This window comes from Raineyella antarctica, assembly GCF_900092135.1.
Lineage (GTDB): Bacteria > Actinomycetota > Actinomycetes > Propionibacteriales > Propionibacteriaceae > Raineyella > Raineyella antarctica.
This window is the reverse complement of sequence record NZ_FMYF01000007.1, coordinates 56,522-110,919: the sequence shown is the minus strand read 5'-3', so window position 1 is coordinate 110,919 and position 54,398 is coordinate 56,522. Positions and strand designations below refer to the sequence as shown.

Genomic DNA, 54,398 nt, shown 5'->3' with positions numbered 1-54,398 from the left:
CGAAGTCGTAGTTCCAGACCCGGTCGAGGATCTGGGCCTTGCTCAGCACCCGGCGGGGGTTGTGCATCAGGTAGCGCAGCAGCTCGAACTCGGTGGCGGTCAGGTGGATCGAGTCGCCGCCGCGGGCGACCTCGTGCGAGTCCTCGTCGAGGGTCAGGTCGCCGACGACGAGGGTGGCGGCGTTGGCCGCGGCGTACGTGCCGGTCCGGCGCAGCAGCGCCCGCAGCCGGGCGATGACCTCTTCGAGGCTGAACGGCTTGGTGACGTAGTCGTCCGCGCCGCTGACCAGGCCCTCGATCCGGTCGGCGACCGCGTCGCGCGCGGTCAGGAAGATCACCGGGAGGTCAGGCTGCTCGGCGTGCAGCCGCTGCATCACCTCGAGGCCGTCGAAGTCCGGCAGCATGATGTCGAGCACTGCCGCGTCGGGACGGATCTCGTGGGCGACCTGGATCGCCTCCTGCCCGCTGGCCGCGGTCCAGACCTCCCAGCCCTCGTACCGCATGGCCATCGAGAGCAGCTCTGTCAGGGCCGACTCGTCGTCGACCGCGAGGATGCGGATCGGGGAGCCGTCGGGCCTGGTGAGATTTGCCTGGGAACGGTCGTTCATACCATGAGACTGTCACGGCCGTCGGTGTGCGTCGGCCCAATTCCTGTGATTTTTCCAGGTGTGGCCTGTGCGTCGCAGGATGGCGGGTGGGTCGGCCCTCCCGCGGCGGTGCGACACCCGTACGGGGCTGCTGTGCGTCCCGGGGCCAACCACTAGGCTGACTGCGTGGAGATGTTCGACGAACGTGCGGAGATCGAGCGGCTACGCGACCGCCTCTATGAGCTGGAGCAGCGGGTCGCCTGGTTGCTGGCGGTCGCCGGCCGGGCGAGTGAGAGCGTGCCACTCGACGAGGCGGTCGCCGACGTCCTGCGCAACGGCACCTACATCGACGCCGTGATGCTCTACCGCGAGCGCACCGGGGCGGGCCTGGCCGAGGCCAAGCAGTACGTCGACCGGATGCGCAGCAAGGGTGAGGTGAACAACGACGACGAGTCGATCGTCGTCAGCCACAACGAGTTGCCCGCCGCGGAGGCGACCGACGTGCCGGGGGCGACCGAGGCCGGCGCCGTCGACGACGGCGCGGCCTGATCCTCAGAGGTCCTCGACCACCACGGTGACCTCGCGCTCGCCCGGATAGGCGAGCGTCACCCGCTGGCCGACGTGCAGCTGGCGTCCACGGCGTGTCTCCACCTCTCCGTCCACGCGCACGTACCCGCCCTGCACCAGCTCGCGCGCCTCGCCGCCCGTCTCGGCCAGGTTGGCCCACTTCAGGAACTGTCCCAGCCGGATCGTCTCGGCCTCGTGGTCAGGAGTGTTCTCGTCCGGCGGCTCGGGTGCGGTGCTCATGCCCCCATTGTTCCCGACCGCGGAGGCGGGAGCTGTCGGTGGGCACCCCTAGGCTGGGGCCATGGTGAACCGGTTGCGGCTGCTGCACGATGATCTCGGCGCCGCGGTGGAGCTACCGCCGGAGGGGCCCGCCAGGATCGTCTCGCTCGTCCCGTCCCTGACCGAGGCGGTGGCCCTCACGGCCCCGGAACGGCTCGTGGGCGCGACCGACTGGTGCACCCATCCGGCCGACCTCGAGGTCGCCCGGGTACGGGGCACGAAGAATCCGGACCTGGCGGCCATCGCCGCCCTGCGCCCCGACCTGGTGCTCTGCAACCAGGAGGAGAACCGCCGACTTGACGTCGAGCGGCTCCGGGAACGCGGCATCCCCGTCTGGGTGACGGTGGTCGAGTCCCTCGATGGTTCCCTCGCCGCGCTGCGCCGGGTGTTCGTGGAGGTCCTCGCCGGGGACGCACCGGGCTGGCTGCTGCAGGCCGAACAGGTCTGGGCGCCGCAGGAGCCGGTCCGGCGCCGGGTCGCCGTGCCGATCTGGCGCGACCCCTGGATGGTCGTCGGTGGGAGGACGTACACCGGCGACCTGGTCCGCCGTCTCGGTTTCGCGAACGCCTTCGACGATCCGGACGCCGGGCGCTACCCGCACGTCGACCTGGACCGGATCCGGGCCGAGGCCGAGCTCGTCATCCTGCCCGACGAGCCGTACGCCTTCGGCCCGGACGACGGACCGGAGTGCTTCACCGCGACCGACGGGTCGCCCGCGATCGACACGGTCTGCGTCGACGGCCGGGACCTGACCTGGTACGGGCCCGCCATGGTCGCGGCGCGTGCCCGGCTCGAGGAGGCGCTGGTCCCGTGGCGTGGCTGATGCTCATCCTCTCCGGGGTGCTCGAAGCCGTCTGGGCGACCGCACTGTCGATGTCGAGGGGATTCCGCCGACCGGTTCCGGTGCTGGTGTTCCTGGTCGCCTCGGTGGCCTCGATGGCCGGACTGGGCCTGGCCATGCGGACGATCCCGACAGGGACGGCGTACGCGGTCTGGGCAGGGGTCGGGGCCGCCCTGACCGTCGTGGTCGGGATGGTGCGCGGCACCGACCGGGTCACGCTGGCCCGGGTCCTGCTGCTGGTCGGCCTGCTGTCCTGCGTGGCCGGGCTGAAGGTGGTGTCCGGATGACCTCCGCACCGCGCGAGGGGCGCTGGGCCTGGCCGGCACTGGTCGGCTCCGGGGTGCTGGAGGCCGTCTGGGCCACCGCGATGGGCGCCTCGGCCGGCTTCACCCGGCCGGGCGCCACCACGGTGTTCGCGATTGCCCTCGTGATGTCCGTCCTCGGCCTGGGGTCGGCGATGCGGCACATCCCGACCGGCACCGCCTACGCGGTCTGGACCGCGATCGGTTCGGTGCTGACCGTGTCCTGGGGCATCGTGCAGGGGACCCAGCCGGCCCAGCCGCTCACGGTGGTGTTCCTGGCAGGCATCATCGGCTGTGTCCTGGGCCTGCACGCGCTCGAGAACCGCGAGGCGCGGCACCGCCACCGTGCCGGCGGCGTTCCGGACCCACTGGTCCCACCGGCGCCGGGTGACTAGCCTTCACCACGTCCGTCCACTGCAGGAGGTCCTGATGTCCACCACCGTACGAGCCTGGGGAGCCCCCGGAGCCGGCCAGCCGCTGGAGCCGTTCACCATCGAGCGCCGCGACCTGCGGCCCGACGACGTACGGATCGACATCGCCTACTGCGGCATCTGCCACTCCGACGTCAGCACCGTCGCCGGGGAATGGGGCGAGCGCCGCTGGCCGCTGGCCCCCGGGCACGAGGTCGTCGGCACCGTCACCGCCGTCGGCTCCGAGGTGACCCAGTTCCAGGTCGGCGACATCGCCGGCGTCGGCTGCATGGTCGACTCCTGCGGCAGCTGCGAGGCCTGCCTGGCCGGTGAGGAGCAGTTCTGCACCGTCGCCCGCGTCCTGACGTACGGCGGGACGATGCCCGACGGGGAGTACACCCAGGGCGGCTACGCCCAGCAGATCGTGGTGCAGGAGGCCTTCGCGCTGCAGGTCCCCGACACGATCCCGCTGCCGAACGCTGCGCCGTTGCTGTGCGCCGGCATCACCACCTACTCCCCGCTGCTGCACTGGGGCGTCGGCGAGGGGACCCGGGTCGGCGTCGTCGGCCTGGGCGGGCTGGGGCACATGGGTGTCCAGATCGCCGCTGCCCTCGGGGCCGAGGTCACCGTCCTGACCCACTCGGCCTCCAAGGCGGCCGATGCACTGCGCCTCGGGGCGACCGACGTCGTCGCGACCTCCGAGCCGGGAGCCCTCGAGGCCGCCCGGGGCCGCTTCGACTTCCTGCTCAACACGGTCGCGGCACCGCTCGACTTCGACGCGTACATGAACACGCTGCGGGTGGACGGCGTGATGTGCAACGTCGCCCTGCCCAAGGAGCCGTTCTCCGCCCCGGTGCGGACCTTCACCAACGCGCGCCGGACGTTCGCCGGCTCGCTGATCGGCGGGATCGCAGAGACCCAGGAGATGCTCGACTTCTGTGCCGAGCACCGGATCGGGGCCGAGGTCGAGGTGATCGCCGCGGACCGGATCAACGAGGCGTACGACCGAATGATGCGCTCGGACGTGAAGTACCGGTTCGTGATCGACACAGCGACGGTCTGACCGCGGTCGGGGAGATCGGTCTGCACCGCCCGGGTCAGAGCCCCCCGTACGTAGTCTTGGCCTTCTCCAGGGCCGTCACGTAGCCGGCGCGCTGGTAGGCGTTCTCGTCGGCGTGGCGGATCGACAGCAGCCCCCGGACGTCCTCCAGGCAGGTGTAGCCCTTGGTGTCCATCCAGGACTCCAGGCCGCCGAGCAGCTGGTGGCCGTAGTCGGCGCCGTGGCGGACCAGGGCCGAGGTCGACATCACCACGTCGGCGCCGGCCAGCAGGTAGCGGACGACGTCCTCCGGGCCCTGAACCCCGGACGTCGCGGCCAGCGAGGCCGTGACCCGGCCGTGCAGCGCGGCGATCCAGGTCCGCGGCAGGCGGCCCTCGACCTGGGCGGACAGGTTGACCTCCGGCTCGACGTCCATCGCGTCGATGTCGATCTCGGGCTGCAGGAAGCGGTTGAACAGCACCAGCCCGTCGGCGCCGGCCTCGGAGAGCTGCCGGCACATGTGGCCGACGGAGCTGAAGTACGGCGAGAGCTTCACCGCGACCGGGATCGACACGGCCTGCTTGACCGAGCGGAGGATCTCCAGGTGGCGCTCCTCGACCTCGCGGCCGGACAACGAGATGTCGCCGACCACGAAGTAGATGTTCAGCTCGATCGCCGCGGCACCGGCCTCCTCCAGCTGGCGGGCGTACTGGGTCCAGCCACCGCGGGTCGAGCCGTTGATCGAACCGATCACCGGCACCCCGGCGGCCTTGGCGCCCTCCTCCACCAGGTGCAGGTAGTGCGCGGGCACGTCGCCGTCGTCGATCCCCGGCAGCTCCGGGAAGTACGACAGCGCCTCCCCGAACGTCTCGGCGTTCCGTTCGACCAGCGCCGCGTCCAGCTCGGCCTGGTGGCGGATCTGCTCCTCGAACACGGAGTAGAGCACGACCGCCGCGGCCCCGCCGTCGGCGAGTGCCTTGATGCCGTCGACGGTCTGGGACAGCGGGCCGGCCGAGGCGACCAGCGGATTGCGCAGCCGCAGGCCCAGGTAGGTGGTCTCGAGGTTCATCAGGATCCCTTCCGGGCGTCGGCAGCGAACATGTCGGCGCCCCTGGCGGCCAGGTCTTCGTACGATTGCCAGCGTCGGTCGACCGACTCCTGGCCCAGCCCGATCAGGCGCTCGGCCTCTGCCGGGTCGGACTTCTCCAGCATCCGGAAGCGCAGCTCCTTGGAGCGGTACTCCTTCAGCGAGAACCGGGGTCGGGGCGAGTCGAGCAGGAACGGGTTGCCGCCCTCGTCACGGATCACCGGGTTGTAGCGGATCAGCGGCCAGTGGCCCGAGTTCACCGCGAGGTACTGCTGGTCCAGGCCCTTGCGCATGTCGATGCCGTGCGCGATGCAGTGGCTGTAGGCCAGGATCAGCGAGGGCCCGTCGTACGCCTCCGCCTCGCGGAAGGCCTTGAGGGTCTGCTGCGGGTCGGCGCCCATCGCGACGCGGGCGACGTACACGTTGCCGTACGCGATGGCCTGCATGGCCAGGTCCTTGGACTGGGTCGTCTTGCCCGCGGTGGCGAACTTGGCGACCGCGCCCAGCGGGGAGGCCTTGGAGGCCTGGCCACCGGTGTTGGAGTACACCTCGGTGTCCAGCACCAGGATGTTCACGTTGCGACCGGAGGCGAGCACGTGGTCCAGGCCGCCCGAGCCGATGTCGAAGGCCCAGCCGTCGCCGCCGACGATCCACACCGAACGGCGGATCAGGTGGTCGACCACCGAGCGCAGGTTGTCCACCTTCTCCTGGTGCCACTCGTCCAGCGGCCCGGCCTCCAGCGCGTCGAGCCGCTCCTTCAGAAGGTCGACCCGCGCCCGTTGGGCCGCGAAGTCGGACTCGGTGAACTGGGGCGCCTCCAGGAGCCCGTCGATGAGTTCGGCGCCGACGTCCTCGCGCAGCTCGCCGGTCATCTTCCGGGCCTGGGCGGTGTGCACGTCGGCGGCCAGGCGCAGGCCCAGGCCGAACTCCGCGTTGTCCTCGAACAGGCTGTTCGACCAGGCCGGACCGCGGCCCTCGGCATTCTTGGCCCACGGGGTGGTGGGCAGGTTGCCGCCGTAGATCGAGGAGCAGCCGGTGGCGTTCGCGACGGTCGCCCGGTCGCCGAACAGCTGGGTCAGCAGCTTCAGGTACGGCGTCTCGCCGCAGCCGCTGCAGGCCCCGGAGAACTCGAACAGCGGCTCCAGGAACTGGGTGCCGCGGACGGTGCCGAAGTCGACCCGGGTGCGGCTGTTCACCGGCAGGGTCTGGAAGAACTCGATGTTCTTCTTCTCCTGCTCCAGCCGGGGGGCGACCTCGGTGATGTTGATCGCCTTGCGCTGCGGCTGGCCGAGCGGGGAGACCGGGCAGGCCTCGGTGCACAGGCCACAGCCGGTGCAGTCCTCGGCGAACACCTGCAGGGTGAAGCGGGTGTTCGGCAGGCCGGCTGCTGCCAGCTCGGCGGACTGGAAGCCCTCGGGGGCATCCGCGAGCAACTCGGGGGCGTAGAACTTCGACCGGATCACGGCGTGCGGGCAGACGATCGAGCAGTTCCCGCACTGGATGCAGGCCTCGGGGTCCCATTCGGCGACGATCTCGGAGACGTTGCGCTTCTCGTAGCGGGTGGTGCCCGAGGGGTAGGTGCCGTCGACCGGCATCGCGCTGACCGGCAGGGTGTCGCCGAGGTCGGCCATCATCACCGACGTGACGTTCCGGACGAACGCGGGGGCGTCGGCCGGGATCGGGTTGCGCAGCCCGTGGTCGGAGGTCACCGTTGCGGGCAGGTCGACCTTGTACAGGTGCTCGACCGCCATGTCGACCGCAGCGTGGTTCTTGCGGACGACCTCCTCGCCCTTGCGGGAGTACGTCTTGGTGATCGAGTTCTTGATCCGGGTCAGGGCCTCCTCGCGGGGCAGCACCCCGGAGATGGCGAAGTAGCAGGCCTGCAGCACGGTGTTCGTACGACTGCCCATCCCGGCGCTGCGGGCGACCGCGGTCGCGTCGATGACGTACAGCTCGATGTCCTTGGCCAGGATGGTCTCCTGCACCGGCCGGGGGAGCTTGTCCCAGACCTCGTCCTTGCCGTACGGGCTGTTGAGCAGCAGCACGGTCCCGCGGCGGGCGAAGGGCAGGACGTCGACGTTCTCCAGGATCGACCAGTGGTGCACCCCGATGAAGTCGGCCTGGGAGACCAGGTACGGGGCCTCGATCGGCGTCGGACCGAAGCGCAGGTGCGAGGTGGTTCGCGAGCCGGACTTCTTCGAGTCGTACACGAAGTAGCCCTGGGCGTAGCGGTCCTGGTCCATGCCGAGGATCTTGATGGTGTTCTTGTTCGCGCCGACGGTGCCGTCGGAACCGATGCCGTAGAACACGGCCTGGTTGGTCCGCGGGTCCTCGATGTCCAGCGTCGGGTCGTAGTCCAGCGACAGGTGCGTGACGTCGTCCTCGATGCCGACGGTGAAGCGGGGCCGGGGGGCGTCCTTGGCCAGCTCGTCGAACACGCCGACGACCATCGCCGGGGTGACGTCCTTCGAACCCAGGCCGTAGCGGCCACCGAAGACCTTCGGCATGTCGGGGCGATGACCCGAGGCGTACGCCTCGCCCAGGGCGCTGACCACGTCGAGGAAGAGCGGCTCGCCGCCGGAGCCGGGCTCCTTGGTGCGGTCGAGCACGGCGACCTTGCGCACCGAGGCGGGCAGCGCGGCCAGCAGGTCCTCGGTCGGGAAGGGCCGGTAGAGGCGGACGTTGACCAGGCCGACCCGGCGGCCCTGCGCGTTCAGGTGGTCGACGGTGGACCTGACGGTCTGCACCGCCGAGCCCATCAGCACCACGACGGTGTCGGCGTCGGGGGCGCCGTGGTACTCCACCAGGCCGTAGCGGCGGCCGGTGAGCGCGGCGAACTTGTCCATCGCGTCCCGGACGACGCCCGGCACCCACTGGTAGTAGGTGTTCACCGTCTCGCGGCCCTGGAAGTAGACGTCCGGGTTCTGCGCGGTGCCACGGATGAACGGGTGCTCCGGGTCGAGGGCGCGGCGCCGGTGCTCGCGGACCAGTTCCTTGGGTACCAGGGCGCGCAGGTCCTCGTCGGACAGCATCTCGACGGTGTTCAGCTCGTGGGACGTACGGAACCCGTCGAAGAAGTGTACGAACGGGACCCGTGACTGCAGCGTCGACATCTCCGCGACCGCGGCCATGTCGTGGGCCTCCTGCGGGGAGTCCGAGGACAGCAGGGCGAAGCCCGTCTGGCGTACGGCCATCACGTCCTGGTGGTCGCCGAAGATCGACAGGCCCTGCGCCGCGAGCGCGCGGGCGGCGACGTGGAACACCGTGGAGGTGAGCTCGCCGGCGATCTTGTACATGTTCGGGATCATCAGCAGCAGGCCCTGGGAGGCGGTGAAGGTGGTGCTCATCGCACCGCCCTGCAGCGCCCCGTGCATCGCACCGGCCGCGCCGCCCTCGGACTGCATCTCGACCACCGTCGGAACGGTGTCCCAGACGTTCTTGCGCCCGTGCGCCGCCCACTCGTCGCACAGCTCGGCCATCGTCGAGGAGGGCGTGATCGGGTAGATCGAGCAGAGCTCGTTGAGCCGGTAGGCCACCGAGGCGGCAGCCTCGTTGCCGTCGATGATTGCGCGCATGGTCAGATTCCGTTCCTCGTCGATGCCTCGTGGGACTGGGCGGCCGAGGTCAGGTCCGGCGGCAGCGCCACCCCCTCGGGCACCATCTCGATCGCATGGACCGGGCACTGCTCGAAGCAGGTGGCGCAGCCGGTGCACTTGTCGTAGTCGAAGCGGTAGCGGTGGCCCTTGCCGAGCTTGATCACCGCGTCCTCGGGACAGGCGCCCAGACAGCCGTCGCACTCGAAGCAGTTGCCACACGACAGGCACCGCTGCGCCTCGAACAGCGCCTGGTCGGGGGACAGGCCGCCGACGATCTCCTCGAAGGCGGACAGCCGGGTCTCGGGGTCCATCTCGGGCTGGGTGCGCTGGGAGTCGCTGTCGCGGAAGTACCAGAGGTTGAGCTTGTCGAAGCCGGCCATCGGGTGCTTGGTCGGCTCGACCACCTGGCCGGCGCTGAGGTACATGTGGATGTTGTGGGCGGCCTTCTTGCCGTGGCCGGTGCCGACGGTGACCGTACGCTCCGAGGGGACCGCGTCGCCGCCGGCGAAGATGCCCGGCACGTCCGACATCAGCGTCCTCGGGTCGACCTGCAGGGTGTCGTCGTCGAAGCGCAGCCCGTGGATGTTGTGCAGGAAGCCGGTGTCCGGCTTCTGGCCGACGGCCATGATCACGGTGTCCGCGTCGAGCCGCTCGAACCGGCCGGTGCCGCGCGGGCGCCCGTCCTCGTCCAGCTCCATGATCTCCACGGTGAGGTCGTCGCCGACCTCGGTGATCGTCTGCAGCCAGTTGATCTTCACGCCCTCCTGCTCGGCCGCCTCGGCCTCGTCCTGGTGGGCAGGCATCTGCTCGCGGGTGCGCCGGTAGATGATCGTGGTCTCGTCGGCGCCCAGGCGTACGGCCGTACGGGCCGCGTCCATCGCGGTGTTGCCGCCGCCGTACACCGCCACCTTGCGGCCGATCAGCGGACGTCCGCCGCCGGCCACGTCGCGGAGGAAGCCGACCGCGTCGACCAGCTTGGAGGTGTCCTGGGCCGGGATGTCCACCTTCTTGGACAGGTGCGCGCCGATCGCGATGAAGCACGCGTCGAAGCCGCCCTCGGCCACCTCGGCGGCCAGGTCGTGGACCGGGTGGTTGCAGGTGATGGTGACGCCCAGGTCGACGAGCCGGTCGATCTCGGCATCCAGTACGTCGCGGGGGAGCCGGTACTCCGGGATGCCCCAGCGCATCATGCCGCCGGGCCGGTCGGAGCCGTCGCGGATCTCCACCTCGTGGCCGAGACGGGCCAGGTGGTAGGCGGCGGACAGGCCGGAGGGGCCGGCGCCGATCACCAGTACCTTCTTGCCGGTATGGTGGCTGGGCTTGTCGTACGTCCAGCCGTTCTCGATCGCCAGGTCGCCCAGGTAGCGCTCCACGGCGTGGATCGACACGGACTGGTCCAGCTCGGCGCGGTTGCACGCCACCTCGCATGGGTGGTAGCAGACGCGTCCGTGGATGGCTGGGAACGGGTTGTCGTCGGTGAGCTGGCGCCAGGCGTCCTGGGCGCGCCCACGCTTGATCAGGTACAGCCAGTTCTGGATGTTCTCGCCGGCGGGGCAGCCGGCATTGCACGGGGGGAGCAGGTCGACGTAGACCGGTCGACGGGTCCGCTGGGGGGTGACGCGTCCACGAGTGGTGCCGAGGTCGGGCAGCTTCGTGACGTCCTTGCGACTCTGCATGGTGCCACAGTACTACTGCACGTCGTACTCGCGGAACCGGAGTTGGCAGCCGCGCCGTCCCCGGTTGCCGGATGCCCCTCGGGGGTATCCGATCATGTCCGCTGGTGCGGCGCGGAGTGTGGGATATCTCTCGTCGCGAGCCGCGACCACGGGGCGGGCAGGACTCCTGCCCTCGTTAGACTCCGACCGTACGGACGGGGTGGTGCCGCAGGGACCAGGAGTCCCCGTCTCCGCCGGGGCGCTGGCCCCACGACGAAGGATGGTCATGGCCCAGGTTCGCTTCCACAGTGGTGAACAGCTCCCGCTCGAGATGCACAAGGTGCGCATCGTGCAGAAGTTGACCCTCCTGCCGATCGAGGAGCGACTGCGCGCGATCGCCGAGGCCGGCAACAACACCTTCCTGCTGCAGAACGCCGACGTCTTCCTCGACATGCTGACCGACTCGGGCGTGAACGCGATGAGCGACCGGATGCAGTCGGCGATGCTCCAGGCCGACGACGCGTACGCCGGGTCGGCCACGTTCACCCGGCTCGCCGGCAAGCTGGCCGAGCTCTTCGGCACCCGCTACTTCCTGCCGGCCCACCAGGGCCGCGCCTGCGAGAACATCCTCGCCGAGACGTACGTCAAGCCCGGCGACGTGGTGCCGATGAACTACCACTTCACCACCACCAAGACCCACATCACCAAGCGTGGCGGCCGGGTCGAGGAGCTGATCGCCGACAAGGGGCTGCTGCCGGTCTCCGAGGACCCGTTCAAGGGCGACCTGGACACCGACAAGCTGGTCGCCCTGGTCGAGGAGGTCGGCGCCGACCGGATCCCCTTCGTCCGGATGGAGGCCGGCACCAACCTGATCGGCGGCCAGCCCATCTCGCTGGCGAACATGCGGGCGGTGCGCGAGGTCTGCACCCGCTACGGCCTCAAGCTGGTGCTCGACGCCTCGCTGCTGCAGGACAACCTGCACTTCATCCGGACCCGCGAGGAGGGCTACGCCGACACGCCGATCCGCGACATCACCGCGGAGATCGCCGCGCTCTACGACGCCATCTACTTCTCCGGGCGCAAGCTCGGCTTCGGCCGCGGCGGCGGCATCATCACCAACGACCAGCAGATGTACGAGGCGATGCGCGGCTTCGTCCCGCTCTACGAGGGCTTCCTGACGTACGGCGGCATGTCGGTGCGGGAGATGGAGGCGCTGGTCGTCGGCCTGGACGAGACCATGGACCCCGACGTGATCAGCCAGGGCCCGATGTTCATCGACTACATGGCCCGCGAGCTCGCTGCGCACGACGTACCGGTCATCCTGCCGCCCGGCGGCCTGGGCGTCCACGTGGATGCCAGCCGGTTCGTCGACCACCTGCCGCAGACCGAGTACCCCTCCGGCTCGCTGGCCTCGGCGCTCTACCTGGTCTCCGGCGTCCGCGGCATGGAGCGCGGCACCCTGTCGGAGGAGCGCGAGCCCGACGGCACCGAGAGGCTCGCCGACATGGAACTGGTCCGGCTGGCGATGCCGCGCCGCGTGTTCACGCTGTCGCAGGTGAAGTACGCCATCGACCGGGTCTGCTGGCTGTACGAGAACCGCGAGCTGGTCGGTGGCCTGCGCTTCGTCGAGGAGCCGGAGATCCTGCGGTTCTTCTACGGCCGCCTGGAGCCCATCGGGGACTGGCAGGACCGCCTGGTGGCCAGGTTCCGCGAGGACTTCGGCGACAGCCTGTGAGCTCCGCGGGTGGCGCGGTGGCGCGGATGGCGCCGGAGCGTGGTGGCCGTGGATCGTCGTGACTAGGCTCATGGCATGAGCCGACGACGACGCCCCGGAGACCCGATCGCCCCCGACGAGTTCGTCCGTCCGGATGACGGTGATGCCCGTGACCACTGGGACCGGATGATCGCCGGGGACCTGTACATCGCCGATGCCAGCGACCGGATCGCCTCGGCCAACGCCCGGGCCACCACGTTGATGGAGCGCTACAACTCCACCACCGCCGCGCGCGGGGAGTCCCGCCGGGCCCTGTTGCGCGACCTGCTGGGCACCTGCGGTGACGACGTGGTCGTCCGGGCCCCGCTGTACATCGACTACGGCGTGAACCTGCACATCGGGGACGGGACCTTCGTCAACTACGGTCTGACCGCCCTGGACGTGGCCCCGATCCGGATCGGCCGGCACTGCCAGATCGCCACGAGCGTGCAGTTGCTCACAGCCACCCACCCGGTCGACCCGGCCTTGCGCAGGGCCGGCTGGGAGTCCGGCGAGCCGATCACGCTGGGGGACAACGTCTGGCTCGGCGGGGGCGTGATCGTCTGCCCCGGTGTCACCATCGGCGACAACACCGTGGTCGGTGCCGGCGCGGTCGTCACCAGGGACCTGCCGGCGAACGTGGTGGCCGTGGGCAACCCGGCGCGGGTGCTCCGGGAGCTCTGACCCCGGGCGATTCGCCCGCGCGGCAGCGCCGCTCGAGTCGCTCCATGGGAACAGCCGCGGACGCTAGCCGTCGCCGCGGACCCTCGAAGGTCCGCGGCTGGAGCTAGCATCCGCGGCTGTGCCGGAGGAAGGTGCTCAGCAGCAGCGGGCCCGCGGGTTGTTGCCCTCCGCCTCCCAGGAGCAGCGCCAGAACTCGGCCTCGCTGAGCATGGGCTCGTCGGGATGCGTACGCTCCTGGTGGCGTACGTAGCGGTCGTACTTGTCCAGCCCGGAGAGGCCGCGGACGACCGCCACCGCCCCGCGCCAGGTGCGCTGGACGATGTCGCCGTCCTGGGGGACGGGGAGGGGGGCCGAGCCGTCGCCGCGCGCCTCCTCCACGGCGATGGCGAAACGCCCCTGGGTCGGGGTGGTGGGGTCGTCGATGGTCACAGTTGGTTCTCCTCCTGGACCGTCTCCTGCTGGCTGGTGTGGTGCATCCCCGGGAGGCGGCCGTCGCCGGACGGATCGATACCCGCGGCCTGCCACTCCGCGAGCACTTCCTTCTCCAGTCTAGTCGGCACGAAACTGGACGGCGCGAAGATCTTCGACGGCATCCCCTCGGCCTCCGAGGTGGGCAGCCCGTTCTTCTGCACCGCGCGGATGGCGATCCGCATGCCGATCAGGAACACGATCAGCACCAGGCCCGCGTACAGGATCGAGAGGGTGCCCTGGACGGCGGTGTTACGGATCACCATGTCGATCTGGTCGGGGGTCTTGGCGCCCTGGAAGGTCTGCGCGCCTGCGGCCCGGGCCTGCCGGGCTGCGGCGTTCAGCGACCAGTAGCCGATCTTCGGGTTGGGGGAGAAGATCTTCTGCCAGGAGGCCCACATCGTGATGAACAGGTCCCAGGCCAGCGGGAGGCCGGGAATCCAGGCCCACTTGAACAGCCCCTTCTTCATCACCACGACGAACACCACGGTCAGTGCGATCGCGGCGAGCAACTGGTTGGCGATGCCGAACAGTGGGAACAGCATGTTGATGCCACCGAGCGGGTCGGTGACGCCCATCACGACGATCGATCCCCACAGGGTCACGACGATGGCGGTGCACAACCAGGCGCCGGGGCGCCAGGACGGGTCGCGGAAGCGCTGCCAGCCGGGGATGTTCGCCAGCGAGTCGGACAGCATGAAGCGGGCCACCCGGGTGCCGGCATCCACGGTGGTCAGGATGAACAGCGCCTCGAACATCACCGCGAAGTGGTACCAGAACGCCTTTGCGGCGCCGACGATCGGGATCTGGCTGAGGATGTGTGCCATGCCGAAGGCCAGCGTCGGGGCGCCACCCGTACGGGAGATGATCGACTTCTCGCCGACCTCGCTCGCCGCCTGTGCGAACTGTGCCGCGGTGGCGTCCGGCAGCGGCATGCCCGCCCCGCTGACCAGGTGCAGCCCGTTCGTGTACGCCGCGACGGTCTCCGGCGTGCCCCCGGTCAGGGCCAGCGGGGCGTTCATGCCGAAGTACAGGTGCTGGTCGATCACCGCGGCGGTGATCAGCGCGGAGATCGCGACGAACGACTCGGTCAGCATGCCGCCGTAGCCGATCAGCCGGGCCTGGGACTCCTTCTGGATCATCTTCGGGGTGGTTCCCGAGGCGATCAGCGAGTGGAACCCGGACAGGGCGCCGCAGGCGATCGTGATGAACAGGAACGGGAACAGGTTGCCGGCAAAGGCCGGGCCGGTGCCGTCGAGGGCGAACTTGGTGACGGCCGGCATCTGCATCACCGGCAGCACGATCAGGATCGCCAGCGCCAGGAAGACGATCGTGCCGACCTTCATGAAGGTCGACAGGTAGTCGCGCGGGGCCAGCAGCAGCCAGACCGGCAGGATCGCCGCCATGAAGCCGTAGATCGCGATCGCGAACGCCAGCTCGACCGGGCTCAGGGTGAAGAACTTCGACAGCTGCGGGTGGCCGTTGACCAGCGAGCCGCCGGCGATCGCCAGCACCAGCAGGACGATGCCGATCACCGAGGCCTCACCGACCTTGCCCGGACGGATGAATCGCATGTAGACGCCCATCAGGAACGCGATCGGGATCGTCATGGCGATCGAGAACACGCCCCAGGGGGAGGAGGCGAGGGCGCCGATGATCACGATGGCGAGCACCGCGATCAGGATGATCATGATGGTGAACACGCCGACGATGGCGAACCAGCCGCCGACCGTGCCGAGCTCCTCGTGCGCCATCTGGCCGAGCGAGCGACCACGGCGGCGGATGGACAGGTGCAGCACCATGTAGTCCTGGACCGCGCCGGCCAGGACCACGCCGACGATGATCCAGATCGTGCCGGGCAGGTAACCCATCTGCGTGGCGAGCACCGGGCCGACCAGGGGTCCGGCGCCGGCGATGGCGGCGAAGTGGTGGCCGAACAGTACCGACCGGTTGGTCGGCTCGAAGTCCCGGCCGTTGGCGAACTCCTCGGCAGGGGTGGCCCGGGTGTCGTCGGGCTGGTGGATCTTGCGCTCGATCAGCGTGGCGTAGAACCGCAGTGCGACCAAGTAGGTGCAGACCGCGGCGAGGACGAACCAGACGGCACTGACGTTCTCGCCACGCAGGGTGGCGATGAAGAACCAGGCGACGGCACCGATGATTCCCAGCGCCAGGAAGAGGATCTTCTGGCGGAGGGGGAAGCTGATCGGCTCGACGACCGCGACGGGCGGCAGCGCGGGGTCGGTCTTCAGCTTCTGGCCCGCTGTGCGGGTGACGGACATGGGGACTCCTTGGATGCGTCCGACGTCATGGTCGCCTGCGCGGCCACGTCGGGGAAGTATGGAGGATGCGGGACCTGGCACCGGGCGGGCGGGATGGCCGTCGAACCCTGCAGGCGAGGGGCGGGCCGCGCCTGCGGCGAGCTGCCCCGGCAGTGGCACGATGGGTGCGTGCTCACGCGATACCGGGAAGTGCTACGGCTGCCCGGCTCGTGGCAGTTCTCCTCGGCGGGGGTGGTGGCCCGTCTCCCTATCGGCATGACCGGTCTGGCGATGGTCATGTTGATCTCCCTCGAGTACGGATCGTACGCCTGGGCGGGGGCTACGAGTGCCGCATACGTGCTTGCCGTGGCGGTGTGTGCGCCACAGTTGTCACGGGCGGTCGACCGCTACGGCCAGTCGCTGGTGATGCGGCCGGCGGTCACCATCTCGGGACTGGCGAACCTCGCCCTGGCGTACGCCGCGGCCCAGCACGCACCGGCCGCGCTCCTGGTCGGGCTGGCGCTGGTGGCCGGCGCGACCCAGGGCTCGATGACTTCCCTCGTACGGGCCCGCTGGACCCACGTCGCCGGCAGCTCAGGCCAGCTGCACACGGCCTACTCGATGGAGGCCGCCCTCGACGAGGTGTCGTTCATGCTGGGACCGGTGTTGTCGACCTGGCTCGCGGCGGCGGTGGCGCCCTGGCTGCCGCTGGTGGTCGCCGCGCTCGCGCAACTCGCCGGGGGCTGGTTGTTCCTGTCCCTGCGCGCGACCGAACCCCCACCCTCGGGTGGGCGGCCGGGCGCGCCGGGGCCTGGCGGGCAGCGCGGTTCGGGGACGCGACTGCGGGGGATCCGGGTGCTGTGGCTGGTGTTCGCCGCGTACCTGATGATGGGTGTCGTGTTCGGGGCCGTGGACGTCTCGACCGTCGCCTTCGCCGGCGAGGTGGGCCGGCCGTCGCTGGCCGGCCCGGCGCTGCTGGTGTTCTCGCTGGGATCGTTCCTGGCCGGGCTGGTGTACGGCGCCCGGCAGTGGCGCGGTGCGCCCTGGCAGCACTTCATCGGCGGCACCGTGCTGATCGCATGCGGGACCGGCACGTTCTTCTTCGCCGACTCGATAGTGCTCCTGGCCGGGCTGATGTTCGTGACCGGCCTGACGCTGTCACCGACCTTCGTGGCCGGCCAGACGTTGGTGCAGCGGCTGGTGCCCGGGGACCGGGTGACCGAGGGGCTGTCCTGGATCGCGACCTCGATCAACGCCGGGGTCGCGCTCGGCTCGTCGGTGGCCGGGGTCGGCGTGGACCGTCTCGGCTCGCCGGGCGGCTTCGTGGTCACCCTGGCCGGCGCCGGGCTGGCGCTGCTGGTGGCGCTGACGGCGGCCCCGGTGCTGCGGCGCCGAGCCAGCTGAGACGCAGGGCACGCGCTGCGCCGAGGAGCCCGAGGGATGGCCAAGGGCGGGCCCGGTCGCGACCGGTACCCGCCCTTGCGTGGTTCTGCGGGAGGTCGACCTCCCTCGAGCTCAGTCCTCGCCGTTGGCGGCGCGCTTGAGGGCAGCGCCCGGGGTCAGGCGCACGGCCTTCTTGGCGGCGATCTCCATGGTCTCACCGGTGCGGGGGTTGCGGCCGCTACGGGCGGCGCGCTCCACGACCTCGAGGGTGAGCAGGCCGGGGATCTGGACCTTGTCGCCCTTCTGGGCGGCCTCCATCAGGGAGTCGTTCAGGGCGGTGAGGGCGCGGTTCGCGTCCTCCTTGGACAGTCCGGCGCGCTCGGCAACGGCGGCCACGAGTTCGGTGCGGTTCATGTGTCTCCTAGGGGTGGTTCTGTGACGGATCCAGTCGGATCCTCCACAGGCGGGCGCTGCGCATCGACACAACGCACATGTCGTAACAACGCTGGATGCTAGTGACCGTACGTGCCTACTGCAACGTCGAACCGCGCAGACACGCCATTTTGGCCCCTAGTTGGCGCCTTTTGCCACCCGCAGGGCGTAACCGGTGTGACGGATGTGACAGGTGTGCTCCGTTGTGCTCCTGCCGCGGAAGGACGCGGGATCAGGTCTCGGAGGCACGCGCCGGCTTGACCGGGACGAGGGCGACCAGGCCGCCCAGCACGGTGACGGAGCCGGCCGCGACGGTGGCGGTGGCCGGTGAGACGGCGTACAGCGGCAGCAGTGCCGGGACGATCGCCGATCCCAGGAACTGCACGGCCATCGTGAACGAGGTCGCCCCGCCGGTGTTCTCCGGGGTGCTGCGCAGGGCCAGGGTGTTGGTGAGGATCCGCCCGGCCGTGCCGGTGGCGCCGATCAGCCCGACCAGCAGGAGCAGCAGCACGACCCAGGGCGCCAGCCCGACCAGGGCCATCGAGGCACCAAGGACCAGCAGGGAGGCGACGCCCATCGTACGGATGCCGAAGCGGTCGGAGAGCCGGCCGGCGAGCTTGCCGCTGAAGAGGCCGGCGACCCCGTAGAAGGCCACGACCAGGCCTCGCACCGTGGGGGAGAGGCCGAAGCGGTCGGTCGCGATCAGGGCGGCGAGAACGGTGACGCCGGTCGCGGTGACCTGGGCCGCGAAGCCGACCAGCGAGGACTGGACCAGGCGAGGGTTCGCGAGGGCCCGCCAGTTCGTCGGACCCGTGGTGCTGCCGGCGCGTCCGGTCGGCGTGACCACTGCCAGGACCAGGGCCGCGAGCCCGGTGACGACGAACGCCAGCCGGTAGTCGACGTCGGCGGAGACGCCGCCGACCAGGGGACTGAAGGCCTGGCCCGCCGCCTGCATCGCGGCGAACATGCCCAGCGAGGCGCCGAGCTTCTCCCGTGGGACGAACTCGGCCAGCAATGAGACCAGCACGGGGGTGGTGAACGCATTGCCGATGCCCTGGAGGGCTCGGCCCGCCATGAAGGCCGGCACCACCGCCACGGATGGCAGCAGTGCCGCGAAGATGCAGACCAGCGAGGCGGCGAGGTAGACCGCGAAGCCGCCGCGGATCGTACGACCCCGCCCCCAGCGCTGCGCGAGGGAGCCGGAGAACAGCAGGGCCGCACAGAACGGCAGCATGTACCAGGTGACCGCCGAGGCGGCGGTCTGCAGGTCGGACCCGAGGCCGGTCGCGAGCTCGGGCAGCATGGTGTTGGTGACCGCCCCGCCGAAGGGGCCGAGGAACCCGCCGGCGAACAGCGGCCACAGTCGGGGTTGCTGGCGGCCGCTCGTGGGGGACATGGGGGACAGGCTAGGACCCGGTGGCAGCCGGCCGGGGGCCCGGCATCGTCAGGCGGCACGCGAGCGGCGCGGGCGTACAGTGACGGACATGAGGATCGCCATCCCGGTTACTGCAGACGGCCACGTCGAGCCCCGCTGGGGGCGTGCCCCGATGGTCGCCGTGGCGACCCGGGGGGACGACCGGCAGATCTCCGACTGGGTCGTCCACCAGGTCGGCTGGGACATCGCCCACGACGAGGGGACCGAGGGGTCGCACCACGCGCGGATCGTCCGGTTCCTGCGCGAGAACGAGGTCGAGGCCGTCGTGGTGGACCACATGGGCCAGGGCATGCTGCACACGCTGGAGAAGATGGGCCTGCCCGTCCTGCGGGCGCTCTCCGAGGATGCTCGGCAGGCAGTTGTGCTGGCCGGCGGTCCGGCCTGAGCGGCGCGGTCCAGACGGGCCCGCAGGCCCGGTCCTAGTCCGGCAGCAGCCGTACCCGGTCCTCGGTGAAGCCGTTCTCTATGCTCCACAGCACGGCCTGGGTGCGATTGGAGACCCCGATGGTGCGGTAGGCGGCCTTGATGTAGGACTTCACCGTGTTCGGGCTCAGGTAGGTGGCCTCGGCGATCTCCTGGTTGGACATGCCCTTGTTGATCAGCGCGATCACCTCGGACTGGCGCTGGGTCAGCCCTGCGGCCCGGCCCGGCCAGTCGCCGTTGCCGTCGGTCGGCGCGTCGAGGTGTTGCTCCTCGACATCGAGCGAGATGACGTGCTCGCCGGCGTGGACCCGCTCCAGCGCCTCGACCAGTTGGGCGGCGCTGACGCGCTTCGAGATCACTCCGCTGACGCCCAGCGACTCGGCTCGGGCCAACAGGTCGGGGGAGATCGCCCAGGTGTAGATCACCACCCGGCCGGTGGCGGGGTTCTTGACCGCCTCGCCGAGTCGGATGGTGTCGAGCCGGCCCATGGCGTACGTGTCGTAGAGGGTGACGTCGACCGGATGGATGGTCGGCAGCTTGCTGTCCAGCTCCACGATGTGCACGCGGTCACTGAATGGCTCGAGCATCGCGTGCAGGCCACGCAGGACGAGTTCATGGTCGTTGTTGATGCTCAGGGTCAGGGGGCCCTGCTCCACCGATGGGGTCACGCCCTCAACTGTACGGGTCGCCTCCTCCGGCCGAGGAGTTCCGGGGGAGATCACCTACCCAGGGGTGTTTCCAAGCTGTAGCAACGATTGTACTTTCGATGAGTGACCCAGATCCAGCGTCCCGAGCGCGACGAGTTGCTCGGTAACTTCCAGTCCCGGCCCGAGTGCGCCTGGGCCCTGGAGGATGCTCCCATCCGGCGGGTCCTGGACCGCGTCCTGGTGGATGCCATCCTTGACCCCCGGGTCGGCTTCGTGCCGGTCTCTGCCCTGCTGGTGAGTCTGGCCGGCGCGGGCACGGCCCGCGGGCTGCTCTCCGCGGTCCCGCGGGTGACAGTCTTCGACCCCAGTGGATTCGCCTTCTGCCAGATGCCCGCCGTCGACCGGGCCGACTCCGGGATCACCTGGGCGCAGGGACCCAGCTTGGCCGACTTCGCCGGGACCCTGTTCGACGTGGTCGTGGTCGACCACGTCGGCATGGTGCTCTTCCCCGAGGAGGTGGCCACCATGGTCAAGTACGTCCGGGCCATCCTGTCCCCCGGCGGGGTGCTCATCCTGGTGAATGCGCACAGGCCGTTGCCGGGCTGGCACTTCGGGGCGAGGGTGCTGCACGAGGCCTTCTCCGAGCACCTGGGCCAGCCCGCCCACGAGCTCGACCTGGGCGGGCACCTGCTGGGGGTCTGGCGTCCCTGACGGCGGGAATACCCTCGGGGGTTCCCGTGTTGGACGGCCATGGACCTGAATCTGCAGTACAGGCTCGGAAAGGCTGCCTTCGAGCGACGCAACTACAGGGGCGCGGCCAGGTACTTCTCCGCCGTGCTCGACGAGGTCGGCCACGACACGAACGTCCTCGAGTACCGCGCCCGGTCCTACTACCACTCGGCCGCGCTGACCAAGGCGGAGGCGGACTGCCGGACCATCCTCGAGCGGACCCCGACCGAGGAGTACGCCCTGCTGTTGCTGGTCCGCTCGCTCGAGCGGCAGCAGCGCCACGACGAGGCGCTGGAGTACCGGCGCGTCCTGGCCGCCTACAGCGGCCGGGCCGGCGACATCGCCGGGCACGAGGTGTTCGGCTGAGCCGGGCCAGTCGTCCCCTTGGCCGGCCGGTCAGCCCAGGTAGGCGGTGCCCTCGATCTCGACCAGGAACTGCGGCCGCCCCAGGGCCGCCGCACCGACCACGGTGTGCGTGGGCTTGACGTCGCCGGTGAACCAGCGCGCCCGCGCGGCGCTGACCACCGGGGCGTCGGCCACGTCCACCAGGTAGGTGGTGGTGGCCACCACGTCGGCCATGCTGCCGCCCGCGGCAACCACCACCGCCTCCATGTTGCGCAGCGCCTGGTCGACCTGGGCGGCGATGTCGCCCTCCCCGACGATCGTCCCGTCGCTGCCGAACGCCACCATCCCCGCGATGTGCAGGGTGTCGCCGGCACGGACCCCGTACGAGTAGGTGTTGTTCACCGCGGGCGCGGCCGGCAGCTCGGCCGGCATGATCGCCTCGCGGCGGGACTCGGTCCCGGTCATGGTTCCTCCTGGATGGGGTGGCCGGGCATCGGTGCGCCGGCGGGTCGTCTCCGCCCCAGACTAGGGGTCGTAGGCTCGGGCCATGGCAACAGTCTTCTCGCGCATCATCAGCGGCGAACTGCCCGGCCGCTTCGTCTACCGCGACGACACCGTCGTGGCCTTCCTGTCGATCGGCCCGGTGGCCTGGGGACACACGCTCGTGGTCCCGGTCGAGGAGGTCGACCAGTGGGTCGACGCGAGCCCCGAGCTGTGGGCCCACCTCAACGAGGTCGCCCAGCTCGTCGGCCGCGCGATGGTCACGGTGACCGGTGCGGCCCGGGCCGGCTACCTGATCGCGGGTTTCGAGATCCCGCACACGCACATCCACGTCTTCGGGGCCGACGACATGCGCGGCTACCAGCTCGCCGCCATCGACGTGTCCGAGGAGGAGATGGAGCGGGCCCAGGCCGAGCTCCGGGCGGCCCTGCGCGAACTCGGTGCCGGGGACCACGTCCCCGCCTGAGCACCCTCTGGGACGACTCGGCACGGCAAGCGGACATCGGACCCTTCAGGGGTCTACCGGAATGTCAGTGCGACCTCGCACCATGGAGACATGGTCGATGTGACTGAACGCCTGCTCGCCACCGTGGGACTGCTGCAGTCCCGTACGCGGTGGTCCTCGACCGAGCTTGCCGCGGCGCTGGAGGTCAGTGAATCGACCGTACGGCGGTACATCGCGCGCCTGCGCGAGTGGGGCCTGGAGATCGTCTCGGGTCCGGGGTCCGAGGGCGGCTACCGGCTCACCCACGGGCGGCAGATGCCGCCCCTGGTCCTGGACGACGACGGCGCAGCGGCCGTGGCGATCGCCCTGCGGCGGGCGCTGCTCAGCCCCGAGCCGCTGGTGGAGGAGGCGACGCTGAAGGCCATGGCCAGCGTCCTGCAGGTGCTGCCCGCCCGGGTGCGGGAGAGCGTGGCCGCCCACGACACCGAGGCGACCGCGGCCGGCCAGGCGCTGGAGCGCTCGCTGGGAGTGATCACCGAGGGGCTGCGCTGCGGCTGCGTGCTGCGCTTCCACGTGCTCACCGACGGCCGTCGAAGCGCGATGCGGTTCGTGGAGCCACTGGCGGTCCGGGCCCGGGGCGGCCAGTGGTACCTGATGGGCCATGACCGCGACCTCAGCCGGATCGCGACCTGGGCGGTGGAGCAGATCACGGATGCCGAGGTGACCACGATCCGCTTCTCTGGGCGCAACCGGCGGGCCCGGCAGGCGTGCGAGGCGCTGCCGGACGACAGCCCGGACCCCGTGGTCGCCGTCCTGGAGGTCGACGCCCCGCCGGGACGGGTCCGGGCCGGCCTGCCCGAGGGGGTCGGCTTCATTGAGCCCCTCGACGACGGGCGCTGCCGGGTGATCATCAGCGGCACCAGCGTCAGCCGGATCGCGCGACAGCTGCTGCAGCTACCCGAACTGTTCACCGTGATCGAGCCCGAGGACCTGCGCTGGGAGCTGAGGGCGATCGGCCAGGTGCTGGCCTCGGTCTGAGCCGCTCAGTCCTCGTACGGCGGGTGGAAGGCGTCGTCCAGGTGGGCGGTCAGGTCGTCGGGTACCTGCCGGCGCGGGGTCTCCTGGCACGGCCCGGTGGCGTGGTAGGCGGCATCGAAGAAGGCGTACTCCGCTTCGACGGCACGGCGGAACATGTCCTGGCACCTCTCCGCGGCCGCCAGGTCCTCGGGCTCGGCGGCATCCAGCTGCTGGCGCAGGAACCGCACCCAGTCGCGGAACTCGTGCCCGCGGTGCAGGTCGATCCACTCCAGGTGCTCGGCGCGCTCGGAGGCCGGCGTACGCTCCGGGGACTCGGCCCAGTCCAGGTAGATCCACTCCAGCACGACCAGGACCGAGAGGACGTGAGGCCAGGAGTGGGTCTCGATCGCCTCGAAGATCAGGTCGAGCAGGTCCACCGTCTCCCGGCACAGCGGCGGGTGCAGGCGGTCGTCGAGCTCGACGTCGAAGGTGTCGAAAGCACGCTCGAAGTAGCCGTTCTCGTCGGTGGCCAGCATCCCCAGCTGGCGGCTCAGGCGTAGCCGAGCAGGTGCCGTGGGGGCGGTGGCGACGGCCTCGCCGAGCAGTCGGATGAACGGGTCGAAGAACTGGTAGTCCTGCACCAGGTAGTGCACCAGCGCCACGTCGTCCAGCGTGCCGGCGAAGAGGTCGGTCACGAACGGATGGTCCGTGACCGCCCCCCAGCAGTCGAGGCAGTCCTCGCGCAGGCGACGGGTGAAGTCCGTGGTGGCGTCGGTGCTCATGTCCTCCACGCTACCCTGCGCGCCGGTCGGGGCCCGTGGACCTCAGAGCGAACGGGCACCCTGCTCGTCGCGTGCCGGGGAGGCAGCGACATCGGCCGTCGGCATCCGGACGAAGGTCGATCGGGCGGCGATCAGGGTGGTGGTCCAGAGCAGTCCGACCATCGACACGGCGTAGACCGAGGACAGGGGGTACGTGGTGCCGCCCTGGCGGATCACCAGACCGATCGAGAGCTCGACCACCAGCAGCACGGCGGCCACTGCCGCGTACCAGCGGATGCCCTCGGTGCGGATCCCGGTCACGATCGCGGCAGCGACCATGACGATGGCCACGGCGGCGAGCACCATCCGGGTGGCCTGCAGCCACACCGGCCCGTCGATGTCGACGACCTGCCAGACCGGGCAGCTCACGCAGCGGGTCAGCGAGCCCTTGCCGGCGGCGAACACGCCGGTGACGTGCACCAGCCACAGCAGCGCGACCGCTCCCCAGGCGAACTGGCCGGTCACGGTCAGTGACGTACGCCGCGGGGTGCGGGCGCGCGCCACGGCGGCGGTGGTCATCGCCACCATTGCGATCAGCGAGCCACCGAGGTCGGCCGCGCCCTGGGACTTGCTCAGGCCCCACTTGATCGTCATCATGCCGAAGATCCCGGCGGCCAGGGCGCCCGCCAGCGCGATCCAGGGCAGCACCTGCACCACGGGATCGATCCGGCGACCCCCGGGGGTGCGGTGCCGCAGCCGCAGGCCGAGCAGGGCCGCGGCGAGCAGCAGCGGTCCGGTCGAGACCGCGATGACCCGGTGCACGAACTCGATCAGCGGGTTGATGCCGCCCCCGGGCAGGACCTGGCCCACGTAGCAGCCGGGCCAGTTGGGGCAGGCCGCGCTGGAGTCGGTGGCGCACACCAGCGAGCCGAGCGCCACGGCGGCGAAGGTGATGATCGCCGCGGCGCGGTAGGTCGTGGTGGTAGCGCTTCCTGTGGTGACGGTTCCGGTGGATCCGGTGCCGGTCGTGGGGGAGCCGGGGGTCGGGTTGTCGTTCATGGGTTCTCCGCGGTGGAAGTGGTCCTGTGCGTCGGACGTGCAACAGGGTCCTACGTGACGCGTACTACGACTCGTCGTCGCCAACTATAGGGGTTGTCGCCCGGCGGGATCGTCAGGTCCGGTCGTCAGGTCCCGGTCGTCTCCTCGGCGCCGCGACGGGTGGCGGTGGCGCGGATCACCACGCTGGCCGCCACGACCAGGGCCATGCCGGCGGTCTGGGCAGGGCTGAGCGCCTGGCCGAGGACAAGCAGGCCGGCCAGCGCGGCGACCGCCGGCTCCAGGGACAGCAGGACGCCGAACACGTTCGGGGTGAGCCAGCGCAGCGCGATGTTCTCCAGCGAGTAGGGGATGACCGAGGAGAGCAGGGCGATCCCCGTGCCCCGGGCCAGCGCAGGCCAGGCCAGGATCGTCGAGGATGCGGTCAGCAGTCCGGCCGGCGCGACCAGGACGGCGGCGACCAGCATCGCCCAGGCCACCCCGTCGATCCCCCCGAACCGCTGGCCGGTCCGTCCGGAGGTGATGATGTAGCTGGCCCAGGCCGCACCGGCCAGCAGGGCCAGGCCCATCCCGAGCAGGTCCAGTTCCCCCCACGGCACGCTCAGCGCCCCGGAGATGAGGACCACCCCGACCAGGGCGAGCAGTACCGCCGCACCGTCCCGCAGGCTGCGCGAGGTGATGGCGGCCAGCGCCAGCGGGCCCAGGAACTCCAGGGTGACCGCCACCCCGATCGGGAGTCGTGCGATCGCTGCGTAGAACGCCGAGTTCATCACCGCCAGCGTGAAACCGAACTGGGCGACGACCCACCAGTCGCCCCGCGGGTGGCCGCGCCACGAGGGGCGTACGACCAGGAGCATCACCACCGCGGCCAGGGCCAGCCGGAGCAGCACCGAGCCCATCACGCCGGCCACCGGGATCAGCGTGGCGGCGAGGGCGCCGCCGAACTGCACGGAGACCACCGAGACCAGCACGAGGGAGGGGGCCCAGATCTTCGTCTCGTTCCCCTGCGGTGCCATGGTCCCGATCCTGTCACGCCCCGTGGCGGACTCCCGCTCCGTAAGATGTTGTCGGTAGGCGGCAGGCCGCCGCGCTGGTGCGCGAGCAGGCCGGGACGCGGGCGCGCGTCGACCGCCGGGGCGGAAGGGGGTGCTGCGATGGAGACGTCGATCATCTACGTGGCGGTCACCTTCCTGCTGGGCACGCTCGCCACCCTGGTCCGGCTGCCGCCGTTGGTCGGCTTCCTCGCCGCCGGCTTCGTGGTCACCGCCGCCGGCGTGGAGAAGATGCCGGGCCTGGACATCGTGGCCGAGTGGGGCGTGGCGATGCTGATGTTCACCATCGGCCTCAAGCTCGACTTCCGGGCGCTGCTGCGAAAGGAGGCCTGGGGCACCTCGCTGCCCCACATGGTGTTCAGCACCCTGATCGGGGCAGGCTTCCTCGGCCTGCTGTCCCTGGCCGGGTCGCGGATGCTTGCCGGGGCCGGCGCGGGGACCCTGGTGCTGCTCGGCTTCGCGCTGTCGTTCTCCAGTACGGTCTTCGCCGCGAAGGTGCTGGAGGAGCGCTCGGAGGACGGCTCGCTCTACGGCCGGACCGCGCTGGCGATCCTGGTGATCCAGGACGTGTTCGCGGTGGGGTTCCTGACCGGGGCGGCCGAACACCTGCCCGACCCCAAGGTGCTGTTGCTGGTCGGGTTGTGGCCGGTGACAGTGCTGTTCCGGCGGCTGTGGCGCAGCGTTGGTCGCGGCGAGTTGCAGGTGCTGTTCGGGGTCGCGGTCGCCCTGGTGCCCGGCTACTGGCTGTTCACCTGGGTGGGCCTGACCGGTGAGCTCGGTGCGCTGGTGATGGGCCTGCTGCTGGCCCCCTCGGTCCGGGCCGGTACGCTCGCCGCCTCGCTGTTCAGCATCAAGGAGATCCTGCTGGTCGGGTTCTTCGTCGCCATCGGCGTGGAGAGCGACCTGACCGGCCAGGCGGTGCTGATGGGACTGGTGCTGCTCCTGCTGTTGCCGGCCCAGGGCCTGCTGTACGTGCTGCTGCAGCGGATGTTCGGGCTGCGCAACCGCACGGCGGTGCTCTCCGGGGTGATCCTGACCACCTTCTCCGAGTTCGGGCTGATCGTCGCGGCGTACGCGGTCGCCCGGGGCCTGCTCGAGCAGGTGTGGCTGCCCGCGCTCTCGGTGGCGGTCGCGGGCAGTTTCGTCGTCGCGGCGGTCGTCAACCGGCGGGGCGCCGGCCTGGTCGACCGGTTCGCCGAGGCGCTCCCGGTCCAGGCCACCGGCCGGTTGATGCCGGAGGACCGCCCGGTGGCCCTTGGCGACGTGCGCGCGATCGTGCTGGGGATGGGCCGGATCGGGGCCGCCGCGTACGACCAGTTGCGCCACGTCTACGGGCTCAGCGCCGTCGGGGTGGAGAACAACCTGGAGCGCGCGGCGGTGCTGCAGGCCCGGGGGGTGCACGTGCTGGCGGCCGATGCCACCGACTCGGAGTTCTGGCAGCGGCTGCACCCGAGCCACCTGGTCGAGATCATCGTGCTGGCGATGCCGGAGCACGGGTCCAACCTGTACGCCCTCGAGCAGGTCGAGGCCAGCGAGTTCGACGGCACGGTAGCGGTGGTGGCGCGCAACGACGACGACGTGCGGGAGGTCCGCTCGCTCGGCATCGATGCCGTGCTGCACCTGTACGAGGGGGCCGGCGAGAGCCTGGCCGACCGGGCCGCGACGTACGCGGGGATCCGTCCGATCGAGGGGCAGGGCTGAGGGGTCGGTCAGGTGGCGTCGGCCGCGCCGCTGCCTGCCGGGCCGGGGTCCGGATCCTGCGCCAGGCTCTCCAGCCCGGCCAGGGCCTGGTCGAGGTCGGGGGCGACGACCAGCCGGCTGACCGCCTCGGGCCGGATGAACCCAGCCTCGGCGATGCCCCGCACCGCGCCCAGGAACGGGTCCCAGAACCCGCCGACGTTCAGGAACCCGACCGGCTCGTCGATGATCCCGAGGTAGCTCCAGCTCCACACCTCGACGATCTCCTCCAGCGTCCCGAGCCCGCCCGGGATCGCCAGGAACCCATCGGCCAGCGCGGCCATCTCGGCCTTGCGCTCGTGCATGGTCCCGACCACCCGCAGCCGGGTCAGGTCGTGGCGGCCCCACTCACGGGCGATCATCTCCTCCGGGATGACGCCGATCACCTCACCGCCGGCGTCCAGGGCGCCCTGCGAGAGGGCGCCCATCAGTCCGGACCCGCCCGCCCCGTACACCAGGCCGATGCCGCGGCGGGCGAGTTCGGCGCCCACGTCGTATGCCAGGCTGCGCAGCGCGGGGTCCTTGCCGTCGCTGGCGGCGGCGAAGACGGCGAGGCGGCGCAACGGGCTCATGGGGAGATTGTCGCCTACGCCTCCACCTGCTCGACCTCGTTCTGCTCATCCGCCGGAGCGGTCCGGTCCCACCGGTGGCTGCCGCGGGCCAGCTTCGATGGCCACCACACGGCGGGTCCGATGTCGTAGACCAGGGCCGGCACCAGGACGGATCGCACCACGAAGGTGTCCAGCAGGACGCCGAACGCGACGATGAACGCCAGCTGCACGAGGAACAGGATCGGGATCACCGACAGTGCCGCGAAGGTGGCCGCCAGCACGACGCCCGCCGAGGTGATGACGCCGCCGGTGACCACCAGGCCGCGCAGCACGCCCTCCCGGGTGCCGTGGATGACCGTCTCCTCGCGCACCCTGGTCATCAGGAAGATGTTGTAGTCGATGCCCAGTGCCACCAGGAACACGAAGCCGTAGAGGGGGACCGCGGGGTCGGCGCCCGGGAAGTCCACGACGTGGTTGAAGACCAGCGCCGAGACGCCGAGGGCCGCGGCGAAGGACAGCACGGTCGTCGCGATCAGCAGCACCGGGGCAATCACGGCACGCAGCAGGACCATCAGGATCAGCAGGATGACGGACAGGACCACCGGGATGATCAGGTTCCGGTCGTGGATGGCGTTGTCGATGGTGTCGATCGACGTGGCGGTCACGCCGCCGACCAGTTCACCACCGGGCAGGGCATGGAGCTCGTCGCGCAGGGCCCGGACCGTCGACTCGGCCTCGGCGGAGTCGGCCGCGTACGTGAGGGTCGCCTGCACCAGTACCTGCCCTTCGACCACCTTCGGAGCCGGGGCCGGGCCGGTGGCCGGCCTCCCCGGGGTGACCCCTGCGGGGGCACCGGCGGGGGCACCGAGGGCGCCGACCGTTCCGGTACGGGTGAGCGGAAGCGTGCCGGTCGGGGAGCCGGTGGCGCTGACCTGCACGGACTCGATGCCGTTGTTCGCCCAGAGCACCCGGGCGACGTCGGGGAGCCGTGCCTCGTCGGCGAGGACGTACACGGGGGAGCCGGCGCCCCCGGGGAAGTGCTCGCCGAGCACGTTCTGGCCGTCCCTCGCCTCGGAGGCGCCCAGGACCAGGTCGGACTGGGGCACCCCGTCGGCGCGCAGCTGCGTGGCGCCCGCCGCGGCGAGCGCCAGCACGATGGCGGTGCCGACCCAGAGCGCGCGCGGGCGGCGGCTGACTCCGCGGGCCAGCCGTGCCCAGACCCCGTGGGTGGGCACGACGTCGGCAGGCGTGGCCTCCGGATCGTACGTGGGACGCCGGGGCCAGAAGGATGCCCGCCCGAAGGCGTACAGCAGGGCGGGCAGGAAGGTCAGCGCCGCCAGCATCGCGAAGGCGATGCCGACCGCAGCGACCGGGCCCAGCGTGCTGTTCGACTTCAGGTCACTGAGCAGCAGGCACAGCAGACCGGCGATCACGGTCCCACCCGAGGCCAGGATCGGCTCGAACGAGCCGCGCAGCGCCACCCCGGTCGCCTCCCAGGTGCTGCGCGTGTGCCGCAGCGCCTCGCGGTAGCGGGAGACGTAGAGCAGGGAGTAGTCCGTGGCCGCACCGATCACCAGGATGAACAGGATGCCCTGGGTCTGGCCGCTGAGCAGCAGCACGCCGCCCTTCGCCAGCCACCAGACGGTGAGGAGGGCGACGCAGAGCGCGAACATGCTGGTGCCGAGCACGGCGATCGGCAGCAGCACCGAGCGGTAGACCACCAGGAGGATCAGGAAGACCGCCGAGAGGGCCACGCCGAGGAGCAGTCCGTCGATGCCGGCGAAGCCCGCGGCCAGGTCGGCGGTGAAACCGGCCGGACCGGTCACGTACGCCGTGACTCCGGGGGGCAGGCCGGTGCGCACCGCGTCACCCACCCGGCCGACCGCGGCCGGGATGTCGCTGTCCGTCCTGATCGGCACGAAGGCCTGGACGGCCCGGCCGTCCTCGGACGGGATGGCGGGCGAGATGGCCCCTGCCACTCCCTCCACGTCGGCGGTGGCGGCGATCCGGTCCCCGATCACCTTGAGGTCGTCGGCTCCCAGCGTACGATCCGCGGCCACCACGAGCACGGCGGGGATGGCCTCACTGTCGGTGAAGTCCGCCAGGCGTTGCTGGACCAGGGTGGCATCGGCGGACGCCGGGAGGTAGGCGGTGCTGTCGTTGGAGGAGACCTCGTCGACCCGGCCGAAGTACGGGCCGCCGATCGAGGCGCCGACCAGCCAGGAGAGGATCAGGACGGCGGGCAGCAGGATCCGTAGCCAGCGAGGTACGTGCGTCATTGTCGGGGTCCTTCGGGTGCGCGGAGAAAGTAGCTAGTTTGGCTAGCAATAAACTTAGCATGGGAAGTCCTGCGGGCCTAGACTCGGTGCATGCCTGCCGATTCCGCGGAGGCCGCCCCTGCCCCAGGGTCGGTCTATGACGTGGCCGCCAACGACCCGAGTGGTCGGTTGGTCGACCGCGGCGCCGTGTCCCCCGCCGATCTCACGCAGATCAGCGAACTCATGCAGGCGATGGGTGCGTTGCGCGACGTGGAGGACCGGCTCAACGAGGCCTCGCAGGCCTACATGAAGCTGGGGCGTACGGACATGCGGGCCCTGCACTTCCTGATCGTCAGCGAGAACCGTGGCCAGATCGTCACCGGCGCAGCGATCGCCGCCCACCTGCACATCACCAGCGCCTCGACGACCAAGCTCCTCGACCGCCTGGAGCGGGCCGGGCACATCACCCGCTCCCCGCACCCCTCGGACCGGCGTGCGTCGGCCATCCGGATCACCGAGCAGACCCGCCAGGTCGCGACCGACACCGTTGGTGTGTACCAGTCCCGCCGCTTTCACGCCGCTGCACGGCTCACGCCGCAGGAACGCGAGGTGGTGATCCGGTTCCTCCGGGACACGGCGCGTGAGCTCTCGGACGGGGCCGCCGGGGTCGCTGCGCACTGATCGTTGCTCCGCTCCCCCTCGGACTGGGGCTCAGGCGACTAGCACGAGCCGGGTCGCCAGCCCGAGCATCGTCACCCCCACGCCGGTGTCGATCCAGCGCCAGGTCCGGGGCCGGCCCAGCGGCCCGGCCAGGGCGCGTGCACCGAAACCCAGTACTGCGAACCAGAGCGCGCTCGCGGTCAGGGCGCCGGCGGCGAACGTCCAGCGCGCCGGTCCGTGCTGGTTGGCCAGGCTGCCGAGCAGCACGATCGTGTCCAGGTAGGCCTGCGGGTTGAGGTAGGTCGCGGCGAGGACCGCGACGACGGCCGTCCGCAGCGATCCGGCCCCGCCCGTGACGAGGGCCTTCGGCCGCAACGCCGAGCGGAAGGAGGTCACCGCGTAGCCGACCAGGTAGGCCGCGCCGACCCAGGCGAGGGTGCGCATCATCCGGGGGTGGTCGCCGACCAGCGCCCCGACACCGGCGGTCCCCGAGGCGATCATCAGCATGTCGCTGAGGGTGCAGACCAGCACCACCACGCCGATGTGGTCGCGGCGGATGCCCTGGCGCAGGACCATCGTGTTCTGCGCCCCGATCATCGCCACCAGCGAGATGCTCGCGATGAAGCCGGTCACCCAGATGCTCAGCGCGGTCACCGCGATACCTCCTCCTCAGGCGTCGGTGCGGCCGACGGTCCGCGGGATGCGAGTCCCAGGGATGACGGTAGGAGGCCGCCGAGCTTCAGGCAAACGATGAATTCTGGGGATGGATTAGAATTCCTTCATGAACTTCGAGCAGCTCCGCGCACTGCTGGCGGTGGTCGACGAGGGGACCTTCGAGGCCGCCGCGGACGAGCTGGGGGTCAGTCCGTCCGCGGTCAGCCAGCGGATCAAGGCGCTGGAGACCTCGGTCGGCAACGTGGTCGTCCGCCGGGCCGTCCCGTGCGTGCCGACGCAGGCAGGCTCGGTGCTGCTGCGGATGGCGCGCCAGGTGGCGCTGCTGGAGGCCGAGACGATGGAGGCGCTCGGCACCGGTGGGCCGGGCCAGGCGATCCTGCCGCTGGCCGTCAATGCCGACTCGCTGGCGACGTGGTTCCTGCCGGTGCTCGACGATGCGGCGGCCTGGGGCGACACGGTGGTCCGGCTCCGGGTGGAGGACGAGGCGCACACCAGCGACCTGCTGCGCAGCGGGGACGTGGTCGGCGCGGTCACCGCTGCCCCCCAGCGGGTGGCGGGCTGCAGCACCGAGAAGCTGGGCGCGATCCGCTACCAACCGGTCGCGGCGCCGCGGTTGTGCGAGCTGCACTCCTCCGCCGTGGCGGGGAAGCGGGTGGTGGACTGGGCCCGGATGCCGGTGCTGCGCTACGGCCCGAAGGACGACCTGCAGAACCGCTTCCTGCGCGAACACGGCATCGAGGTCCTGCCGCCCTCCCACCACATCCCGTCGTCGGAGGCCTACCTGGCCGCTGCGCGGGCCGGGCTCGGCTGGGGGCTGGTGCCCGAGGTGCAGATGGAGGGGATGGTGGCCGACGGGTCCCTGGAGATCCTTGGCCCGCGCGACCACCGCGACGTTCCCCTCTACTGGCAGGTGTGGAAGCTCGGCTCGCCCCGGATCGAACGCCTGACGGCGTCCGTGCGGGGCGCGGCGGAGGCGATCATCGCCCTCGGTTGAGGGTCAGCGACAGGTCAGGCTACTGATCGTCGTCGAATCGCTGTTGGTGAGGGTGTCGGCCAGGGCGGGCAGTCCCTCCTCGAGGGCGACCTCCCACTTCAGCGTCGCCAGCTCGTCGCCCCTGGTGCGGCCGCGGGTCAGGACCACGATCGGCAGGTCACGCTTGGCGGCGCGCCGGACGAACCGCAGCCCGCTCATCACCTGCAGTGAGGAGCCCAGGACCAGCAGGCCCTCGGCGCGCTCGACCAGGTCGAAGCAGTGAGCCACCCGCTCCCGGGGCACCATGTCCCCGAAGAACACCACGTCCGGGCGCAGGCGGTCGGCCGAACAGGTCCGGCACAGCGGGGCCCGGAAGGTGTCGACCTGGAGCGTGGAGAGCACGGCGTCGCCATCGGGACGGATCTGGCTGCCGACGCCGACGAAGCCGGGGTTGGCGGCGGCCATCCGCGCATCCAGGTCCTGCCGTGGGCTCACGTCGCCACAGGCCTCGCAGACCACCCGGGCCAGCGAGCCGTGCAGCTCGGTGACCGCCTCACTGCCGGCGGCCTGGTGCAGGCCGTCGACGTTCTGGGTGATCACCGGGCCGGCCACACCGAGCCGCTGCAGGGCGGTGACCGCCTGGTGGGCAGGGTTGGGGGTGGCCCGGCGCAGGTTCTGCCAGCCGACGTACGACCGCGCCCAGTAGCGCCGGCGAGCCTCCGCGGACGTACGGAACTCGTCGATCCGCATCGGCTGGATCCGGCGGGTGCCGTCGGGGTCGCGATAGTCCGGGATGCCCGAGGCGGTGCTCATCCCGGCACCGGTCAGGACGAGCCAGCGGCGGGTGGCCAGCAGGGAGGCGACGTGTTCGTGCACGCGTCGAGGGTACGTCAGGGGCGTACGGGGCTCCGTACGCCAGGTGTGCGGCAGGGGGTGTGCGTCATTCCCCGCGTCATTCCCCGCGTCGGTCCCCGTTCGTCGGGCGCTGCTCGCCGGCGGTCACCGGGAAGGGGACCTCGTTCTCGGGGACCGGCCGAGGGCAGGTGGCGAGGCCGGGGATGAAGGCTGAGGGGAAGTTCGTCGCGCGGTTGAAGTCCAGGGTCGTGCCGCCGGCCGGGTCGACCTCGCCGAGCGGGACCGAACGCCAGTCGGCGGTGTCCATCCCGTTGGTCGGGTCGTGGAAGACCGCGAAGGCCGAGCCGGTGCCGCCACTCACCACGAGGGTCACGTCCGTGTCGCCGCGGGTGAAGGTCACCTCGCCCCAGAAGGTCATCGGCTGGCGTACGCCCGGGTAGGCGGTGTCGATCTCGCGGACGACCGTCTCGGGGTACTCGCGGAAGTGTGCCGGGACCACCCAGGAGTCGTCCCAGTCATAGCTCGGGACGCCGGTGAACGCGGCGCGGGCCGGGGCGTCGGGGTTGCGGAGCCGCACCATCGGCCGTCCTCCGCGGATGCCGGCCTCGGCGACCGTACCGTCGTGGAACAGCGTGTCGTCGGACTCGTCCTCCTGCAGCGGGATCTCGACCAGACCGCTGATCGGCGACCCGTCGCGCTGGACCCCGTCCTCCTCGGTCAGTTCGACCCGGACGTCGTCCTCATCGCCGGACCAGAGGCCGGGGAAGCCGTCGATCGCCCGGGGGGTCTCGTCGAGCCACTCCAGGGAGGTCACCGACAGCCAGCCGTACGGGTCGGCCAGCCGGCGTTCGCGGCCGACGCGCCAGCGCCGCCACTCGCCGCGGGCCCACGTCGTCCAGTCCGGTGTGCTCATGTCTCTTCCCGCGTTCCTTCCCGTTCGGGTGTTCCTGTTGCGCTCTGCGTACGTGGTCTCCGTGCCCTTGCCGCGCCGCCGGTTCCAGCCGACAGCCGGGGCATCGTCGCCGAGACCTGCCCACCACCTCACGCGAGGGCCGCGGTGATCGCGGACACGAACTCGTCGACGTCATCCGCGGTGGTGTCGAAGCTACACATCCACCGCACCTCGCCGGTCGAGGCGTTCCAGTCGTAGAAGAAATAGCGTTCGCGCAGCCGGTCGGCGACATCGGGCGGGACCACCGCGAACACGGCATTCACCGCGACGTCCTGGGTCAGGCGTACGCCCGGAAGGTCGCGTACGCCGGCGGCCAGCCGGGCAGCCATCGCGTTGGCGTGGGAGGCGGAGCGGTGCCAGAGGTCGCCCTCGTACAGGGCGATCAGCTGGGCGGAGGTGAAGCGCATCTTGCTGGGCAGCTGGCCCAGGAGCTTGCGGACGTAGAGCGGGCCGCGGACGGCATCGGGGTTGAGGACGACCACCGCCTCCGCCCCGAGCAGGCCGTTCTTGGTGCCACCGAGGCTGAGGACGTCGACGCCGACCGCGGTGGTGAGGTCGCCCAGGCCGCAGCCGAGTGCGGCGGCGGCGTTGCCGAGCCGGGAGCCGTCCACGTGCAGGCTCATGCCCTTGTCGTGGGCGGCCTCCGCCAGTGCTCGCAGCTCGTCGGGGGAGTAGGCGGTGCCGACCTCGGTCGACTGCGCGACGCTCACGACGGCCGGCTGGGCGTGGTGCTCCTCGCCGAAGCCCCAGGCGTACCGGGCCACCAGTTCGGGGGTGAGCTTGCCGTCGGGCGCAGGGACGGGCAGCAGCTTCACGCCGGCAAGCTTCTCCGGGGCGCCGCACTCGTCGACGTTGATGTGCGCGGTCTCGGCGCAGACCACTGCGTCCCAGCGTTCGGTGAGCATTGCGAGGGATGCGACGTTCGCGCCCGTGCCGTTGAACACCGGGTAGGCGGTGGCCCGGTCACCGAAGTGGCCGCGGACCACTTCTTGCAGCCGGGCCGTGTACGGGTCCGCCCCGTAGCTGATCAGGTGGCCACCGTTGGCGACTGCTATTGCCTCCAGTACCTCGGGATGGACGCCGGAGATGTTGTCGGAGGCGAACCCGTGGTGGGTCGGGTCGTGGAGAGCGGCGGACATGCGGCCCACAGTAGCGGTGTGCGCGGGGGAGTCCGATGGGGGTCAGCATCGAGGATGCGGGGCTGGGGTGGGACCGGGTCGTTCTCCCGCCGTACGGACAATCGTTCGGGTGTCCTAAAAAATTGTCTGAGGTCGTGTCTAGCGTGGTGGGCATGGATGACGTGGGGGATGTGGGTGTGGGAGGGGTGCCACCGGACCCGGTGGTGCCCGGCGTGCCGGAGTCGGGTGTGCCGGAGTCGGGTGTGCCGGAGTCGGTGGTGGCTGCGGTCGCCGGGGTGGAGGCGTTCCTCGAGGCGGGGCCGGTGGTGTTGCCGGGCCGGGCGTTGTTGGCGGCTGGCCGGGCGTTGCAGGGCTTGTCGTCGATGGTTCGGGCGGCTGAGTTGGCCGTGGTCGCCGAGATCGAGGCGCGTGGGGCGTGTCTGGAGTTGGCCGGGGTGTCGACGGCGGCGTGGCTGCGCGAGTCGAACCGGTTGACGGCGCGCCAGGCTGCGGGTCAGGTCCGGTCGGCGTCCGGTCTGGCCGCGCACCCGTACGTGGCAGCGGTGCTGGCGTCGGGCGCAGGCTCGCCGGAGCAGTGTCGGGCGATCGTGGAGGGTCTGGCCGCACTGGAGGCCGGGGACGTCGATCCGATCACGGTGGGCCGGGTGGAGGAGGTGTTGGTCGGGTACGTGGACCGCCATGATCCCGACGAATTGCGCCGCCTCGCGCAGCGGGTGCTGGAGGTCGTTGCCCCGGAGGTGGCCGAGGAGGCGCTGCGGCGGGGGTTGGAGCGGGAGGAGGAGTTGGCGCGGCGCCGGCGGCGGATGGAGTGGGCCCGGGACGGGCAGGGCTCGGTGTTCTTCCGGGTGAAGTTGCCGACGGTGGAGGCCGAGGAGTTGATCGGCCAGGTCGAGGCGTGGGTTGCCCGGGGCCGGCGGCTGGACGAGTCCGATGCCGACGGTGCCGATCCGGGCTTCGTGCCCCCGACGTTGGACCAGCGCCGCGCGGACGCCCTGATGCAGATCGTGCACGCGTCCATGAGCCGGTCGGCGAGCCCCGTGCATGGGGGTGACCGACCTCGGATGACTGTCGTGATCGATTGGGAAGACCTGGCCTCGCGGGTCGGGGTCGGCCAGAGCCTGGACTCGGGGCAGGGGGTCTCACCCGCGCAGGTGCGGCAGATGGCGTGTGATTGTGACGTGTTGCCGGTGGTGCTGGGCGGTGAGAGCCAGCCGTTGGATGTCGGCCGGACCCGGCGGCTGGTGGCGGGGGATCTGCGCCAGGTCGTGCATCTGCGCGATCGGGGCTGCGCGTTCCCGGGATGCGATCGCCGGCCGCGGGACTGCGAGGTGCACCACATCGTGCCGTGGGCCTGTGGTGGGGTGACGGCGTTGGAGAACTTGGTGTTGTTGTGTCGTCACCATCACGGGCTGGTCGAGCCTGATCCCCGCTCGGTGCCGGGTAGCCGGTGGGAGGTGCGGATGGCCGGTGACGGGCTGGCCGAGTTCCTGCCCCCCGAACGCGTCGGGTCGGGCCGCGCACCCCGCCGCCACAGCCGCTACATGCTGCAGACCCCAGAGGGGCAAGACGTCGCGGCCTGACGCCCTGCGCTACTGCGGAGGAGGAGATGGGCTGCGGTGCTTGAGTGATCAGCGGAGAAGGCTGGCGGAGAAGAAGGCTGGCGGAGGACGGAATCAGTCATGCCCGAGGGGGCAGTGGAAGACAGGGAAGCAGGGGACAACAGACCCGGAGCCGCGGCCGAGTGCTGCGGCCCCAGGTGCTGCCGTCAGGTGAGCTTGATCCGGTACTCGGCCTCGAGCCGGCCGGTCACCTCGTGCTTGCGGGTACGACCGGTGGCGTTCCAGCCCATGGCCTCGTACACCCAGATGGCGCGCGTGTTGTCGGCGTAGACCCACAGGATGATGTCCTTGAAGCCCTCCTCGCGGGAGGCGTCCGGCAGGGCGATGAGCAGGCGGCGCGCCCATCCCTCGCCCCAGTGCTCGGGGGCCACGCCGAGGAAGCGCAGCTCGCCGCGGTCAGGGCTGGTCGCCTCGCGCTCGGGCTCGACTGCTGCGAAGGAGACGATGCTGTCGTCGTCGTCCGCAATGGCCAGCAGGAACGAGTGCTCGGACGCGGCGAGAACGTCCTCGATCAGGGGAATGGACTTGTCGATGGTCGTGTCGCTGGCCTGCATGTCGTCGCGGTGAGCGGTTGCCTCGGCCCAGATGGTGGCGGCCTGCGTGACGAGCTTCGGGTCGCGGGTCTTGGTGGCACCCATTTCGAATTCGGTCATGGTTGCTCCTTCCTGTTGTCCTACCGTCGTCAGGTGCACGATGACCGGACTTCACGGATGCTCGTCCCCGAACAACCGGGGGTGAACACGGCCTCAGTGTAGTGGAGCGGGGTCTTTCCCCCGCAGGGGTGGACGAGGACTTCTCCCTCGATTCTCCTCAGTCGGCAAGAAGTTGGAACAGCATGTGGTCCTGCCAGCGCCCGTTGATCCGCTGGTGGCGCGGCGCACGACCGAGCCGTACGAAACCGGTGGCCAGCAGGAGGTGCTGGGCGACCATGTTGTGCGGCAGGACCGCGGCGTCGAGCCGGTGCAGGCCGAGGGTGCCGAAGGCCTCTGCGCGGGCCGCCTCCACCGCCGCGCTGGCCAGTCCCTTGTTGCCGCGATCCTGCGACACCCAGACCCGGATCTCCGCGGACTGGTGTGGTTCGCGACGGATCGTGTCCAGGGTGAGTTGGCCGACGGGCTCCTCCCCGTCGAGGACGAGGAAGGCGGCAGCCCGGCCGGCCTCCCGCTCGGCCCGCAGCCGGGCCAGTTCCCGCCGCTGGGCCGCCGGGGTGTACCAGGACTCCTCGTGCGCGGGCTCCCAGGGTTGCAGGAAGGCACGGTTGCGCCGGAGCAGCGCTGTCACGCTGTCGGCGTCGTCCGGCGTCGAGGGGCGGATCACTGGAGAGGCCATGGGCCCATCCTGCCAGTGCCCCGGAAGCATCCATTTGGTTAGCTCAAGTAATGAACTAGGCTAACTATGTCGCGCGGACGATCCGCCTGACCGGACCGCACGCCGCTACCCGTGCACCCAGGAGGTGACCCGATGCCGGACACGGAACAACTCCTCGGCCTGGCCAACGACGTCCGCATGGTCTGCCAGCAGATCAGCCGGCGAGTGCGGTTCGAGAGCAGCACCGAGATCGCCCCGCACCAGTTCAGCGTCTTGGTGAAGCTGCGCCACCGCGCCTGGAACCCCGGCGAACTGGCCGAGCTGGAGCGGGTGAGCGCGCCGAGCATGACCCGTACGGTCAACTGCCTGGTGGACCTGGGGCTGGTCGAGAAGCTGGCCGACCCGGAGGACGGCCGGCAGAAGCTGGTGCGCCTGACCGCGGCCGGGACCGAAGTGGTGGAACGTACGGTCGCCGCGCGCGACACCTGGATGATGCAGCGGCTCTCCGAGCTCTCGTTGCAGGACCGCGAGAAGCTGGCGGAGGCCGTACGGGTGCTCCAGGGGGTACTGGCACGATGAGCCGCACCGACACCGAGCCGACGACCCCCGAGCCGACGACCCCCGAGCCGATCACCGCACCGACGCCACCCGAAGCCCCGACCGACAGGCTCCCAACAAGCACCGACCCGTTCCAGGACGTCCCGGTCCACGCCGGGCTGTTCGCCTCGTTGTGGCTGCGGAACTACCGGATCTACTTCTTCGGCGCACTGCTGTCCAATATCGGTTTGTGGATGTTCCGGGTGGCGCAGGACTGGCTGGTCCTCACCGTCCTGACCGACCACTCCTCGCTGGCACTGGGCACGATCACCGGTCTGCAGTTCCTGCCGATCCTGTTGCTGTCGGCCTACACCGGCGCCGTCGCGGACCGCTTCGACAAGCGCCGCCTGATGATGGTCACCCAGACCCTGCTCGGGGCCGTCGCCCTGGTCCAGGCCGTGCTGGTCGTCTCCGGCTCCGTCCAGCTGTGGCACGTGTACGTCCTGGCCACCCTGAGCGGCATCGCCACGGCCTTCGACAGCCCGGCCCGGCAGGCGTTCGTGTCCGAGATGGTGCCCGACAGCCACCTGGTCAACGCCGTCGGCCTGAACTCCACCAGCTTCAATGCCTCCCGGCTACTGGGCCCCGGCATCGCCGGCCTGACGATCGGCGCCTGGGGGGTCGGACCGGCGATCCTGTTCAACGCACTCAGCTACGCCGCCACCGTCATCGCGCTCGCCAGCATGGATCCGGCCCAACTACGGCAGGCGCCCCGCACCAGGGGCAGGGGATCGGTCCGCGCAGGCCTGGCGTACGTCGCGCGGCGTCCGGACATCCTGCTGGTGCTGTTCATGGTGTTCATGCTCGGGACGTTCGGGCTGAACTTCCAGGTCACCAACGCCCTGATGGCCACCCAGGTCTTCCACGTCGGACCGGAGGCGTTCGGGCTGATGGGCACCGTGATGGCCGTCGGCACCCTGACCGGGGCACTGGTCGCCGCGAACCGCAAGCGCCCCCGGATGCCGGTCCTCGTCCTCGCCCTGGCCGGCTTCGCCGTGGGCATGGTCGGGTTGGCCTTCGCCCCCTCGTACGTCGTCTACATCGTGCTGCTGGCCTTCGTCGGGGTGTGTGCCCTGACCATGATGACCAGCGCCAACGCAACCGTGCAGATCTCCACCGACCCGCAGATGCGGGGACGGGTGATGGCGCTCTACATGATGGTGTTCATGGGCGGCACGCCGATCGGGGCGCCCCTGATCGGCTGGGTCGGTGAGGTCTTCGGGCCCCGCGCGACGCTCCTGGTCGGCGCGATGGCCACCGGACTCGCGGTCCTGGCCGCCCTCGCCGTCCTGCTTCGGCTCCGCGGTCGGCGCGCCGCCGCTGGGGCGGGGGCGGACGACGTGCCCGACGACTCCCGGGATGCGACCATGGCCCCATGAGCCCCACCCTGCACCTGGTCGACGACGAGGCCGCCGACGCGCTGCTCTCGGAGAACCCCTTCGCGCTCCTCGCCGGCATGCTCCTGGACCAACAGGTGCCGATGGAGGTCGCCTTCGCAGGCACCGCCAAGCTGCGCGACCGGCTCGGGGACCTCGACCCGGGCCGGATCGCGGTGATGGACCCCGACGAGTTCCTGGCCGTCTTCGCCGAGAAGCCGGCGGTGCACCGCTTCCCGCGGTCGATGGCGGGCCGGGTCCAGGCGCTGGCGGCTGTCGTCGCCGAGACGTACGGCGGGGACGCGTCCCGGATCTGGACCGATGGTGACCCGACCGGGGCCGAGGTCCTGAAGCGCCTCAAGGCACTGCCCGGGTTCGGCGAGCAGAAGGCCAGGATCTTCCTCGCCCTGCTCGGCAAGCAGTGCGGTCTCACCGCCCCGGGCTGGCGGGAGGCCGCCGGGGACTACGGCGCCGAGGGCAGCCGCCGCTCGATCGCCGACGTCGTGGACGTGCCGACCCGCCTCGAGGTCCGCGCAGTCAAGAAGGAACTGAAGGCCCGGGCCAAGTCGGCGGGTACGGCCGGCTGAGCCGGACCCGGCCCGGAAACGGCCCGGTCCGGCCTGACCAGGCCCGGCCGACCGCCCCTACCTCCGCCTCAACGCGCCAAGGCGTGCCGCAGCGCCGGCTCCAGTTCCGGATGGGAGAACCGGAAGCCCAGCGACTCCAGCCGGGCCGAGGACACCCGTTGGTCGGTACGGACCAGGACGTCGGCGCCCTCGCGTCCCAGCACCAGCTTCGGGCCGAACGCGGGCGTGGGCACGAGCGAGGGCCGGTGCATCACCCTGCCGAGCCGGGTCGCGAATGCGCCGGCCGAGACAGGATGCGGCGCGACCGCGTTCACCGCGCCGGTCCACTCCGGGTCCAGGACGGCCGAGGCGTAGACCCGCACCATGTCGTCCAGGCCGATCCAGCTCATCATCGACTGCGGGTCGGTGAGGCGGCCGCCGACACCGACCATGAACAGCGGCAGCTGCAGGGCCAGCGCGCCCGATGCCGCACCGAGCACGATGCCGGTCCGCAGCTTCACCAGCCGTACACCTTGGTCCTGCACCGGGTCGGCGGCGGCCTCCCACTGGCGTACGACGTCGGCCAGGAAGTCGACCCCGGGCCGTGACTCCTCGTCCAGCAGTTCGCCCGGCCGGCGGGCGCCGTACAGGCCGATCCCGCTGGCCTGGACCAGGGTCCCCGGGCCGTTGCCGGCGGCCCGGGCCGCCGCGATCGCCCGGACCAGGGTGGTGGTGGAGTCGACCCGCGAGCTGAGGATCTCCCGCTTGGCCGACTCGGTGAAGCGGCCGCCGATGCTGCGGCCGGACAGGTTCACCACGGTGTCGACGCCGGCCAGTGCCGCCGGGTCCAATTCGCCGCGGGCAGGGTCCCAGCGGATCTCGTCGTCGCTGGTGGCCGCGCGGCGGACGAGCCGGCGTACGGTGTGCCCGCCGGTGGTCAGCAGCGCGCAGAGCTGGTCGCCGATCATGCCGGACGCGCCCGAGACCGCCACCACCTGCGGGGTGCCCGACAGCCGGGCGTGCAGGTCGAGGTCGGCGCGCAGCTGCTCCTCGCGGAACCGGAACAGGCCCTTCAGGTAGCGCCGCACCTGTCCGTCGGCCACCCCGCGCAGGGGGCGCGGCAGCTCGTACGTCAGCCGGTCGGTGATCGTCGTGCCGTTGCCGGGTGCGTCGGCGAACTCGTGCTCGTGCCGCCAGTCCTCCATCGGCCCCCGGACCTGCTCGTCGACGAACCGTACGCCCGGCTCGTACGCCGTGTGCTCGACCATCCAGGACGGGCCCGGGGCGGTGTCGCCCGGCCAGAGGGCGGAGAGGAAGGGTAGGGAGACCCGGATCTCCATCCGCGAGCCGGCCCGGATGCCGTCGGTCGGCCCGTGCAGCGGGATCGCGGACCCGGGCGGGGTGAGGCGGACGAAGGCGCCCGGACGCTCGTGCCAGGCGAAGACCTCGTGGCGGGGGTGCGGATAGGTGGCGCTGTGCTCGAATACCGGCACGTCGAACCTTTCTCTGGGATCGGGCCGCCCGGATCTGGCGGACGGGATCTGGCGGACGTGATCTGGCGGACCGGACCTGGTCGTGGTACTCCGGCCGTCTGGTTCGATCATGCTGCACCGGGCGGGGCGACACCAGCTCCAGGGGCGTCGCGCCTCGACCGGTCGTTGCGTGGCGCGGACTAGTCTGACGGTGTCGAACTCCTGGCGCCCGCTGCCGGGCCTGTCCGCGGAAAGGAAGTGCCATGACAGCGCAACCGTCCGACCTGACCAACAATGTCACCGACACGGCCCTGATCTTCGAGGGCGGCGGGATGCGCGCCAGCTACACCTCCGCGGTCGTCGTGACACTGCTCCGGGCCGGGCTGCACTTCGGCTGGGTAGGCGGGATCTCGGCCGGCGCGTCCAACCTTGCCAACTACCTGGTCCGCGACGAGGAGCGGGCCCGGATCTCCTTCGTCGACTTCGCCTCGGACCCGCAGATGGGTGACTTCCGGACCTGGCTGCGGGGCAAGGGCTGGTTCAACGCCGAGTACATCTACGAACAGGCAGGCTTCCCCGACCAGGCCCTGCCGTACGACTTCGAGACCTTCCGGTCGAACCCCGCGGGCATCGCGATCGGGGCCTTCCGGATGAGCGACGGAGAGATGGTCTACTGGGGCAAGGACGACACCCCGGACCTGCCCTCGCTGATGCGCCGGGTGCGGGCCAGTTCGACCATGCCGGTGCTGATGCCGGCGGTCGGGATCGACGGGGAGGACTACATCGACGGGGCGCTCGGGCCGACCGGCGGCTTCGCGATCGATGCGGCCAGGGCGGCCGGGTACGAGAAGTTCCTCGTCGTGCTGACCCAGCCCCGGGACTACGTGAAGCCGGCGATGAAGAACGAGCGCGTGATGGGCCGATGGTTCCGGCGCACGCCCGCGGTGGTGGACGCCCTCGTCCGGCGGCCGGCCAACTACAACCGGACCCGCGAGGAACTGTTCGACCTCGAGCGCGACGGGAAGGCGATGCTCTTCGTGCCCGAGACCATGCCGGTCACCAACAGCGAGCGCAACGTCGCCCGGCTGCGGGCCGCCCACGAGCTCGGACTGGCCCAGGCCGGCCGCGAGCTGCCGCGGTGGCGCGAGTTCCTCGGCGTGGACGGAACCGATCGCGGCTGACCGGGCCCTCAGGCGGCGTTCGGGTCGGGCTGGTGCAGGCCGAAGACGTTGCCCTCGGTGTCCTTGAAGTAGCCCTGCCAGGCCATCCCCATGATCGCGGCCTTGGGCGACACACCCTCGCCGCCGTGGGCGTAGATCCGCTCGGCGACGGCGTCGTAGTCGTCGCAGGCGATGGTCACCACGTACGCGTTGACCGGCTGGTCGATGGCCGGGGAACCACCGGTACGCGGCAGCAGGCCGCCGTTGATGCCGGGCTCGCCCTCCTCGCCGGTGACGACCCCGAAGTACGGGGAGCCGACCGCGTCGCCGTAGTCGTCGAAGCGCCAGCCGAAGACCTCGGTGTAGAACGTCTTGGCGCGCTCGATGTCGTCGGCCTGGATCTCGAAATGGACCGGTCGCGGATTGGCCATGGTGGCTCCTCTGCTGGGTGGCGCCCCTTCCATGGGGCGCCCACCAGCCTGCCGCAGATCGTGGCCGGCCACCAGAGCTTCGGGAGCCCCGGTCCTCAGCCCTTGGGGACCCGCGGGATCGGGCGCACCATGATCTCCTCGACCATTCCCTCCGGCGACGCGTCGACGGCCGTCCGTACGACCCGGGCGACCGACTCGGGGCGCAGGTGCTCTTCGGGGTTGTAGCCGCGTCCCGCGGCCGCCTGCAGGTGGCGCTGCATGTCGGTGTCGACCCGTCCCGGGTAGATCGTGGTGACCCGGATCCGGCCCCGCTCGTCCTCGCGCAGCCCGTCGGCCAGCGCCCGCAGCGCGTACTTGGAGGCCGAGTAGGCCGGCGACCCGACGACCCGGAGGCCGGCGCCGGAGTTGATCATCACGACCAGGCCGTTCGCGGCCCGCAGCGCCGGCAGCAGCAGCCGGGTGAGGTCGGCGACGGCGATCACGTTGGCCTCCATCAGGTCACGCCAGTCGGCGCGCGTCATGTCCTCGATGTGCCGGGGGGCGTCCCGGCCGGCCGAGTGGACCAGGACGTCCAGCCGGTCGATCCCACGGACGGCGGCCTCGGTGGCGGCCTCGTCGGTGAGGTCGGCCACGAAGGGTTCGGCGGAGGGCAGCTGCGAGACCACGGCGGTGACTGCCGCGGCGTCGCGGCCGCCGATCAGCAGGTGGTGGGTGTCGGCGAGGGCATCGGCGATGGCGCGGCCGATGCCGCGGCTGCCGCCGGTGATGAGGGCTACTGGTCGGTCCATGGGCCGCACGCTAGGGCGCGGCGAGGTACGCGGGCAAGCCCGGGGAGGATCACCGCGGGGACGCCGGCCGTTCCCACGGTTCGACGGGGCCGGGAACGGCCACGAAGAGGGGATGGGGGATGGTTCCGGTAGCCGCGGGTCCGGCCGGCGAGCACGGCCTGGGCGAGCAGTCCCTCGCGCCAGGAGGCGCCGAGGCCGGCGCGGTCCAGCAGCGAGGGGTGCAGGGACCACAGCCGCACGACCAACTCCCCCCGATGCGGTGATGTAGCGGCCCACCCTAGGGCGGGCTGAGGGTCTCCGGCAAGCGCAGGTCCGCAGCGGACCGCGGGGAACCCTGACGCCCCGCGGTTACGGTGCCTATCGTGGGAGCAACCGCAAAACAGGAGGAGCCATGGTGACGCGTTCCACCACCGTGCTGGTCGTCGGGGCGACCGGCAGTATCGGGAGTCTCGTCGTGGCGGAGGCGCTGCGGCAGGGCTACCTGACCCGCGCCCTGGCCCGCAACCACGCCCGCGCCGCCCACATCGCCCCCGGGGCCGAGGTCGTCGTCGGCGACCTGACCAAGGTCGACAACCTGACGGCCGCCGTCGAGGGGGTGGACGCCGTGATCTTCGCGCACGGCGCCAACGGCGGCAAGGAACAGTCCGAGGCCGTCGACTACGGTGCGGTCCGCAACGTCCTGGCGGCCCTGGACAGGTACCCGGCCCGGATTGTGCTGATGACCACGCTGGGCCTCACGGCGCGCGACAGCGAGTACAACCGTGCCACCGCGGCCTTCGACTGGAAGCGCCGCGCCGAGCGGCTGGTCCGGGCCAGCGGCCGTCCCTACACGATCGTGCGCCCCGGCTGGTTCGACTACCACGCCGAGGACCAGCACAAGCTGGTGATGCTGCAGGGCGACACCCGTCGTACGGGTGGGCCCGCGGACGGCACAGTCTCGCGCCAGCAGGTCGCCCAGGTGCTGGTGCACTGCATCAGGTCCGCGGCGGCCGACCGCAAGACGTTCGAGCTGGTCGCCGAGTCCGGGCCCGCCCAGAAGGACCTCGACCCGCTGTTCGCCGGGCTGCGGGCCGACGAGCCGGGCTCGCTCGACGGGGTGCTGGACGAGCCCAACATGCCGCTGGAGGACGAACCGGCCCGCGTCCGGGTCGACCTTCGGCTGGCCGCGGAGGCGCTCAGGCGGATCTGAGCCGGGTCACTTGTCGGCACGTGACAGCATGGAGACGTGAGAGCGAACCACGGGCCGCTGCCGGAGTCGCTCACGGCTTCGTCCGTCCGCCGAAGGAGCTCGTGGTGGCGACGTGCGGCACGCTTCACCGGCCGTTCGGTGGTGGCGGTACTGGCCCTCGTGACCGTCACGTCCTTGGTGTTCAATGCCGTGACCACTCCACCTCCTACGCTGCCCGCCCCCTCCGGTGCCGACCTGGTCGTCGGGGGGACCCGAGTGCACTACCAACGGTGGGGCACCCATGGCCCGCCGCTCGTCCTGGTGCACGGCTTCGCCGAGTCGTCGGTGGCGTGGGGACCGGCCGCCGAACTGCTCGCCCGTGACCACGTCGTGTACGCGGTCGACCTCGCCGGCTACGGCTACACGGACTTCACAGGGCGCTACGCGCTCGGTGACCAGGTCGATCTCGTCGACGCGTTCGTTCGGAGGCTCGGCCTCGACCACCCGGTGCTCATCGGTCACTCGATGGGCGCTGCCGTCGTGGGCGGCGTCGCCCTGGCGCACCCCTCCGACATCGGCGGAATCGTGTTCGTCGACGGGGACGGCCTTCCCTTCGCGAACGGGAGCACGGGCAGCGGGAGCGCCGGTGGCGGATCAGGACCTGCCCGGTGGATCCTGCGCTCGCCGTACGGGATCTCGGCCTACCGGCTGCTGACCAGGTCCGCCCGGCTGGACGATCGCCTGATCCGGAGCAACTGCGGCGCGACCTGCCTGGGGCTGACACCCGAGCTGGTCGAGGCGTGGATGCGTCCGATGCGCCAGGGGGCGGCTGAGGCTGCCCTTCCGGCCATGGCTGCGAACGGGGTCCTGTCCCTGTCCCCGGACCAGCTCCGTGCCATCCGTGTGCCCCGGGCCATCATCTGGGGTGAGCTGGACCTGCGCTCCGGTGGTTCGTTGGACGACGCTCGGCACGACCTGGGCGAGCCGCCGACGATGGTCATTCCGGGGGCCGGACACCTGGCGATGCTCGGCGACCCGGTCACCTTCGCGGCGGACGTCGAACAGGTCACGGCGGGCATGTCTGCGGCGCACTGACCGACCCGATGGAGCCATGGGGGCTGGGCCCGGGAGTACGGCCCTGAAGCAGAGCCCCGCCCGTGCGACGTGCACGGGCGGGGCTCCTTCGTTGCGTACGGATCCCGGGTCAGACGGTGCCCGCCGGCTTGGCCACCACGATCAGGATCGGGGTGGCCACGTCGACCTCGCCCGATGCTGCCTGGTGCACCGAGTCGAACTTCTTGACGTTGGTGACCAGGACCGGGGTGACGGTCGAGTAGCCCGCCGCCTCGATCGCCTTCCGGTCGAACACGACGAGCGGATCGCCGGCCTCGACCCGGTCACCGGTGTGCACCTTGACGTCGAAGCCGCGCCCGCCCATGTTGACGGTGTCGATGCCCACGTGGATGAGCAGTTCGATACCACTGTCGAGCCGGAGGCCGAAGGCGTGACCGGTCTCCTGGGCCACCAGGATCTTGCCCGGGGCGGGGGCGTAGACGGTGTCACCGGAGGGCACGATTCCAACGCCCGCTCCCACGGTGCCACGGGCGAAGACCGGATCCGGGACCTCTGCCAGCGGCAGCAGGCTGCCGGCCAGGGGAGCGTGGATCTGGGTCACGGTGCCGGGCTCCATGGCCGGCTTGAGCCGGCGTCGCTCGCCGGGTTCGCCGGTGCCGGGCGCGGAGATGGTGGAGGCCGAGACGTCGCCCCGGACCGCGGCCGCGGTGGCACTACCCGCGCCGACCCCGACCGCTCCGGCACCGACGTAGGCCGGGACGAGCTCGGCTTCGGTCAGCTGGTCACCGGGGACGTGGGCCAGGGCGGCGGCCTCCTCGGACAGGCGCTCCAGCTCCTTCTGCTCGGCCGTCTTGTAGCCCGACAGGAGTACCAGGACCATCGAGGTGAGGAACGAGGCCCCGACCGCAAGGCTGTACCAGCCGATCTTGTCGAAGGCGGGGATGGTCAGCAGCGAGGTGAAGACGAAGGCCTTGGTGTGGATGCCGCCGGCGAAGCCGGTGATGATGCCGCCGACCAGGCAGCCGACCAGCATCCGCGGGTAGATCCGCTTGTAGCGCAGGTGGATGCCGTAGAGGGAGGGTTCGGAGATACCACCCAGCAGACCCGCCGCGAGCGCACCCGTGGCAGTCTGGCGCATCGCCTTCTCCTTGTTGCGGATGGCGAGGATCAGTACGGCGGCGGTCGCACCGAAGGCGGCGAAGTTCCACGAACCCATCGGGCCCTGGATGTAGTCGTAGCCCAGGTTCTGGATGTTGAGCAGCATGATGGCGTTGATCGGCCAGTGCAGGCCCAGCGGAACCATGAACGGATACAACAGCGGGACCAGGATCGCGAAGATGAACGGCGAGAAGTTGTTGACCTGTCCCAGGATGTGGGCCAGGCCGGCGCCGGCGTACACGCCGATGGGGCCGATCAGGAAGGCGGTCAGCGGGATCATGATCAGCATCGAGAGGAACGGCACGAAGATCAGTTGCACGTTGTCGGGGATCACCCGCCGCAGCAGCCTGTCCAGCGCGCCGAGGACGCCGGCCATCAGCAGCGGCGGGAACACCTGCGAGCTGTAGTTGAAGATCGTCAGCGGGAACCCGAAGATCTGCACCACGTCGATCGCGCTGCCGGCGAACTTCATCTGGGTGGACGCGTCCTTGAGGGCCGCGAAGCCCGGCAGCATGACCACGGCCATGATGGCGAAGCCGACCCAGGGGTCGGCGCCGAGCTTCTTGCTCGCGTTGTAGGCGACCATCAGCGGCAGGAAGACGAACACCGACTGCCAGCACAGGTTCACGAACTGCCACGACGGCGGCAGGGTCGTACGCGGGTCGGCCCAGTTGCCGATGACGTGCAGGGTGCTCATCAGCGACATGAAGGTGATGAACAGCGAGGCACCCAGCAGGGCGCCGATGATCGGGCGGAAGGAGTCGGACAGGAACTCGAAGAACGAGTCCAGCCAGGCGAACTTGCCGCGCGGGCCGCCGGCCCGGGCCGCGGCCTTGATGTCGTCCGGGGAGGGGGCTCCCACGTTCTTCATCTCGGGGAGGTTGTGGATGTCCTCGTAGACCGACGTGACGGCGCCGCCGATGACGACCTGGTAGCGGTTGCCCGCCTGGGGCACCGCGCCCATGACGCCGGGGATCGCCTCGACGGTGGCGGTGTCGACCTTGGTTCCGTCCCGCAGCTGGAACCGGAGGCGGGTTGCGCAGTGGGTGAAGCTCTCGATGTTCTCGGGGCCTCCGACACCGGAGACGATGTCGGAGGCCGGTGATGTGGCCATCGTGGCCTACTTTCTGTCGGTTCCTCTTCCTATTCGGCACCTCCAGTGCACGCCATTGGTCAGACCTTGGCAAGGGGTTCCCTTACGAAGGCAGGAGACTTCTTTCAGGGTCATCCCCCATGGCGGGAATAGACGACAGGGGTTCATAGTTGAGTGGATGTGACTCAAGGGCAACCTTGAGCCAGCTAGACTCAGGTAAACCCAGTTCCCTGGTCCGTGTGGACCGGCGAACCCCCTGGTACCGGCCCCTGCCGGGACCGCCGGGGGTCGTCGGACGCCGGCACCATACGGACAACACCACGGAGGTACATCACATGGCTCGTGCAGTAGGTATCGACCTCGGCACCACCAACTCTGTCGTCGCCGTCCTCGAGGGCGGCGAGCCGACGGTCATCCCGAACGCCGAGGGTGCTCGTACGACCCCGTCGGTCGTCGCGTTCTCGAAGGGCGGCGAGGTCCTCGTCGGCGAGGTCGCCAAGCGCCAGGCCGTCACCAACGTCGACCGTACGATCCGCTCCGTCAAGCGCCACATGGGCACCGACTGGAGCGTCGACATCGACGACAAGAAGTACAAGCCCCAGCAGATCTCGGCCTTCGTGCTGCAGAAGCTGAAGAGGGACGCCGAGGCCTACCTCGGTGAGACCGTCACCAACGCGGTGATCACCGTCCCCGCGTACTTCTCGGACGCCGAGCGCCAGGCCACCAAGGAGGCCGGTGAGATCGCCGGCCTGAGCGTCGACCGGATCATCAACGAGCCCACCGCCGCCGCCCTGGCGTACGGCCTGGACAAGGCCGACCAGGAACAGACCGTCCTGGTCTTCGACCTCGGTGGTGGCACGTTCGACGTGTCGCTGCTGGACATCTCCGACGGCGTCTTCGAGGTGAAGGCCACCAAGGGTGACAACCGCCTCGGAGGCGACGACTGGGACAACCGGGTCGTCGAGTGGATGGTCAAGCAGTTCAAGAACAAGCACGGTGTCGACCTCGGTGCCGACAAGATCGCCCGCCAGCGCCTCCAGGAGGCCGCCGAGAAGGCGAAGATCGAGCTGTCCTCGGCCTCCGAGACCTCGATCAACCTGCCGTACATCACGCTGGGCGAGTCCGGTCCGCTGCACCTCGAGGAGAAGCTGAGCCGTTCCGAGTTCCAGCGTTTGACCCAGGATCTGCTGGACCGCTGCCGCGCGCCGTTCAACTCGGTGCTGTCGGACGCCTCCATCCCGGTCGCCAAGATCGACCAGGTGATCCTGGTCGGTGGTTCGACCCGGATGCCCGCCGTCGTCGACCTGGTCAAGGAGATGACCGGCGGCAAGGAGCCGAACAAGTCGGTCAACCCCGACGAGGTCGTGGCCCTGGGCGCCTCCCTGCAGGCCGGCGTGCTGAAGGGTGAGGTCAAGGACGTCCTGCTGCTCGACGTGACCCCGCTGTCGCTGGGCATCGAGACCAAGGGTGGCGTGATGACCAAGATCATCGAGCGCAACACCACGATCCCGACCAAGCGGTCCGAGGTGTTCACCACGGCCGAGGACAACCAGCCCTCGGTGATGATCCAGGTCTACCAGGGCGAGCGCGAGTTCGCCCGGGACAACAAGTCGCTCGGCAACTTCGAGCTGACTGGCCTGATGCCCGCCCCGCGCGGCGTCCCGCAGATCGAGGTCACCTTCGACATCGACGCCAACGGCATCGTGCACGTCGCCGCCAAGGACATGGCGACCAGCAAGGAGCAGTCGATGACCGTCACCGGCGGTTCGGCGCTGGGCAAGGACGAGATCAACAACATGGTCAAGGAGGCCGAGGCGCACGCCGAGGAGGACCGCAAGCGTCGCGAGGCCGTCGACACCAAGAACGAGGCCGAGGCCCTGGTCTTCCGCACCGAGAAGCTGCTGAAGGACAACGCCGACAAGATCGGCGAGGACACCAAGGGCCCGGTCGAGGAGTCGCTGAAGGAGCTGAAGACCGCTCTGGAGGGTGACGACATCGACGCCATCAAGGCCGGCATGGAGAAGCTCAACACCACCTCCGCGGCGATGGGCCAGGCGATGTACGCCGCCGCCCAGGCCCACGCGGCCCAGGAGCACAGCGAGGGCGCCGAGGGCCAGGCCTCCGGTGCGGGCAGCGATGACGACGTCGTCGATGCCGAGATCGTGGACGACGAGAACGACAAGGGCGGCAACAAGTGACCTCTCCCGAGAACGAGAACGGCACCCCGGAGGAGCAGGAGGCCGAGGGCCTGCACATCTCCGACAAGCGTCGTTTCGATCCCGAGACGTACGCGCGTCGGCAGGCTCCTGAGCCCACCGAGGCAGCATCGGAGCCGGCCGGGGCGACCCCCCAGGCCGGCCCCGGGCCGGAGCCCGAGTCCGAGGCCGACGAGGAGGGTGACGGCGAGATTCCCGGTGACTTCGTCGTCCCCGACGACATCAGTGGCCTGGAGTCGGACACCCGGGTGGCGGAGCTGGAGAACCAGGTGCGCGAGCGCACCCAGGACCTGCAGCGCCTCCAGGCGGAGTACGTCAACTACAAGCGCCGCGTCGACCGCGACCGTGACCTCGCCCGCCAGGGTGGGATCGAGACGGTGATGACCGACATCCTCGCGGTGCTGGACGACCTGCAGGCCGCCCGGGCCCACGAGGACCTGAGCGGGGGCTTCAAGGCCGTCGCCGAGGAGATCGAGAAGGTCGCCGCCAAGCATGGTCTCTCCGCGTACGGCACGGAGGGCGAACCGTTCGACCCGCAGGTCCACGAGGCCCTGATGCACCAGCCGGCCCCCGAGGGGACCGAGCTGGAGGGGCCGGTCGTCGCCGCCGTGCTGCAGCCCGGCTACCGGCTCGGCGAGCGCATCCTGCGCCCCGCCCGGGTCGCCGTCACCGGGGCCTGAGCACCACCTGCACCATCGGTGGTCCGGGCCGTCACACGACGGCCCGGACCGCCGCACGACCCACGTTGTGTAGCGCCGAGTGGCGGACCACCCTTGAGGGGGACACAGCGACCACCACGTACGGAAGGGGGCGCCGATGAGCACCAAGGACTGGCTTGAGAAGGACTACTACAAGGTCTTGGGCGTCCCCAAGGACGCGGACCAGGACACCATCAAGAAGGCCTTCCGCAAGCTCGCGCGCGAGAACCACCCGGACGCCAACCCCGGCAACACGGACAAGGCGGAGAAGTTCAAGGAGATCTCCGAGGCGAACGACGTCCTGTCCGACCCGAAGAAGCGCAAGGAGTACGACCAGCAGCGCAGCCTCTTCGGCGGCAACGCGTTCCGCTTCAACCGGGGGCAGGGCCAGGCCACCCCGGACGTGGACGACCTGTTCCGCAACGCCACCACGGGTGACTTCTCCGACGTCTTCGGCAACCTCTTCGGCGGCGCCACGGGCTTCAACCGGCGCACCGCCACCACCCGCAGCCCCCGTCGCGGCGCCGACGTCGAGGGCGAGGTGACGATCGACTTCGACCAGGCCGTCGAGGGCACCACGGTGACCCTGCAGATGGTCTCCGACGCCGCCTGCGCGGCCTGCTCGGGCACCGGCGCGCGGGCCGGGACCACCCCCAAGATCTGCCCCACCTGCCAGGGCTCGGGCATGCGCCCGGCCACCTCGGGCGGGGTCTTCCAGACCACCGAGCCGTGCCCGGACTGCCGCGGTCGCGGCATGATCGTCGAGGACCCGTGCCCGGTCTGTGACGGCTCGGGACGGGCCAAGTCCACCCGCAGCATGCAGGTCCGCATCCCCGCCGGCGTCGAGGACGGGCAGCGGATCCGGCTGAAGGGCAAGGGCGCGCAGGGCGAGCACGGCGGCTCCCCGGGCGACCTCTACGTGGACGTGCACGTCACCCCGCACAAGCTCTTCGGGCGCAGCGGCACCAACCTGACCATCACCGTGCCGGTGACCTTCGCCGAGGCCGCCCTCGGCGCCGAGATCGAGGTGCCGACCCTGCATGGCACGTCGGTCCGGCTGCGGCTGCCCGCTGGCACCCCCAACGGGCGGACGTTCCGGGTCCGTGGCAAGGGTGTCTCCCGCAAGGACGGCACCCAGGGTGACCTGCTGGTCACCGTCGAGGTGACCGTCCCCTCGCAGCTGTCCGACCAGGCCCGCAACGCGCTGCTGATCTACGCCAACGAGGCGGGGGAGACCGATCCCCGCGCCGCGTTGTTCTCCGGACGGTCCTGATGTCCGCCGAGTCGAGCCGACTGCCGGAGGAGATCGACCGCGACGCGCCGATCTTCGCCATCTCGGTCGCGGCCCGGCTCGCCGGCATGCACCCGCAGACGCTGCGGACGTACGACCGGATGGGACTGGTGTCGCCACGGCGTACGTCCGGTCGCGGCCGGCGCTACTCGCCTCGTGACGTGGCCCGGCTGCGGCTGGTCCAACACCTCAGCCAGGTCGAGGGCATCAACCTGGAGGGCATCCGGCGGATCCTGCAGATGCAGGACTCCATCGATGAGCTGCAGCAGCACGTCACCGAACTGGAGGAGCGCCTCCGGGATGCCCTCGTGGCACCGGCCGGGGCGCGGTTCTTCACCGCGGATCCGGTCGGCGGTGTCCGCCTCGGGTCCTACCCCGCGCACAACCGCCTGCCGCGGGCACTTACCCGCTACTGAGCCTTCCGCAGCGGGATCCGGCCCAGGTCCGCCATCACGGCCTCGGCGGCCCGCTGGCCCGACACCATCGCCCCGTGGATCGACCCGGTCTTGCGGTGGTCGCCGGCGACGTAGACCCGGTTGCCCAGCCGCACCTGCTGGCGGTCCGCCAGCGGCGGTCGGTGGGTCGGGATCGCGTTCGGCAGCTCGTAGTGGGCCACCACCTCCCAGTGCTCGGTCGGCACGCCGTAGATCGCGGACAGGTGCCGCTTCACCGCGCTCGCCCGGGACCTCCCGTCCCGCCGGTCGAGCAGGGTCTTCGCGCCGACCAGGTGCGCCTGCGCCGGAGCGTACGAGGGGGCGAAGCTGGCCACGTCCACCGCCGTGCGCACCGGACCGATCCCGCCGCGCCCGTCGAGGGCGAACGCCGGCAGCGC

General features: G+C 70.7%; 55 protein-coding genes (2 of these 55 running past the window's edge). 27 read left to right on the top strand and 28 right to left on the bottom strand.

Annotated features, from left to right (window positions below):
* Nucleotides 1-607: the 5' portion of a response regulator transcription factor gene (locus tag GA0111570_RS11805; RefSeq protein ID WP_092611271.1), read on the bottom strand. The gene continues 125 nt to the left of window position 1, outside the view; 607 of the gene's 732 nt are visible here — the first part of the coding sequence; it begins with the start codon at nucleotides 605-607; its stop codon lies off the left edge, out of view.
* Nucleotides 608-772: 165 nt separating this feature from the next.
* Between GA0111570_RS11805 and GA0111570_RS11800 the strand changes: the two genes are divergently transcribed.
* Nucleotides 773-1,135, top strand: a complete 363-nt coding sequence (locus GA0111570_RS11800) for a hypothetical protein (RefSeq protein WP_139283228.1) — start codon at nucleotides 773-775, stop codon at nucleotides 1,133-1,135.
* 3 nt (nucleotides 1,136-1,138) lie between these two features.
* Here GA0111570_RS11800 and GA0111570_RS11795 read toward each other — a convergent pair whose 3' ends face one another.
* Nucleotides 1,139-1,393 carry an RNA-binding S4 domain-containing protein gene (locus tag GA0111570_RS11795; protein ID WP_092611266.1) on the bottom strand — a complete coding sequence of 85 codons (255 nt, stop codon included), beginning with the start codon at nucleotides 1,391-1,393 and terminating at the stop codon, nucleotides 1,139-1,141.
* Between the two features lie 61 nt (nucleotides 1,394-1,454).
* On the opposite strand from GA0111570_RS11795, the gene GA0111570_RS11790 reads away from it, so the two are divergent.
* The 4 genes from GA0111570_RS11790 to GA0111570_RS11775 are packed head-to-tail and all read left to right on the top strand — an operon-like array spanning nucleotide 1,455 to nucleotide 4,048.
* Entirely contained in the window at nucleotides 1,455-2,255 is an 801-nt protein-coding gene (locus GA0111570_RS11790; RefSeq protein ID WP_245703172.1) for a helical backbone metal receptor, read from the top strand.
* Nucleotides 2,243-2,560, top strand: coding sequence for a DMT family transporter (locus GA0111570_RS11785; protein WP_092611263.1), 318 nt, complete (start codon nucleotides 2,243-2,245; stop codon nucleotides 2,558-2,560). The genes GA0111570_RS11790 and GA0111570_RS11785 overlap by 13 nt, the downstream gene beginning before the upstream one ends.
* Nucleotides 2,557-2,970: a DMT family transporter gene (locus GA0111570_RS11780; protein WP_092611260.1), complete on the top strand. Its 414-nt coding sequence runs from the start codon at nucleotides 2,557-2,559 to the stop codon at nucleotides 2,968-2,970. The genes GA0111570_RS11785 and GA0111570_RS11780 overlap by 4 nt, the downstream gene beginning before the upstream one ends.
* Before the next feature lie 34 nt (nucleotides 2,971-3,004).
* Nucleotides 3,005-4,048, top strand: coding sequence for an NAD(P)-dependent alcohol dehydrogenase (locus GA0111570_RS11775; RefSeq protein WP_092611257.1), 1,044 nt, complete (start codon nucleotides 3,005-3,007; stop codon nucleotides 4,046-4,048).
* 34 nt (nucleotides 4,049-4,082) lie between these two features.
* Here the strand turns inward: GA0111570_RS11775 and GA0111570_RS11770 are convergent, their stop codons facing one another.
* Genes GA0111570_RS11770 through GA0111570_RS11760 form a run of 3 tightly spaced genes read right to left on the bottom strand, consistent with a single transcriptional unit; the run spans nucleotide 4,083 to nucleotide 10,383 of the window.
* Nucleotides 4,083-5,096: a dihydroorotate dehydrogenase-like protein gene (locus tag GA0111570_RS11770; protein ID WP_092611254.1), complete on the bottom strand. Its 1,014-nt coding sequence runs from the start codon at nucleotides 5,094-5,096 to the stop codon at nucleotides 4,083-4,085.
* On the bottom strand, nucleotides 5,093-8,686 hold the full coding sequence (gene nifJ / locus GA0111570_RS11765) for a pyruvate:ferredoxin (flavodoxin) oxidoreductase (RefSeq protein ID WP_092611251.1): 3,594 nt from the start codon (nucleotides 8,684-8,686) through the stop codon (nucleotides 5,093-5,095). Before nifJ ends, GA0111570_RS11770 begins: the two co-directional genes overlap by 4 nt.
* 2 nt (nucleotides 8,687-8,688) lie before the next feature.
* Entirely contained in the window at nucleotides 8,689-10,383 is a 1,695-nt protein-coding gene (locus GA0111570_RS11760; RefSeq protein ID WP_092611248.1) for an NAD(P)-binding protein, read from the bottom strand.
* A 265-nt stretch (nucleotides 10,384-10,648) separates the two neighbouring features.
* On the opposite strand from GA0111570_RS11760, the gene GA0111570_RS11755 reads away from it, so the two are divergent.
* Both GA0111570_RS11755 and GA0111570_RS18275 read left to right on the top strand, forming a co-directional pair.
* Nucleotides 10,649-12,097, top strand: coding sequence for a tryptophanase (locus tag GA0111570_RS11755; RefSeq protein WP_092611404.1), 1,449 nt, complete (start codon nucleotides 10,649-10,651; stop codon nucleotides 12,095-12,097).
* Nucleotides 12,098-12,172: 75 nt separating this feature from the next.
* The gene (locus GA0111570_RS18275; protein WP_281245206.1) at nucleotides 12,173-12,799 is read left to right on the top strand and encodes a sugar O-acetyltransferase; all 627 of its coding nucleotides are present in this window, start codon (nucleotides 12,173-12,175) and stop codon (nucleotides 12,797-12,799) included.
* Between the two features lie 135 nt (nucleotides 12,800-12,934).
* On the opposite strand, the gene GA0111570_RS17850 is transcribed toward GA0111570_RS18275, so the two are convergent.
* Nucleotides 12,935-13,228: a YbdD/YjiX family protein gene (locus GA0111570_RS17850; RefSeq protein ID WP_217634139.1), complete on the bottom strand. Its 294-nt coding sequence runs from the start codon at nucleotides 13,226-13,228 to the stop codon at nucleotides 12,935-12,937.
* Complete coding sequence (locus GA0111570_RS11740) at nucleotides 13,225-15,546, bottom strand: carbon starvation CstA family protein (protein WP_092611245.1); 2,322 nt, start codon at nucleotides 15,544-15,546, stop codon at nucleotides 13,225-13,227. The genes GA0111570_RS17850 and GA0111570_RS11740 overlap by 4 nt, the downstream gene beginning before the upstream one ends.
* Nucleotides 15,547-15,714: 168 nt before the next feature.
* Between GA0111570_RS11740 and GA0111570_RS11735 the strand changes: the two genes are divergently transcribed.
* Complete coding sequence (locus GA0111570_RS11735; protein WP_175557465.1) at nucleotides 15,715-16,929, top strand: MFS transporter; 1,215 nt, start codon at nucleotides 15,715-15,717, stop codon at nucleotides 16,927-16,929.
* Nucleotides 16,930-17,040: 111 nt separating this feature from the next.
* Here GA0111570_RS11735 and GA0111570_RS11730 read toward each other — a convergent pair whose 3' ends face one another.
* Together GA0111570_RS11730 and GA0111570_RS11725 are read right to left on the bottom strand one after the other, a co-directional pair.
* Nucleotides 17,041-17,322, bottom strand: a complete 282-nt coding sequence (locus GA0111570_RS11730) for an HU family DNA-binding protein (RefSeq protein ID WP_092611239.1) — start codon at nucleotides 17,320-17,322, stop codon at nucleotides 17,041-17,043.
* Nucleotides 17,323-17,572: 250 nt separating this feature from the next.
* Nucleotides 17,573-18,736, bottom strand: coding sequence for an MFS transporter (locus GA0111570_RS11725; RefSeq protein ID WP_092611236.1), 1,164 nt, complete (start codon nucleotides 18,734-18,736; stop codon nucleotides 17,573-17,575).
* 88 nt (nucleotides 18,737-18,824) lie between these two features.
* Here GA0111570_RS11725 and GA0111570_RS11720 point away from each other — a divergent pair, with 88 nt between their 5' ends.
* Nucleotides 18,825-19,160, top strand: coding sequence for a NifB/NifX family molybdenum-iron cluster-binding protein (locus GA0111570_RS11720; RefSeq protein ID WP_092611233.1), 336 nt, complete (start codon nucleotides 18,825-18,827; stop codon nucleotides 19,158-19,160).
* A 34-nt stretch (nucleotides 19,161-19,194) separates the two neighbouring features.
* Here GA0111570_RS11720 and GA0111570_RS11715 read toward each other — a convergent pair whose 3' ends face one another.
* On the bottom strand, nucleotides 19,195-19,866 hold the full coding sequence (locus GA0111570_RS11715) for a response regulator transcription factor (protein WP_217634138.1): 672 nt from the start codon (nucleotides 19,864-19,866) through the stop codon (nucleotides 19,195-19,197).
* 102 nt (nucleotides 19,867-19,968) lie between these two features.
* Between GA0111570_RS11715 and GA0111570_RS11710 the strand changes: the two genes are divergently transcribed.
* Together GA0111570_RS11710 and GA0111570_RS11705 are read left to right on the top strand one after the other, a co-directional pair.
* On the top strand, nucleotides 19,969-20,556 hold the full coding sequence (locus GA0111570_RS11710) for a hypothetical protein (RefSeq protein ID WP_092611230.1): 588 nt from the start codon (nucleotides 19,969-19,971) through the stop codon (nucleotides 20,554-20,556).
* A 39-nt stretch (nucleotides 20,557-20,595) separates the two neighbouring features.
* Nucleotides 20,596-20,940: a tetratricopeptide repeat protein gene (locus tag GA0111570_RS11705; RefSeq protein WP_092611227.1), complete on the top strand. Its 345-nt coding sequence runs from the start codon at nucleotides 20,596-20,598 to the stop codon at nucleotides 20,938-20,940.
* 30 nt (nucleotides 20,941-20,970) lie between these two features.
* Here the strand turns inward: GA0111570_RS11705 and GA0111570_RS11700 are convergent, their stop codons facing one another.
* Nucleotides 20,971-21,384, bottom strand: a complete 414-nt coding sequence (locus GA0111570_RS11700) for a RidA family protein (RefSeq protein WP_217634137.1) — start codon at nucleotides 21,382-21,384, stop codon at nucleotides 20,971-20,973.
* An 82-nt stretch (nucleotides 21,385-21,466) separates the two neighbouring features.
* Between GA0111570_RS11700 and GA0111570_RS11695 the strand changes: the two genes are divergently transcribed.
* Both GA0111570_RS11695 and GA0111570_RS11690 read left to right on the top strand, forming a co-directional pair.
* Nucleotides 21,467-21,886: an HIT family protein gene (locus GA0111570_RS11695; RefSeq protein WP_092611224.1), complete on the top strand. Its 420-nt coding sequence runs from the start codon at nucleotides 21,467-21,469 to the stop codon at nucleotides 21,884-21,886.
* Nucleotides 21,887-21,976: 90 nt separating this feature from the next.
* Nucleotides 21,977-22,903, top strand: coding sequence for a helix-turn-helix transcriptional regulator (locus tag GA0111570_RS11690; protein ID WP_092611221.1), 927 nt, complete (start codon nucleotides 21,977-21,979; stop codon nucleotides 22,901-22,903).
* A gap of 5 nt (nucleotides 22,904-22,908) precedes the next feature.
* Here GA0111570_RS11690 and GA0111570_RS11685 read toward each other — a convergent pair whose 3' ends face one another.
* From GA0111570_RS11685 to GA0111570_RS11675, 3 genes are all read right to left on the bottom strand, one after another.
* Entirely contained in the window at nucleotides 22,909-23,664 is a 756-nt protein-coding gene (locus GA0111570_RS11685; RefSeq protein WP_092611218.1) for a TenA family protein, read from the bottom strand.
* A gap of 42 nt (nucleotides 23,665-23,706) precedes the next feature.
* Entirely contained in the window at nucleotides 23,707-24,702 is a 996-nt protein-coding gene (locus tag GA0111570_RS11680; protein WP_092611215.1) for a COX15/CtaA family protein, read from the bottom strand.
* A gap of 125 nt (nucleotides 24,703-24,827) precedes the next feature.
* Nucleotides 24,828-25,715 carry an EamA family transporter gene (locus tag GA0111570_RS11675; RefSeq protein ID WP_092611212.1) on the bottom strand — a complete coding sequence of 296 codons (888 nt, stop codon included), beginning with the start codon at nucleotides 25,713-25,715 and terminating at the stop codon, nucleotides 24,828-24,830.
* Nucleotides 25,716-25,853: 138 nt separating this feature from the next.
* Here GA0111570_RS11675 and GA0111570_RS11670 point away from each other — a divergent pair, with 138 nt between their 5' ends.
* On the top strand, nucleotides 25,854-27,452 hold the full coding sequence (locus GA0111570_RS11670; RefSeq protein ID WP_092611209.1) for a cation:proton antiporter family protein: 1,599 nt from the start codon (nucleotides 25,854-25,856) through the stop codon (nucleotides 27,450-27,452).
* Between the two features lie 8 nt (nucleotides 27,453-27,460).
* Here GA0111570_RS11670 and GA0111570_RS11665 read toward each other — a convergent pair whose 3' ends face one another.
* A complete protein-coding gene (locus GA0111570_RS11665; protein ID WP_092611206.1) occupies nucleotides 27,461-28,060 on the bottom strand; it encodes an LOG family protein in 600 nt (199 codons plus the stop codon).
* A 14-nt stretch (nucleotides 28,061-28,074) separates the two neighbouring features.
* On the bottom strand, nucleotides 28,075-30,318 hold the full coding sequence (locus GA0111570_RS11660; RefSeq protein WP_092611203.1) for an MMPL family transporter: 2,244 nt from the start codon (nucleotides 30,316-30,318) through the stop codon (nucleotides 28,075-28,077).
* 90 nt (nucleotides 30,319-30,408) lie between these two features.
* On the opposite strand from GA0111570_RS11660, the gene GA0111570_RS11655 reads away from it, so the two are divergent.
* Nucleotides 30,409-30,978, top strand: coding sequence for a MarR family winged helix-turn-helix transcriptional regulator (locus GA0111570_RS11655; protein WP_092611200.1), 570 nt, complete (start codon nucleotides 30,409-30,411; stop codon nucleotides 30,976-30,978).
* A gap of 30 nt (nucleotides 30,979-31,008) precedes the next feature.
* Here the strand turns inward: GA0111570_RS11655 and GA0111570_RS11650 are convergent, their stop codons facing one another.
* Nucleotides 31,009-31,611, bottom strand: coding sequence for a LysE/ArgO family amino acid transporter (locus GA0111570_RS11650; protein ID WP_245703169.1), 603 nt, complete (start codon nucleotides 31,609-31,611; stop codon nucleotides 31,009-31,011).
* Between the two features lie 127 nt (nucleotides 31,612-31,738).
* On the opposite strand from GA0111570_RS11650, the gene GA0111570_RS11645 reads away from it, so the two are divergent.
* A complete protein-coding gene (locus GA0111570_RS11645; RefSeq protein WP_092611197.1) occupies nucleotides 31,739-32,626 on the top strand; it encodes a LysR family transcriptional regulator ArgP in 888 nt (295 codons plus the stop codon).
* Nucleotides 32,627-32,629: 3 nt separating this feature from the next.
* Here GA0111570_RS11645 and GA0111570_RS11640 read toward each other — a convergent pair whose 3' ends face one another.
* From GA0111570_RS11640 to GA0111570_RS11630, 3 genes are all read right to left on the bottom strand, one after another.
* Nucleotides 32,630-33,481, bottom strand: coding sequence for an NAD-dependent protein deacetylase (locus GA0111570_RS11640; RefSeq protein WP_092611194.1), 852 nt, complete (start codon nucleotides 33,479-33,481; stop codon nucleotides 32,630-32,632).
* A gap of 76 nt (nucleotides 33,482-33,557) precedes the next feature.
* A complete protein-coding gene (locus GA0111570_RS11635) occupies nucleotides 33,558-34,373 on the bottom strand; it encodes a DUF1684 domain-containing protein (RefSeq protein WP_092611191.1) in 816 nt (271 codons plus the stop codon).
* A gap of 128 nt (nucleotides 34,374-34,501) precedes the next feature.
* Nucleotides 34,502-35,551 (bottom strand): threonine aldolase family protein, encoded by a 1,050-nt coding sequence (locus tag GA0111570_RS11630; RefSeq protein ID WP_092611188.1) that lies wholly within the window; start codon nucleotides 35,549-35,551, stop codon nucleotides 34,502-34,504.
* Nucleotides 35,552-35,703: 152 nt separating this feature from the next.
* On the opposite strand from GA0111570_RS11630, the gene GA0111570_RS11625 reads away from it, so the two are divergent.
* Nucleotides 35,704-37,131, top strand: a complete 1,428-nt coding sequence (locus GA0111570_RS11625; protein WP_175557464.1) for an HNH endonuclease signature motif containing protein — start codon at nucleotides 35,704-35,706, stop codon at nucleotides 37,129-37,131.
* Between the two features lie 185 nt (nucleotides 37,132-37,316).
* Here GA0111570_RS11625 and GA0111570_RS11620 read toward each other — a convergent pair whose 3' ends face one another.
* Together GA0111570_RS11620 and GA0111570_RS11615 are read right to left on the bottom strand one after the other, a co-directional pair.
* Entirely contained in the window at nucleotides 37,317-37,823 is a 507-nt protein-coding gene (locus tag GA0111570_RS11620; RefSeq protein ID WP_092611182.1) for a GNAT family N-acetyltransferase, read from the bottom strand.
* 157 nt (nucleotides 37,824-37,980) lie between these two features.
* Nucleotides 37,981-38,499, bottom strand: coding sequence for a GNAT family N-acetyltransferase (locus GA0111570_RS11615; RefSeq protein ID WP_175557463.1), 519 nt, complete (start codon nucleotides 38,497-38,499; stop codon nucleotides 37,981-37,983).
* A 132-nt stretch (nucleotides 38,500-38,631) separates the two neighbouring features.
* On the opposite strand from GA0111570_RS11615, the gene GA0111570_RS11610 reads away from it, so the two are divergent.
* The 3 genes from GA0111570_RS11610 to GA0111570_RS11600 are packed head-to-tail and all read left to right on the top strand — an operon-like array spanning nucleotide 38,632 to nucleotide 41,038.
* A complete protein-coding gene (locus GA0111570_RS11610) occupies nucleotides 38,632-39,057 on the top strand; it encodes a MarR family winged helix-turn-helix transcriptional regulator (RefSeq protein ID WP_092611175.1) in 426 nt (141 codons plus the stop codon).
* Nucleotides 39,054-40,454 (top strand): MFS transporter, encoded by a 1,401-nt coding sequence (locus GA0111570_RS11605; RefSeq protein ID WP_092611174.1) that lies wholly within the window; start codon nucleotides 39,054-39,056, stop codon nucleotides 40,452-40,454. Before GA0111570_RS11610 ends, GA0111570_RS11605 begins: the two co-directional genes overlap by 4 nt.
* On the top strand, nucleotides 40,451-41,038 hold the full coding sequence (locus tag GA0111570_RS11600; RefSeq protein ID WP_092611172.1) for an HhH-GPD-type base excision DNA repair protein: 588 nt from the start codon (nucleotides 40,451-40,453) through the stop codon (nucleotides 41,036-41,038). Before GA0111570_RS11605 ends, GA0111570_RS11600 begins: the two co-directional genes overlap by 4 nt.
* 68 nt (nucleotides 41,039-41,106) lie before the next feature.
* Here the strand turns inward: GA0111570_RS11600 and GA0111570_RS11595 are convergent, their stop codons facing one another.
* Complete coding sequence (locus tag GA0111570_RS11595; RefSeq protein WP_217634136.1) at nucleotides 41,107-42,510, bottom strand: TIGR01777 family oxidoreductase; 1,404 nt, start codon at nucleotides 42,508-42,510, stop codon at nucleotides 41,107-41,109.
* Nucleotides 42,511-42,773: 263 nt separating this feature from the next.
* Between GA0111570_RS11595 and GA0111570_RS11590 the strand changes: the two genes are divergently transcribed.
* Nucleotides 42,774-43,670, top strand: coding sequence for a DUF6363 domain-containing protein (locus GA0111570_RS11590; RefSeq protein ID WP_175557471.1), 897 nt, complete (start codon nucleotides 42,774-42,776; stop codon nucleotides 43,668-43,670).
* 8 nt (nucleotides 43,671-43,678) lie between these two features.
* Here the strand turns inward: GA0111570_RS11590 and GA0111570_RS11585 are convergent, their stop codons facing one another.
* From GA0111570_RS11585 to GA0111570_RS18080, 3 genes are all read right to left on the bottom strand, one after another.
* Nucleotides 43,679-44,080 (bottom strand): VOC family protein, encoded by a 402-nt coding sequence (locus GA0111570_RS11585; RefSeq protein WP_092611163.1) that lies wholly within the window; start codon nucleotides 44,078-44,080, stop codon nucleotides 43,679-43,681.
* 95 nt (nucleotides 44,081-44,175) lie between these two features.
* Nucleotides 44,176-44,868, bottom strand: coding sequence for an SDR family oxidoreductase (locus GA0111570_RS11580; protein WP_092611160.1), 693 nt, complete (start codon nucleotides 44,866-44,868; stop codon nucleotides 44,176-44,178).
* The gene (locus GA0111570_RS18080; protein WP_245703168.1) at nucleotides 44,853-45,107 is read right to left on the bottom strand and encodes a pyrimidine dimer DNA glycosylase/endonuclease V; all 255 of its coding nucleotides are present in this window, start codon (nucleotides 45,105-45,107) and stop codon (nucleotides 44,853-44,855) included. The genes GA0111570_RS11580 and GA0111570_RS18080 overlap by 16 nt, the downstream gene beginning before the upstream one ends.
* Nucleotides 45,108-45,259: 152 nt before the next feature.
* Between GA0111570_RS18080 and GA0111570_RS11570 the strand changes: the two genes are divergently transcribed.
* Both GA0111570_RS11570 and GA0111570_RS11565 read left to right on the top strand, forming a co-directional pair.
* A complete protein-coding gene (locus tag GA0111570_RS11570; RefSeq protein WP_175557462.1) occupies nucleotides 45,260-46,057 on the top strand; it encodes an SDR family oxidoreductase in 798 nt (265 codons plus the stop codon).
* A gap of 36 nt (nucleotides 46,058-46,093) precedes the next feature.
* Complete coding sequence (locus GA0111570_RS11565) at nucleotides 46,094-47,131, top strand: alpha/beta fold hydrolase (RefSeq protein ID WP_092611157.1); 1,038 nt, start codon at nucleotides 46,094-46,096, stop codon at nucleotides 47,129-47,131.
* A 109-nt stretch (nucleotides 47,132-47,240) separates the two neighbouring features.
* Here GA0111570_RS11565 and GA0111570_RS11560 read toward each other — a convergent pair whose 3' ends face one another.
* On the bottom strand, nucleotides 47,241-49,382 hold the full coding sequence (locus GA0111570_RS11560; RefSeq protein WP_092611154.1) for a glucose PTS transporter subunit IIA: 2,142 nt from the start codon (nucleotides 49,380-49,382) through the stop codon (nucleotides 47,241-47,243).
* Between the two features lie 314 nt (nucleotides 49,383-49,696).
* Between GA0111570_RS11560 and dnaK the strand changes: the two genes are divergently transcribed.
* The 4 genes from dnaK (at nucleotide 49,697) to GA0111570_RS11540 (ending at nucleotide 53,982) form a co-directional block, all read left to right on the top strand.
* The gene (dnaK, locus tag GA0111570_RS11555; RefSeq protein ID WP_092611151.1) at nucleotides 49,697-51,559 is read left to right on the top strand and encodes a molecular chaperone DnaK; all 1,863 of its coding nucleotides are present in this window, start codon (nucleotides 49,697-49,699) and stop codon (nucleotides 51,557-51,559) included.
* On the top strand, nucleotides 51,556-52,257 hold the full coding sequence (locus GA0111570_RS11550; RefSeq protein ID WP_245703167.1) for a nucleotide exchange factor GrpE: 702 nt from the start codon (nucleotides 51,556-51,558) through the stop codon (nucleotides 52,255-52,257). The genes dnaK and GA0111570_RS11550 overlap by 4 nt, the downstream gene beginning before the upstream one ends.
* 136 nt (nucleotides 52,258-52,393) lie before the next feature.
* Nucleotides 52,394-53,548 carry a molecular chaperone DnaJ gene (gene dnaJ, locus GA0111570_RS11545; RefSeq protein ID WP_092611148.1) on the top strand — a complete coding sequence of 385 codons (1,155 nt, stop codon included), beginning with the start codon at nucleotides 52,394-52,396 and terminating at the stop codon, nucleotides 53,546-53,548.
* Nucleotides 53,548-53,982 (top strand): heat shock protein transcriptional repressor HspR, encoded by a 435-nt coding sequence (locus GA0111570_RS11540; protein WP_092611145.1) that lies wholly within the window; start codon nucleotides 53,548-53,550, stop codon nucleotides 53,980-53,982. The genes dnaJ and GA0111570_RS11540 overlap by 1 nt, the downstream gene beginning before the upstream one ends.
* On the opposite strand, the gene GA0111570_RS11535 is transcribed toward GA0111570_RS11540, so the two are convergent.
* Nucleotides 53,976-54,398 carry the end of a flavin monoamine oxidase family protein gene (locus tag GA0111570_RS11535; protein ID WP_175557461.1) on the bottom strand. Its footprint extends 840 nt past the window's final position, so only the last 423 of its 1,263 coding nucleotides appear in the window; its start codon lies off the right edge, out of view; its stop codon occupies nucleotides 53,976-53,978. The two genes, GA0111570_RS11540 and GA0111570_RS11535, sit on opposite strands and share 7 nt — an antisense overlap.

Excerpts from the sequence above, each read along its gene's own strand:
- GA0111570_RS11795 (WP_092611266.1), bottom strand. The coding sequence starts at position 1,393 with ATGAGCACCGCACCCGAGCCGCCGGACGAGAACACTCCTGACCACGAG.
- GA0111570_RS11790 (WP_245703172.1), top strand. The coding sequence starts at position 1,455 with ATGGTGAACCGGTTGCGGCTGCTGCACGATGATCTCGGCGCCGCGGTG.
- GA0111570_RS11780 (WP_092611260.1), top strand. The coding sequence starts at position 2,557 with ATGACCTCCGCACCGCGCGAGGGGCGCTGGGCCTGGCCGGCACTGGTC.
- GA0111570_RS11775 (WP_092611257.1), top strand. The coding sequence starts at position 3,005 with ATGTCCACCACCGTACGAGCCTGGGGAGCCCCCGGAGCCGGCCAGCCG.
- nifJ (WP_092611251.1), bottom strand. The coding sequence starts at position 8,686 with ATGCGCGCAATCATCGACGGCAACGAGGCTGCCGCCTCGGTGGCCTAC.
- GA0111570_RS11760 (WP_092611248.1), bottom strand. The coding sequence starts at position 10,383 with ATGCAGAGTCGCAAGGACGTCACGAAGCTGCCCGACCTCGGCACCACT.
- GA0111570_RS11755 (WP_092611404.1), top strand. The coding sequence starts at position 10,649 with ATGGCCCAGGTTCGCTTCCACAGTGGTGAACAGCTCCCGCTCGAGATG.
- GA0111570_RS18275 (WP_281245206.1), top strand. The coding sequence starts at position 12,173 with ATGAGCCGACGACGACGCCCCGGAGACCCGATCGCCCCCGACGAGTTC.
- GA0111570_RS11740 (WP_092611245.1), bottom strand. The coding sequence starts at position 15,546 with ATGTCCGTCACCCGCACAGCGGGCCAGAAGCTGAAGACCGACCCCGCG.
- GA0111570_RS11730 (WP_092611239.1), bottom strand. The coding sequence starts at position 17,322 with ATGAACCGCACCGAACTCGTGGCCGCCGTTGCCGAGCGCGCCGGACTG.
- GA0111570_RS11725 (WP_092611236.1), bottom strand. The coding sequence starts at position 18,736 with ATGTCCCCCACGAGCGGCCGCCAGCAACCCCGACTGTGGCCGCTGTTC.
- GA0111570_RS11720 (WP_092611233.1), top strand. The coding sequence starts at position 18,825 with ATGAGGATCGCCATCCCGGTTACTGCAGACGGCCACGTCGAGCCCCGC.
- GA0111570_RS11705 (WP_092611227.1), top strand. The coding sequence starts at position 20,596 with ATGGACCTGAATCTGCAGTACAGGCTCGGAAAGGCTGCCTTCGAGCGA.
- GA0111570_RS11700 (WP_217634137.1), bottom strand. The coding sequence starts at position 21,384 with ATGACCGGGACCGAGTCCCGCCGCGAGGCGATCATGCCGGCCGAGCTG.
- GA0111570_RS11695 (WP_092611224.1), top strand. The coding sequence starts at position 21,467 with ATGGCAACAGTCTTCTCGCGCATCATCAGCGGCGAACTGCCCGGCCGC.
- GA0111570_RS11690 (WP_092611221.1), top strand. The coding sequence starts at position 21,977 with ATGGTCGATGTGACTGAACGCCTGCTCGCCACCGTGGGACTGCTGCAG.
- GA0111570_RS11685 (WP_092611218.1), bottom strand. The coding sequence starts at position 23,664 with ATGAGCACCGACGCCACCACGGACTTCACCCGTCGCCTGCGCGAGGAC.
- GA0111570_RS11680 (WP_092611215.1), bottom strand. The coding sequence starts at position 24,702 with ATGAACGACAACCCGACCCCCGGCTCCCCCACGACCGGCACCGGATCC.
- GA0111570_RS11675 (WP_092611212.1), bottom strand. The coding sequence starts at position 25,715 with ATGGCACCGCAGGGGAACGAGACGAAGATCTGGGCCCCCTCCCTCGTG.
- GA0111570_RS11670 (WP_092611209.1), top strand. The coding sequence starts at position 25,854 with ATGGAGACGTCGATCATCTACGTGGCGGTCACCTTCCTGCTGGGCACG.
- GA0111570_RS11665 (WP_092611206.1), bottom strand. The coding sequence starts at position 28,060 with ATGAGCCCGTTGCGCCGCCTCGCCGTCTTCGCCGCCGCCAGCGACGGC.
- GA0111570_RS11660 (WP_092611203.1), bottom strand. The coding sequence starts at position 30,318 with ATGACGCACGTACCTCGCTGGCTACGGATCCTGCTGCCCGCCGTCCTG.
- GA0111570_RS11655 (WP_092611200.1), top strand. The coding sequence starts at position 30,409 with ATGCCTGCCGATTCCGCGGAGGCCGCCCCTGCCCCAGGGTCGGTCTAT.
- GA0111570_RS11645 (WP_092611197.1), top strand. The coding sequence starts at position 31,739 with ATGAACTTCGAGCAGCTCCGCGCACTGCTGGCGGTGGTCGACGAGGGG.
- GA0111570_RS11635 (WP_092611191.1), bottom strand. The coding sequence starts at position 34,373 with ATGAGCACACCGGACTGGACGACGTGGGCCCGCGGCGAGTGGCGGCGC.
- GA0111570_RS11630 (WP_092611188.1), bottom strand. The coding sequence starts at position 35,551 with ATGTCCGCCGCTCTCCACGACCCGACCCACCACGGGTTCGCCTCCGAC.
- GA0111570_RS11625 (WP_175557464.1), top strand. The coding sequence starts at position 35,704 with ATGGATGACGTGGGGGATGTGGGTGTGGGAGGGGTGCCACCGGACCCG.
- GA0111570_RS11620 (WP_092611182.1), bottom strand. The coding sequence starts at position 37,823 with ATGACCGAATTCGAAATGGGTGCCACCAAGACCCGCGACCCGAAGCTC.
- GA0111570_RS11615 (WP_175557463.1), bottom strand. The coding sequence starts at position 38,499 with ATGGCCTCTCCAGTGATCCGCCCCTCGACGCCGGACGACGCCGACAGC.
- GA0111570_RS11610 (WP_092611175.1), top strand. The coding sequence starts at position 38,632 with ATGCCGGACACGGAACAACTCCTCGGCCTGGCCAACGACGTCCGCATG.
- GA0111570_RS11605 (WP_092611174.1), top strand. The coding sequence starts at position 39,054 with ATGAGCCGCACCGACACCGAGCCGACGACCCCCGAGCCGACGACCCCC.
- GA0111570_RS11600 (WP_092611172.1), top strand. The coding sequence starts at position 40,451 with ATGAGCCCCACCCTGCACCTGGTCGACGACGAGGCCGCCGACGCGCTG.
- GA0111570_RS11585 (WP_092611163.1), bottom strand. The coding sequence starts at position 44,080 with ATGGCCAATCCGCGACCGGTCCATTTCGAGATCCAGGCCGACGACATC.
- GA0111570_RS11580 (WP_092611160.1), bottom strand. The coding sequence starts at position 44,868 with ATGGACCGACCAGTAGCCCTCATCACCGGCGGCAGCCGCGGCATCGGC.
- GA0111570_RS11570 (WP_175557462.1), top strand. The coding sequence starts at position 45,260 with ATGGTGACGCGTTCCACCACCGTGCTGGTCGTCGGGGCGACCGGCAGT.
- GA0111570_RS11560 (WP_092611154.1), bottom strand. The coding sequence starts at position 49,382 with ATGGCCACATCACCGGCCTCCGACATCGTCTCCGGTGTCGGAGGCCCC.
- dnaK (WP_092611151.1), top strand. The coding sequence starts at position 49,697 with ATGGCTCGTGCAGTAGGTATCGACCTCGGCACCACCAACTCTGTCGTC.
- dnaJ (WP_092611148.1), top strand. The coding sequence starts at position 52,394 with ATGAGCACCAAGGACTGGCTTGAGAAGGACTACTACAAGGTCTTGGGC.
- GA0111570_RS11540 (WP_092611145.1), top strand. The coding sequence starts at position 53,548 with ATGTCCGCCGAGTCGAGCCGACTGCCGGAGGAGATCGACCGCGACGCG.